Source organism: Burkholderia seminalis DSM 23518, from assembly GCF_902832885.1.
Taxonomy (GTDB): domain Bacteria; phylum Pseudomonadota; class Gammaproteobacteria; order Burkholderiales; family Burkholderiaceae; genus Burkholderia; species Burkholderia seminalis.
In genome coordinates this window covers 164,768-221,010 of record NZ_CADFDK010000010.1, presented here as the reverse complement: position 1 = coordinate 221,010, position 56,243 = coordinate 164,768, and the positions used below count along the sequence as shown (strand labels likewise).

Genomic DNA, 56,243 nt, shown 5'->3' with positions numbered 1-56,243 from the left:
AACGTGATGGACAAACGCCTCGGCGAATCCGAATATCTCGCGGGCGACGCGTACACGATCGCAGACATTGCGACGTTCCCGTGGACGCGTTCGTGGCAAAACCAGGGCATCGTGCTCGACGAGTTGCCGAACGTGAAGCGCTGGTACGACGCGATCGCCGCGCGACCCGCCGTGCAGCGCGGCGTCGAGGTGCTCGCGTCGATGCGCAAGGCACTGCAGGACGACAAGGCTCGAGAAGTGCTGTTCGGCGCGACGCAGTACGCGAAGCACTGACACGCAGGTGACGGACGGGGCGGCAAGCGTGCCTGCCGCCCCGCGCGTCAGAAGTAGTGCAGCGTGATGAACTCCGCCGCGCACACCAGCAGCGGCGCATCGGGACGCTCGACCTGGATCGACACCGACCACGTCACCTGCACCCCGCCCTGCGCGGCGCCGGCGGTTTCCTTCACCGCGAAGAGCGCACGCACGCGTGCACCGACCGGCACCGGCTTCAGGAATCGCACGCGATTCAGCCCGTAGTTCACGCCCATCTTCTGCTCGAAGCGCATCGCATCGGTCATCAACGCGGGAATCAGCGACAGCGTCAGGAACCCGTGCGCGATCGGTCCGCCGAACGGCGACTCGCGTCGGGCGCGCTCGGGATCGACGTGAATCCATTGATGATCGCCGGTCGCGTCGGCGAAACCGTCGACGCGATGCTGGTCGATCGCGATCCAGCCGCTCGCGAGCGGCTCTGCGCCGACCCGTGCCTGCAACGCCTCGGCCGACGCGATCAGCGGCAAGGTCACGTCCGTCATGCGCTCGCCCCTCCCGGATGGCGCAGCCCGAAAAGCACCTTCGTATGCACGCTGATCACCGTCTCGCCGGCTTCGTTCACGCCGACCCACTCCGTCGACACGATGCCGCGGTCAGGCTTGCTCTCCGACACGCGCTTGTCGTGAACCTTCTGGTACATCGTGATCGTGTCGCCGGCCCGCACCGGCTTGAGCCAGCGGATCGAGTCGATGCCCGGCGAGCCCATGCTGGTCGAATCCGGCCCGAGCTTCCGGACGAGCAGGCTCATGAACACCGAGCACGTATGCCAGCCGCTCGCGACGAGGCCGCCGAAATGCGATGCCTTCCCGGCCGCCTCGTCGAGATGGAACGGTTGCGGATCGTAGCGCTGCGCGAACGCCTTGATGTCGTCGGGCTCGAACGTGTAGCGGCCCACTTCGGTCGTGCTGCCGACCACCAGGTCTTCGTAACTGATACCCACTTGCAAGTCTCCTTGTCTGGCGCGCTCGCGCGTCGCCGTCATGCCGCGTCGGCCTGCGCGAAATCGGGCAGCGCCGCGATCCGGGCAAGATGATGGTCGGTGTCGCCGAGCGTCGTCTCGATGATCGTCAGCCGCTTGAACAAATGCGCGGCGGCGACCTCGTTGGTCACGCCCATGCCACCATGCAACTGAATGGCCTGCTGGCCGACGAAACGCGCGGCCGCGCCGACACGTGCCTTCGCGGCGGACACGGCCTTGCGCCGCGCATCGGCGTCGCCGCTCGCGTAGCGCACCGCCGCCAGATAGGTCAGCGAGCGCGCCTGCTCCGCATGGATCAGCATGTCGACCATCCGGTGCTGCAGTGCCTGAAAACGCGCGATCGGCACGCCGAACTGCTCGCGCGTCTTCGTGTATTCGACCGTCGCGCGATTCAGCTCGTCGAGTGCGCCGACCGCTTCCGCGCACAGCAGGAACGTCGCGTAATCGGCAACCTGCTCGAGCGCCGCCGCGTCGCGCGCACCGCCCGTCAGCAGCCGGGCCGGCGTTGCGTTGAATTCGATCGTCGCGGCACGCTGGCCGTCGATCGTCCGGTAGTCGCTCACCTTCGCGTTCGCCGCGTCGCGTTCGACGACGAACAGGCCGATGCCGCCGCCATCGACACGCGCGGGCACGATCCACGCATGCGCCTGTGCGCCGTGCTGAACGACCGACTTGATGCCGGTCAGCCGGTACGTGCCGCCGTGCTCGCGCGCATGCGTGTCGAGCTCGTACAAATCGTAGCGCGCCTGCGGCTCATGGAACGCAACCGCCAGCCGTTTCTGTCCCTGCGCCACCGCCTCCAGCAACGCGGCATCGTCGCCCGCGCCGGAGCCGGCGATGCGCAGTGCCTCGACGCCGACCGCCGTGGCCCAGTACGGCTCGATCACGAGCGCGCGGCCGAGCTCCTGCATCACGACCAGCATGTCGACCGGACCGCCGCCGAAGCCGCCCTGGGCGTCGGGCACCGGCAATGCGGTCAACCCCAGTTCGGTGAATGCGCGCCATTGCGCGTCCGAGACGCCCGTGTCGCCGCGCACGATCGCCTGACGCGCGTCGAAGCCGTATTGCTCGCCGAGATACCGGCGCAGCGCGTCGGCGAACTGCTGCTGCTCATCGGTAAAGCTGAAATCCATGGTTGTCTCCGTTCCCTGATCACAGCCCCAGAATCATCTGCGCGATGATGTTCTTCTGGATCTCGTTCGAGCCACCGTAGATCGACGTCTTCCGGTAATTGAAGTAGTACGCGGCAAGCGGCGCCGCATCGTCGTCGCCCGCGATGCTGTGCTCGCGCTCGCCGTCGAGGAACGGCACGTCGAACGGCGCGGCGAGCGGGCCGATCGCATCGACCATCAGTTCGGTGAGCGCCTGCTGCACCTCGGTGCCCTTGATCTTCAGCATCGATGCCTCGGGGCCGGGGCCCTTGCCGCTCGTCTCGCGGCTGACGACACGCAGCACCGTCACCTCGAGCGCCATCAGCTCGACTTCGAGCGCCGCGACCTTCGCGGCAAATACCGGATCGGCGAGCAACGGCTTGCCGTTCTTGCGCTGGTTCGACGCCACGCGCTTCAGGAACGCGAGCTCGCGTTTCGACGCACCGACGCGTGCGATGCCGGTGCGCTCGTGGCCGAGCAGGTATTTCGCGTAGGTCCAGCCGCGGTTCTCGTCGCCGACGAGGTTCTCGACCGGCACCTTCACGTCCTCGAAGAACACTTCGTTGACCTCGTGGTCCTCGTCGAGCATGACGATCGGGCGCACGGTGATGCCGGGCGTCTTCATGTCGATCAGCAGGAACGAGATGCCCTCCTGCTTCTTCGCGGCCGGATCGGTCCGGACGAGGCAGAACATCATGTCGGCGTGCTGGCCGAGCGTCGTCCAGGTCTTCTGGCCGTTGACGACGTAGTGGTCGCCATGGCGCTCGGCGCGCGTGCGCAGCGATGCGAGATCGGACCCCGAACCGGGCTCCGAGTAACCCTGGCACCACCAGTCGGAACCGTCGAGTATGCGCGGCAGATAGTGGCGTTTCTGCGCCTCGCTGCCGTACTTCATCAGCACCGGTGCGACCATCGACACGCCGAACGGCAGCACGGTGGGCGCGCCGATCCGCGCGCACTCCTCATCCCAGATGTGTCGCTGCGTCGCGTTCCAGCCCGGGCCGCCGTATTCGACGGGCCACGCGGGCGCGGACCAGCCGCGCTGGCCGAGAATCCGGTGCCAGCTCGCGAAATCCTCGCGGTCGAGTCGTTTGTGATCGAGTACTTTGGCGCGCAGCGCGTGAGGCAGGTTGGCCTCGAGCCAGGCGCGGACGTCGGCGCGGAACGCGTCGTCGGCGGGGGAATAATCCAGATCCATGCGCAGTGTCTCCTGTCGGCCGGAGTGCGCGCTTCAGCGGTTGCTCCGGTCTCATGCAGACGCTCGCCGCGGCCGTCCGCCCCGGCAAGGATCCGCTGCATGCGTCATTGCAGCGGTTCTTTCAGCGCGGCAGGAATCGGCAGCGGCATCACGTCGATGCCTTCTTCGGCCAAGGATTGCGCATCTTCCGGCGTCGTGACGCCACGAATGCTGCGTGCGGGCGCCTCGTTGTAATGGATGCGCCGCGCTTCCTCGGCGAAGCGCTCGCCCACATTCTCGGTTTTCTCCAGCACCTCGCGCAGCGCACGCATCACCTGCGCCTGCAGCGCACGCGGATCGGCCGGCCGGGCCTGCGTCGCGCCCGACAAGTTCAGGCGCGGCGCCGACGGCAGACGGTTGACCTCGGTCGTTCCGCACACCGGACATTCGACCAGCTTGCGGGACAACTGCGCTTCGAATTCATCGGCGGAAGCGAACCAGCCTTCGAACCGATGACCGTGCGGGCACTGTAAATCGAGGACCTTCATGCTGAATCAGGGCGTGTGACGAGTGTAGCGCAAATTGCGGTTTTGTGAACGATCGTGCTAAATCCCGATCGCGCGGGACGAATGCACCGCGTCACCGGATTGTAACGCGGCGCCCCGCCCGCCGTTGGCGCGACGCTCAGGGCGTCAGGACCGGCCCGAGCGGCCAGGCGCCGGACAGCACCTTGTCGAGCCACATCATGCCGATGATCGTCTTCACGTCGGTGATCTGGCCCGTGCGCACCCACTCCTGCAGGTCGGCCTGCGTCGCGGTGAAGGTCTCGAGGAATTCGCCTTCGTCGAGCTTGCGCTCGCCGGCCGTCAGCCCACGCGCAAGGTACAGGTCGATGAATTCGGTCGAATAGGAAATGATCGGGTGAATGCGGGCCAGGAACACGTATTCACGCGCCGTGTAGCCCGTTTCCTCGCGCAGTTCGCGCACCGCGCACGCGAGCGCGCCTTCGTCCGGATCGAGCTTGCCGGCCGGGAATTCGGCCATCACCTTGCCGATCGGATAGCGATACTGGCTTTCCATCAGCACGCGGCCGTCGTCGAACAGCGGGATCACCATCACCGCGCCCGGATGCTGGACGTATTCGCGCGTGGCCTTCTTGCCGTCCGGCAGACGGACGGTGTCGCGCTTGAGCTTGAGGAACGCGCCTTCGAAAATCGCCTCGCTCTCGAGGCAGGTTTCGGTCAGTGCGGCGTCGTGATTGGGTAGTTCGGCCATCGGCGGCTCCTGGATGAGCACGACGGACGGCCGGGGGCCGTCAGCGTCGTTTGACGAGATACTGGAACGTGAAGCCGGGGAACGCGAACACGACGAACAGACTGAACGTGATCGCGTAAAACTGCCAGCCCTGTTCAAAGCGGTTGCCGGCACGCGATTCGAGCCAGAAGCCGAGCGCGCCGACGATGAAATACAGCACGATCAGCTCGCCGATCCGCACCCACGCGCTCTTCTTCGCCGCGCCGAACGGCACGACGGCGAAGAGGCGTTGGTTCAGGAACGGGAGGTTGGCGCATACGAGCGCCAACAGCACGATAAACCAGCCGGCTGCCGACATTACAGCGGCAGCGTGTGACGAATTGCCTGCAGGCAGGCCGTCAGCAGCGGGCTCGGAATCAGGCCGAGCACGACGACCGCCAAGCCGTTCAGCACGAGGATCGTGCGCTTGCAGAAATCACCCGTGATCGGCGTCGAATCCTGCGGTGCATCGAAATACATCAGCTTCACGATGCGCAGGTAGTAGAACGCGCCGAACAGCGACGTGATCACGGCCAGCACGGCCAGCCACGTGAGGCCCGCGTTGACGGTCGCCTCGAGCACGGCCAGCTTCGCATAGAAGCCGACGGTCGGCGGGATGCCGGCCAGCGAGAACATCATGACCATCATCACGAACGCGAACACCGGGCTGCGCTTGTTGAGGCCCTTGAAGTCGTCGATCGTTTCCGCTTCGAAATCGCGGCGTGCGAGCAGCATCACCACGCCGAACGAGCCGAGCGTCGTGATCAGGTAGACGATCGCGTAGAACATCGCCGAGCTGTAGGCGTTCGCCGGTGCCGCCGCGTCGCCCTTCACAATGCCCGCGAGCAGGCCGAGCAGCACGAAGCCCATGTTCGAGATCGCCGAGTAGGCGAGCATCCGCTTGATGTTGCGCTGGACGATACCGGTGATGTTGCCGACGATCAGCGACAGCGCGGCGAGGATCACGAGCGCGGTCTGCCAGTTCTGAGCGAGCGGCAGCAGGCCCATCACCAGGAAACGCAGGCCCCACGCGAAGGCGGCAACCTTCGGGCCGCCGCCGACGAACAGCGTCATCGCGGTCGGTGCGCCCTGGTAGACGTCCGGCACCCACATGTGGAACGGCACGGCACCCAGCTTGAACGCGATACCGGCGACGATGAAGACCACGCCGAACATCAGCACGGCCGCGTCGGTGTTGCCGCCGACGGCCTTGTACACCTCGCCCAGCTCGAGCGAGCCGGTCGCGCCGTAGAGCATCGAGATGCCGTACAGCACGAAGCCCGACGCGAGCGCGCCCAGCACGTAGTACTTCATCGCGGCTTCGCTCGACTGCGCGGCGTCGCGGCGCAGCGCGATCACGGCATACAGCGACAGCGACATCAGTTCGAGACCGAGGTACAGCGTCAGGAAGTTGTTGCCCGACACCATGACCAGCTGGCCGAGCAGCGAGAACATGCCGAGCAGGAACACGTCGCCGCGGAACATGTCGCGATCTTCGAGGTACTTGCGCGAATAGACCAGCGAGACCGCGAAACCGAACGACACGACGGCCTTCATCGTGCTCGCGAACGAGTCGACGACGACCATCTTCGAGAAGAAGTAGTACTGCTGCGGGTCGAGTGCCTGCACCGCGAACCACACGCCCGCGACGACCGACGAAACGACCGCGATCAGATAGGTCAGGCGGCGGCCGGAAGCACCGGTAAAGGTGTCGTTCAGCCATGCGACGACGATGGCGGCCATCACCAGCGCGTCAGGCAACAGGACATTCATAGGAGCATTCATGATCTTGGTTTCCTCCGCTCGCGATTACTGGGCCAGCGGCAGCTTCGACTGCGCGACGTGGGAGAGGAGGTTTTCCACGGAAACGTGCATCACGTCCGTGAAAGGCTTCGGATAAAGACCCATCAGCAGCGTGAACGCGGCGAGCACGGCCAGCATCAGGAATTCGCGACGGCCGATGTCCTTCAGCTTGGCAACGTGATCGTTCGCCACCGCGCCGAAGTACACGCGCTTGTACATCCACAGCGTGTAGGCCGCACCGAGGATCAGCGTGAACGCCGCGCCGAAGGCGATCCAGAAGTTGTACTGGACGGCCGCGAGAATCACCATGAACTCGCCGACGAAACCCGACGTACCCGGCAGGCCGCAGTTGGCCATCGAGAACAGCATCGCGAATGCCGCGAACTTCGGCATCACGTTGACGACGCCGCCGTAATCGGCGATCTGGCGCGAGTGCACGCGGTCGTACAGCACGCCGATGCAGAGGAACATCGCGCCCGACACGAAGCCGTGCGAGATCATCTGGATGATCGCGCCTTCGACGCCGAGCTGGTTGAAGATGAAGAAGCCGAGCGTGACGAAGCCCATGTGCGCGATCGACGAATACGCGACCAGCTTCTTCATGTCGGCCTGCACCATCGCGACGAGGCCGATGTAGATCACCGCGATCAGCGACAGCGTGATCACGACCGGTGCCAGGAAGTGGCTCGCGTCAGGCGTGATCGGCAGCGAGAAGCGCAGGAAACCGTAGGCGCCGAGCTTCAGCATGATCGCGGCCAGCACGACCGAGCCGCCCGTCGGCGCTTCCACGTGCGCGTCCGGCAGCCACGTGTGCACCGGCCACATCGGCACCTTCACCGCGAAGGCGAGGAAGAAGGCGATGAACAACAGGATCTGCGGCGTCATCGCGATCTTCGCGTTCTGCCACGTCGCGAGGTCGAACGAGTGCGTTTCCGTGTACAGGTAGATCAGCGCGACCAGCATCAGCAGCGAGCCGGCCAGCGTGTACAGGAAGAACTTGAACGCCGCGTACACGCGGTTCGGGCCGCCCCACACGCCGATGATGATGTACATCGGGATCAGGGTCGCCTCGAAGAACACGTAGAACAGCAGGCCGTCGGCCGCCGAGAACACGCCGATCATGATCCCGGACAGGATCAGGAACGCCGCGAGGTACTGCGCGACGTTCTCGGTGATCACTTCCCACGCGGCGATCACGACGATCACCGTGATCAGCGCGGTCAGCACGACGAACCACATCGAGATACCGTCGACGCCGAGGTGATACGCGATGTCGAAGCGTTCGATCCAGGTCGACTTCTCGACGAACTGCAGCGCGGCCGTGCTCGAGTCGAAGCCCGTGATCAGCGGGATCGTGACCGCGAGACCGAGCAGCGAGCCGATCAGCGCGATCCAGCGGGCCGTCCCCGGATTTTTGTCGTTACCTACCGCGAGTACCAGGAGGCCGAAAACGATCGGCAACCAGATCGCGGTACTGAGAATCGGAAAAGCGTGCATTGTTCTTGTCCCCTCGCCTTATTTGCCGCCGAGCGTTACAAACAGGGTCAGGAGCCCCAGCATGCCGATGATCATGGCGAACGCGTAGTGATAGATGTAACCGGATTGGAGGAAGCGGATCACGCCGGCGAACCAGCCGATGAACCGGGCGCTGCCGTTGACGAGGCCGTCGATCACCACGACGTCGCCTTCCTTCCACAGGCCGCGGCCGATCGCCACCGAACCACGGGCGAACACCACTTCGTTGATCTTGTCCAGGTAGTACTTGTTGTCCAGCAGCGTGTAGATCGGGCCGAACGCGCGGCGGATCGACGCCGGCAGTTCCGGACGCTTCAGGTACAGGAACCAGGCGACCACGACGCCGGCGAGCGCGAGCCAGACCGGCAGGCCCGACACCGAGTGCAGGCCCATGCCCACCCAGCCGTGGAACTCTTCGGCCATCTCGGCGAGCGCCGGGTGGTTTTCGCCGATGAAGATCACCTTGTCGAAGGCGACGCCATGCTGGAAGAAATCGCCGAACAGCATCGGGCTGATCGCGATCGCACCGATGATCACCGACGGGATCGCCAGCAGGACCAGCGGCACCCACACGACCCACGGGGTCTCGTGCGGCTCGTGCGCGTGGTCGTCATGACCGTGGCCATGGCCGTGATCGTCGTGGCCGTGCGCGGCCGCCATGCCCATCGGCGACTCCGGATGCTTCGGCTTGCGGAAGCGCTCCTCGCCGTGGAACACCAGGAAGTACATGCGGAACGAGTACAGCGCCGTGACGAACACGCTCGCGACGACCGCGAAGTACGCGAAGCCCGAACCCGGCAGGTGCGACAGCTTCACCGCGTCGATGATCGAATCCTTCGAGTAGAAGCCCGAGAAGAACGGCGTGCCGATCAGCGCGAGCGAACCGACGAGCGACGTGATCCACGTGATCGGCATGTACTTGCGCAGGCCGCCCATGTTGCGCATGTCCTGGTCGTGGTGCATGCCCATGATGACCGAGCCGGCGCCGAGGAACAGCAGCGCCTTGAAGAACGCGTGCGTCATCAGGTGGAACACGGCGACCGGGTAGGCGGACACGCCGAGCGCGACGGTCATGTAGCCGAGCTGCGACAGCGTCGAGTACGCGACCACGCGCTTGATGTCGTTCTGGACGATGCCGAGGAAGCCCATGAAGAGCGCCGTGATCGCGCCGATCACCGTGATGAACGACAGCGCGGTATCCGACAGCTCGAACAGCGGCGACATGCGCGACACCATGAAGATGCCGGCCGTCACCATCGTCGCCGCGTGAATCAGCGCCGAAATCGGCGTCGGACCTTCCATCGAGTCCGGCAGCCACACGTGCAGCGGGAACTGTGCCGACTTGCCCATCGCGCCGATGAACAGGCAGATACAGGCCACGGTCAGCAGGCCCCAGTCGGTGCCCGGGAAGTGCAGGCTCGCGAGTTCCGCGCGCTTCGCGAACACTTCGCCGTAGTTCATCGAGCCGGCGAACGCGAGCAGCAGGCCGATGCCGAGCAGGAAGCCGAAGTCGCCCACGCGGTTCACGAGGAACGCCTTCATGTTCGCGTAGATCGCGCTCTCACGCGTGAAGTAGAAGCCGATCAGCAGGTACGACACCAGACCCACCGCTTCCCAGCCGAAGAACAGCTGCAGGAAGTTGTTGCTCATCACGAGCATCAGCATCGAGAACGTGAACAGCGAGATGTACGAGAAGAAGCGCTGGTAGCCGTCTTCTTCCGCCATGTAGCCGATCGTGTACACGTGCACCATCAGCGAGACGAAGGTCACGACGACCATCATCATCGCGGTCAGCGAATCGACGAGGAAGCCGACTTCGAGTTTCAGCGAGCCGACGTTCATCCATTCGTAGACGGTCGCGTTGAAGCTTGCGCCGCCCATCACGTCGAGGAAGACTTTCGCCGACAGGAGGAACGCGATCATCACGCCGAGGATCGTGATCCGGTGTGCGCCCTTGCGCCCGACTGCGTTCCCGAACAGCCCCGCAATCAGCGAGCCGGCCAGCGGAGCGAGCGGAATCGCCAGCAGCAGGTTTTCATTGAGTGTCGTTGACATAACAGCGTTGCCTGAAATTAACCTTTGAGCTGATCGAGATCCTCGACATTGATCGTGTCGAGCTTACGGAACAGGGTCACCAGAATCGCAAGACCGATCGCGGCTTCCGCTGCCGCGACGGTCAGCACGAAGAACACGAAGATCTGGCCGTGCACGTCGCCGAGGTAATGCGAGAACGCGACGAAGTTGGTATTCACCGCCAGCAGCATCAGTTCGATCGACATCAGGATGATGATGACGTTGCGGCGGTTCAGGAAGATCCCGACGATCGCGATCGCAAACAGGATCGCGCCGAGCACAAGGTAGTGAGCAAGAGTCAGCATGATTTTCTTTTCCTCCGCTTAGCCGTTGGTGCCCGAACCGGCTTCGCTCTGCGCCGTTTCCGGCTGCGGCTTGTCCGCTTCCATCTTCACGAGGCGCACGCGGTCGTTGCGGCGCACCTTGACCTGATCCGACACGCGCTGGCGCTTGCTGTCCTTGCCCTTGCGCTCGGTCAGCCCGATCGCGGCGATGATCGCGACCAGCAGCACGAGACCGGCGATTTCGAACGCGAAGATGTAGTCGGTGTAGATGACCTTGCCGATCAGGCGCGTGTTCGACCAGTTGGCCATCTCGCCCGTCGCCATCGCATGCACGGTGTGCGTGTCGCCGTAACCGCGCCACAGGATCAGCGCGGTCTCGATCACGATGATCGCGCCGACCACGGTCGCCATCGGCACGAAGCGCTTGAAGTCGCGGCGCAGGTAGTCGATGTTGATATCCAGCATCATCACGACGAACAGGAACAGCACCATCACGGCGCCCACGTAGACCAGCACCAGCAGGATCGCGAGGAACTCCGCTTCCAGCAGCATCCAGATCGCGGCGGCGTTGAAGAACGCCAGCACAAGGAAAAGCGCAGACGCCACCGGGTTGCGCGAAGTGATCACCTTCAGCCCTGATACCACCAGGAGCAGCGCGAAGATGTAGAACAGTACGGTCGTGAATTCCATGATTACCGGTTCATCGTTAGGCCATAGTCAGGCGCGACTTGCGGGACGCTCTCGCGTGCCGCACCTGTCGCGGCGGCTCGGCCCTGGCTGCGGGCCGGCACTGCAAACACAATCAACGATACGGCGCGTCGGCAGCCTTCGCCGCGGCGATGTCCTTCTCGTAGCGATCGCCCACCGCGAGCAGCATTTCCTTCGTGAAATACAGGTCGCCGCGCTTTTCGCCGTGGTACTCGAGAATCTGCGTCTCGACGATCGAATCGACCGGGCAGCTCTCTTCGCAGAAACCGCAGAAGATGCACTTCGTCAGGTCGATGTCGTAGCGCGTCGTGCGGCGCGTGTTGTCCGCGCGCGTTTCCGATTCGATCGTGATCGCCATCGCGGGGCACACGGCCTCGCACAGCTTGCACGCGATGCAGCGCTCTTCGCCGTTTTCGTAGCGGCGCAGTGCATGCAGCCCGCGGAAACGCGGCGAGATCGGGGTCTTCTCTTCCGGGAACTGCACGGTGAACTTGCGCTTGAACGTGTAACGACCGGTCAGCGCGAGCCCCTTCAGCAGCTCGGTCAGGAAGAAGGTCTTAAAGAAGTGTTGGATAGCCGTCATGATTTCGTCCTTACTTCACCCAGATGTTCAGCGGCGACATCATCCAGCAGCCGACCACGACCACCCAGATCACCGTGACGGGCAGGAACACCTTCCAGCCCAGACGCATGATCTGGTCGTAACGGTAGCGCGGGAACGTCGCGCGGACCCAGATGAACACCGACAGCAGTGCGAATACCTTCAGCACCAGCCAGAAGATGCCCGGGATGAACGACAGGAATTCGAACGGCGCATCCCAGCCGCCGAGGAACAGCGTCGCAGCCAGCGCCGAGATCACGATCATGTTGATGTACTCGGCGAGGAAGAACAGCGCGAACGCCATGCCCGAGTAGTCGATCATGTGACCCGCGACGATTTCCGACTCCCCTTCCACCACGTCGAACGGGTGGCGGTTCGTTTCGGCGATGCCCGAGATGAAGTACACGACGAACGCCGGCAGCAGCGGCAGCCAGTTCCACGACAGGAAGTTCACGCCGTGGCCGGCGAAGAAGCCGTGCTGTTGCGAACCGACGATCTCCGACAGGTTCAGGCTGCCGGCCGTCATCAGCACGAGCACCAGCGCGAAGCCCATCGAGATTTCGTACGACACCATCTGTGCCGCGGCGCGCATCGCGCCGAGGAACGCGTACTTCGAGTTCGATGCCCAGCCCGCGAGAATCACCGCGTACACGCCGATCGACGAGATCGCCATCGCGTACAGCAGGCCCGCGTTCACGTTCGCGAGGACCGCTTCGGCCTGGAACGGGATCACGGCCCACACGGCGAATGCCGGCACGACGGTCATCACCGGCGCGATCAGGTACAGCCAGCGGCTGGCGGCGCTCGGCTGAATGACTTCCTTCAGCAGCAGCTTCAGCACGTCGGCGATCGGCTGCAGCAGGCCGCCGGGGCCGACGCGGTTCGGGCCGAGACGCACGTGCATCCAGCCGATCAGCTTGCGTTCCCACAGAATCAGGTACGCGACGCACAGCAGGATGACGACGGAGACGACGAGGATGCGCACGACTGCCCACACCGTCGGCCACGCGAAGCCGAGAAGCTCGGCCCCGCCCGCGTTGATCGTATCGAACAAGCTCATTTACGCCTTCTCCACCACCAGTTCACCGGACAGGCTGCCGAGCGCTGCGCCGGCAGGCGTCGCCGCCGACACGCGAACGACCGTCTCCGCAAGATTCGCGTCGCGCACGGCCGGCAACTGCACCGCACGCTCGCCCTGGCGCACGCGCACGGCGTCGCCTTCCTTCAAGCCCAGCTTGTCGAACAGCGCGGCCGGCAGGGCTGCGGCATTCGCCGCCTTCGCGGCAGCCGTCAGGTGCAGCGCACCCGCGCGGCGCACGAGCGCGTCGGCGTGATAGATCGGCACATCGGCCAGGCGCTCGAAACCGCCGTTCGCGGCATTCGCCGCGGCACGCACCGGCGCGACCGACGTTTGGTTCGACAGACGGCCCGCGACGCCGGCGTCGCCGAGCGCGGCGAGACGCACTTCTTCCGCGGTCTCGTATTCGAAGTTCGGCAGGCCGAGCAGGCTGCCGAGCACGCGCAGCACCTTCCAGCCCGGACGCGTGTCGCCGAGCGGGCGCACGACGCCGTTGAAGCTCTGCACGGTGCCTTCCGCGTTCACGTACGTGCCGGCCGTTTCGGTGAACGGCGCAACCGGCAGCAGCACGTCGGCGTAGTCGAGGCCGTGCTTGAACGGCGACATCACGACGACCATTTCCGCCTGGTTCAGCGCGGCCAGCGCCTGGGCCGGATCGGCCGTGTCGAATTCCGGCTCGACGTTCAGCAGCACGTAGCCCTTGCGCGGCTGCGCGAACGCTTCGCGTGCGTTCAGGCCGCCTTCGCCCGGCAATGCGCCGACGACGTGCGCGCCGACCGTGTTCGCCGCTTCCGTCAGGAAGCCGAACGTGGCGCCGGTGTTGTCGGCGATCCACTTGGCGACGGCATGCAGCTTCGCGAATTCGGGGTGGCGGACCGCGACGTTGCCGAGCAGCACCGCGCGGCGTTCGCCGTTCGACAGCGACTGCGCGACAGCCTGCGCGGCCGGCGATGCGGTGACGCCTGCCAGCGCGTCGGGCAGCGCGACGCCGCGCAGTTGCGCGATGGCCGCGGCGATGCCGGCCAGCTCGTCGAGCCACGCGGACGGTGCGGCCACGATGCGTTGCGCGGCCGGGATCAGTGCGTCGTCAGCGGTCGCGTGCAGGAAATGCAGCTTCGCGCCGTTCTTCGCGGCCTGACGCAGGCGCGACGCGAACAGCGGGTGGTCGCGGCGCAGGAACGAACCGACGACGAACGCGGCGTCCACGTTCGACAGGTCGGCGATCGGCATGCCGAGCCACGGCGCGCCCTGGACCGGCGCCGAGAAATCCTGCTGACGCAGACGGAAGTCGACGTTCGGCGTCTTCAGTTCGTTGGCGAGCTGCTTCACGAGGAACAGCTCTTCAGCGGTGCTGTGCGCGCTCGCGAGCATCGCCAGCGCGTTCGCGCCGTGATCCGCGGCGATGCCCTTCAGGCCCTTCGCGACGTATTCGAGCGCGGTCTGCCAGTCGGTTTCGATCCACTGGCCGCCCTGCTTCAGCATCGGCTTCGTCAGGCGCTCTTCGCTGTTGAGGCCTTCATACGAGAAGCGGTCCTTGTCCGAGATCCAGCATTCGTTGATCGCTTCGTTCTCGAACGGCAGCACGCGCATCACGCGGTTGTTCTTCACCTGCACGACGAGGTTCGCGCCGACGGAATCGTGCGGGCTCACCGACTTGCGGCGCGACAGCTCCCACGTACGGGCGCTGTAGCGGAACGGCTTGCTGGTCAGCGCGCCGACCGGGCACAGGTCGATCATGTTGCCCGACATTTCGGAATCGACCGTCTTGCCGACGAACGTCGTGATTTCCGAGTGCTCGCCGCGGCCCAGCATGCCGAACTCCATCACGCCGGCGATTTCCTGGCCGAAGCGGACGCAGCGCGTGCAGTGGATGCAGCGCGACATTTCTTCCATCGAGATCAGCGGGCCCACGTTCTTGTGGAACACCACGCGCTTTTCTTCCGAGTAGCGCGACGACGACTTGCCGTAGCCGACCGCCAGATCCTGCAGCTGGCATTCGCCGCCCTGATCGCAGATCGGGCAATCGAGCGGGTGATTGATGAGGAGGAATTCCATCACCGACTGCTGCGCCTTCACGGCCTTGTCGGACTGCGTGTGGACGATCATGCCGGCCGACACGGGGGTCGCGCAGGCAGGCACGGCCTTCGGCATCTTCTCGACTTCGACGAGACACATCCGGCAGTTGGCCGCAACCGACAGTTTCTTGTGATAGCAGAAGTGAGGAATGTACGTATCCGCCTTGTGCGCAGCCTGGATCACCATGCTGCCTTCGGGCACCTCGACCTTCTTGCCGTCTATTTCAAGTTCAACCATGATGGTGAATGGTCCTTAACCTATTTCCGCCCGTTCGCGCCTTGGCCCGACCGTGCGCTCAAATTCCGCAACCGGGTTCGCTTCAGGCCGCCGCCGCGTGCGCGTGGCCGCCGACCATGCAGTGCTTGTGCTCGACGTGGTACGCGAATTCGTCCCAGTAGTGCTTGAGCATCCCGCGTACCGGCATCGCCGCCGCATCGCCGAGCGCACAGATCGTGCGACCCATGATGTTCTCGGCCACCGAGTTCAGCAGGTCCAGATCTTCCTGGCGGCCTTCGCCGTGCTCGATACGGTTTACGACGCGATACAGCCAGCCGGTGCCTTCACGGCACGGCGTGCACTGGCCGCACGATTCCTCGTAGTAGAAGTACGACAGGCGCAGCAGCGAGCGCACCATGCAGCGCGTCTCGTCCATCACGATCACCGCGCCGGAACCGAGCATCGAGCCCGCCTTCGCGATCGAATCGTAGTCGAGATCCGTCTGCATCATGATGTCGCCCGGGATCACCGGCGCCGACGAGCCGCCCGGAATCACGGCCTTGATCTTCTTGCCGCCGCGCATCCCGCCGGCGAGCTCCATCAGCGTCGCGAACGGCGTGCCGAGCGGCACTTCGTAGTTGCCCGGACGCTCGACGTCGCCCGACACCGAGAAGATCTTCGTGCCGCCGTTGTTCGGCTTGCCGATCTCGAGGTAGTTCTGCGGCCCGATGGACAGCAGGAACGGCACCGCGGCGAACGTCTCGGTGTTGTTGATCGTGGTCGGCTTGCCGTACACGCCGAAGCTCGCCGGGAACGGCGGCTTGAAGCGAGGCTGGCCCTTCTTGCCTTCGAGCGATTCGAGCAGCGCCGTTTCCTCGCCGCAGATGTACGCGCCGTAACCGTGGTGCGCGTGCAGCTGGAACGAGAATTCCGAGCCCATGATGTTGTCGCCGAGGAACCCGGCCGCGCGCGCTTCGTCGAGCGCGGCTTCGAAGCGTCGATACACTTCGAAGATTTCGCCGTGGATGTAGTTGTAGCCGACGGTGATGCCCATCGCGTACGCGCCGATGGCCATGCCTTCGATCAGCGCGTGCGGGTTCCAGCGCAGGATGTCGCGATCCTTGAACGTGCCCGGCTCGCCTTCGTCCGAGTTGCAGACGAGGTACTTCTGCCCCGGGAACTGGCGCGGCATGAAGCTCCACTTCAGGCCGGTCGGGAAGCCCGCACCGCCGCGGCCGCGCAGGCCCGACGCCTTCACGTCGGCGATCACCTGCTCGGGCGGAATCTTTTCTTCGAGAATGCGGCGCAGCTGCTTGTAGCCGCCGCGCGCGACGTAATCTTCGAGATGCCAGTTCTCGCCGTTCAGACCAGCGAGGATCAGCGGTTTGATGTGACGGTCGTGGAGGGACGTCATTTCGAGAGCTCCTCAAGCAGCTGGTCGATCTTCTCGCGGCTCATGAAGCTGCACATTCTGTGATTGTTCACCAGCAGCACCGGCGCATCGCCGCACGAGCCCATGCATTCGCCTTCCTTCAGCGTGAACTTGCCGTCGGGCGTCGTCTCGCCGAAGCCGATGCCGAGCTTCTGTTTCAGGTAGTCGGCAGTCGCTTCCGCGCCGCCGTGCGGGCCGAGCTGGCACGGCAGGTTCGTACAGAGCGTGATCTTGTGCTTGCCGACCGGGTTGAGCTCGTACATCGTGTAGAACGTCGCGACTTCCTGCACGGCAACGGCCGGCATGCCGAGATAGTCCGCGACGAACTGCATCAGTTCGGGCGACAGCCAGCCGTGCTCTTCCTGAGCAACGGCCAACGCCGACATCACGGCGGACTGTTTCTGATCGGCGGGATACTTCGTCAACGCTCGATCGATTTCCTTCAGGCCTTCAGCTGAGATCATTTTCAGACACGACTCTTTCAATTCCTACCGAACGAACAACCTGCCGCACACTGGGGTGCATGGACGGCAGACCTGGCGCTCACTCTGTTGACAGCTTGCGAAGCCGCGCCGGTTCAGCGCGCATCGCGTGTGACTTACTGCTTCGCCGCCCGCTCGCGCGGGCGGCGCAACCATTAGCGATCGATCTCGCCGAACACGATGTCCTGCGTACCGATGATCGTGACGGCGTCGGCGATCATGTGACCGCGCGCCATTTCGTCGAGCGACGCCAGGTGCGCGAAACCCGGCGCGCGAATCTTGAGGCGATACGGCTTGTTGGCGCCGTCCGACACGAGGTAGATGCCGAATTCACCCTTCGGATGCTCGACCGCCGCGTACGCTTCGCCTTCCGGCACATGGAAACCTTCGGTGAAGAGCTTGAAGTGGTGAATCAAGTCTTCCATGTTGGTCTTCATGCCGACGCGCGACGGCGGGGCAACCTTGTGATTGTCCGTCATCACCGGGCCCGGATTCTTGCGGAGCCACTCAATACACTGTTTCGCGATGCGGATCGACTGGCGCATTTCCTCGACGCGCACCAGATAGCGGTCGTAGCAATCGCCGTTCACGCCGACCGGCACGTCGAAATCCATGCGATCGTACACTTCGTACGGCTGCTTCTTGCGCAGATCCCAGGCGATACCCGAGCCGCGCAGCATCGGGCCCGTCAGGCCCATCTGCAGCGCACGTTCCGGGCTGACCACGCCGATCCCGACCAGGCGCTGTTTCCAGATCCGGTTGTCGGTGAGCAGCGTTTCGTATTCGTCGACGCACTTCGGGAAGCGCGTGAAGAAGTCGTCGATGAAGTCGAGCACCGAGCCGCTGCGCGCTTCGTTCATCTTCGCGAGCGCCTTCTCGTTGCGAATCTTCGACGCCTTGTATTGCGGCATCACGTCAGGCAGGTCGCGGTAGACGCCGCCCGGACGGTAGTACGCCGCGTGCATCCGGGCGCCGGACACCGCTTCGTACACGTCCATCAGGTCTTCGCGTTCGCGGAAGGCGTACAGGAACACGGCCATCGCGCCGACGTCGAGCGCATGCGCGCCGATCCACATCAGGTGGTTCAGCACGCGCGTGATCTCGTCGAACAGCACGCGGATGTACTGCGCGCGCTCCGGCACTTCAATGCCGAGCAGCTTCTCGATCGCGAGCACGTAGCCGTGCTCGTTGACCATCATCGACACGTAGTCGAGACGGTCCATGTACGGCACGGACTGGATGAAGGTCTTGGATTCCGCGAGCTTTTCCGTCGCGCGGTGCAGCAGGCCGATGTGCGGATCGGCACGCTGGATGACTTCGCCGTCGAGCTCGAGCACGAGGCGCAGCACGCCGTGCGCTGCCGGGTGCTGCGGGCCGAAGTTGAGCGTGTAGTTCTTGATTTCTGCCATGACGCCCCCTTAATGTTTCAGACCGCCATAGCGATCCTCGCGGATCACGCGCGGCGTGATTTCGCGCGGCTCGATCGTCACCGGCTGGTACACGACCCGCTTCTCTTCCGGGTCGTAACGCATTTCGACGTAGCCCGACACCGGGAAGTCCTTGCGGAACGGGTGGCCGATGAAGCCGTAGTCGGTGAGGATGCGGCGCAGGTCGGGGTGGCCTTCGAACACGATGCCATACAGGTCGAACGCTTCGCGCTCGTACCAGTTCGCGGAGGTCCAGGTGTCGACCAGCGATGCCACGATCGGCAGGTCGTCGTCCGGCGCGAATACGCGCAGGCGCAGGCGCCAGTTGTTCGTGACCGACAGCAGGTGCGACACGGCCGCGAAGCGCGGGCCGTCGTAGGCACCGTCGCCGAAGGTCTGGTAATCGACACCGCAGAGGTCGAGCAACTGCTCGAATCGGAGCTTCGGATCGTCGCGCAGCGTCTTTGCGACTTCGAGGTAATCGCTCGCCTTCACGACGAGCGTCAGTTCACCGATCGCTTCGGTGAGGCTCACCACGCGCGCGCCGAGCGCGGCTTCGAGGTTTGCCTTGAGGGTCTCGATTTTGCTTGCCATATTGAGGGGACGCTCGGGGCTTTATTGACGGGCAATGGTGTTGGTGCGACGGATCTTCGCCTGAAGCTGGATCACGCCGTAGACCAACGCCTCGGCCGTGGGCGGACAGCCCGGCACGTAGACGTCGACCGGCACGATCCGGTCGCAGCCGCGAACCACCGAATACGAGTAGTGGTAATAACCACCGCCGTTCGCGCACGACCCCATCGAGATCACCCAGCGCGGCTCGGCCATCTGGTCGTACACGCGGCGCAGCGCGGGCGCCATCTTGTTGCAGAGCGTGCCGGCGACGATCATCACGTCCGACTGACGCGGACTCGGACGGAACACGACGCCGAACCGGTCCAGGTCATAACGGGCCGCGCCCGCATGCATCATCTCGACGGCGCAACACGCGAGCCCGAACGTCATCGGCCACAGCGAGCCGGTACGCGTCCAGTTGATCAGCTTGTCAGCCGTCGTGGTGACAAACCCTTCCTTCAAGACCCCTTCGATACTCATTTGCTTTCCACTCCAGACGAGCGACCGAGCGTGGCCGCCCATGCAAACCGGCGATTAACCCATCACTCCCAGTCGAGCCCGCCTTTCTTCCAGATATAGGCAAAGCCCAGCAGGAATTCGAGCAGAAAAATCATCATTGCGATGAAACCCGGCCAGCCGATGTCCCGGAGCGCGACGCCCCACGGGAACAGGAATGCGGTTTCGAGATCGAAGATGATGAACAGGATGGCGACGAGGTAATACCGGACGTCGAATTTCATCCGGGCGTCTTCAAAGGCTTCGAAGCCGCACTCGTATGGTGCGTTCTTCTCGACGTCCGGCTTGTTGGGACCCAGGAGCTTGCCGATGCTGACCAGCGCTATACCTAAACCAGTGCCCACGAGAAGGAACAACAAGACGGGGTAATAGGCTGCGAGGTTCAAGGCAATCCTCTATCGGTTGGTTCTGAGCGTCCGGAGAATACCACTTCCGGCGGAAGGAATCATTTCGGAGTGCAGGCGATCGCAAGACAACCGCAAGCACACCCCAGAAATGAAAAATGCCAGCCACTAGAAGCGGCTGGCATTGAGTAACTTTGGTGCCGACGGCGAGACTCGAACTCGCACAGCTTTCGCCACTACCCCCTCAAGATAGCGTGTCTACCAATTTCACCACGTCGGCACTGCATGCAACTCGGGTTGTGCTGCTTGTTTCCCGCGAATCGCTTCAAGAATTAAATTCTAACCCGAGTTCCAGATTTGTTCAACGCACAACCGCAAAAAAATTAACTTTTTATTTCGGGACATCCTGGCCCGGCGCGCTTGCCGCCGAGCCCGCGACGGCCGCGGATGCCGCGACGGCCGGCGTCGATGCTGCAGGTGCCGGCGCGGTCGCTGCCGAGCCGAGCACGCCGGCCGACGGCGTCGATTTGTACGAACCGAGATACGTCAGCGCGAGCGTCGCGACGAAGAAAATCGTCGCGAGGATGCCCGTCGTGCGCGACAGGAAGTTCGCCGAGCCCGTCGCACCGAACAGGCTGCCCGACGCGCCGCTGCCGAACGCGGCGCCCATGTCGGCACCCTTGCCGTGCTGCAGCAGCACGAGACCAATCACACCGAGCGCAGACAGTACCTGCACCACAATAATCAGCGTCTTGAATAACAGCATCACACCCACCCGATTGGATCGGGCGACCGGACCGTCCGGCCGCCGTCATGGTTCAATTCGATCTCGGACCGCTTATCGCGCGGCCCGGCAGATCGCCAGGAAATCTTCCGCCTTCAGCGACGCGCCGCCGATCAGGCCGCCGTCGATGTCCGGCTGCGCGAACAGCTCTTCCGCGTTGTCCGGCTTCACGCTGCCGCCGTACAGCACGGACACGTCCTCCGCCCCCTTCGCCGCGAGACGCGCGCGCAGGAACGCGTGCACGTCCTGCGCCTGCGCCGACGTCGCGCTCCTGCCCGTGCCGATCGCCCAGACCGGTTCGTACGCGACGACGATGCGCGCGGCCTCGTCAGCCGTCAGCACGGCCAGCACCGCGTCGAGCTGCGCACCGACGACCTGCTCGGTCGCGCCCGATTCGCGCTCGTCGAGCGTCTCGCCGACGCACACGACCGGCGTGAGCCCGGCTGCGAGCGCGCGCCGCGTCTTCGCCGCGACCGTCTCGTTGCTTTCGCCGTGATACGCGCGACGCTCCGAGTGACCGACGATCGCATAACGCGCGCCGAACTCGGCGACCATCGCGGCCGCCACTTCGCCGGTGAACGCGCCCTGTTCGTGCGCGGACACGTCCTGCGCGCCGAAGACGACACGACCGTCACCCAGCTGCGCCTGAACCTGCGCGAGATACGGGAACGGCACGCACACGCCGACCGACGTATCGGCCGCCACCGCGCCCGCGCCCTGCACCACTTCGTTCAGCAACGCCTGGTTGCCGGCCAGCCGGCCGTGCATCTTCCAGTTGCCGATCACCCGCTTCGTTCTCTGTTTCGACATCGTGTCTGTCTCGTCACCGCTGTGTCATTGACGCGCCGGAAACCGGCCGTCAGGTTTGATCTGGCGAAGCAAACCCGCGATTTTACTGCGCACGGCTTGAACCGGTCAAACCGCGCATGTCAAGTCCGGCCACGCGGGCCGTCAGGCGTTCGTACCCCAATCGAGCACGATCTTGCCGGTGTGCTCGCTGCTTTCCATCAGAGCATGCGCCTGCGCGGCGTCCGCGGCCGGCAACACGCGGTAGATCACCGGCTTGATGCGCCCGTCGGCGATCAGCGGCCACACGCGCGCCTTCAGTTGCGCGGCGATGCGCGCCTTGAACTCGACCGGACGCGGGCGCAGCGTCGAACCCGTGACGGTCAGCCGGCGGCGCAGGATCTCGCTCAGGTTGACGTCGGCCTTCGCGCCGCCGAGCAGCGCGATCAGCACGAGACGGCCGCCGTCCGCGAGCGCGGACAGCTCGCGCGGCACGTACGAGCCCGCCACCATGTCGAGGATCACGTCGACGCCGCGATCGTGCGTCAGCGACTTCACGACCTCGACGAAATCCTCGGTCTTGTAGTTGATCGCGCGTTCGGCGCCGAGCGCCTCGCACGCGCGGCACTTGTCGGCGGTGCCAGCCGTCGCGAACACGCGAAAGCCGAGCGCGTGCGCGATCTGGATCGCCGTCACGCCGATGCCGCTCGAGCCGCCCTGCACGAGCAGCGTCTCCTGCTCGCCGCCCTCGCCCGCGCCGAGCCGCGCACGGTCGAACACGTTGCTCCACACGGTGAAGAACGTCTCGGGCAGCGACGCGGCCTCGATATCGGTGAGCCCGTCAGGCACCGGCAGGCACTGCGGCAGCGGCGCGACCGCGTATTCGGCATAACCACCGCCCGCGAGCAACGCGCACACGCGATCGCCCAGCTTCAGGCCGAACGGGTTCAGCGCGGCGTCGGACAAGTCGCCGCCGACGATCTCGCCCGCCACCTCGAGGCCCGGCAGATCCGACGCCCCCGGCGGCGGCGCATAGCCGCCCTTGCGCTGGAACACGTCGGGCCGGTTTACACCGGAAGCCGCCACCTTGATCAGCACCTCGCCGCGCTTCGGTTCGGGGCGCGGGCGCTCCGCGAGCTTCAGCACGTCGGGGGCGCCGAATTCGGTGATTTCGATGGCTTTCATGGTGAAGGAGGCTCCAGGATCGGAATCGGATGGCCCGCCCGCGCACGCGGCACGGACGCCTTGCCGGCGCTGCTGCGCCGCACAACGATGCTACAGAAAAAACGGCCGGCACGCTTTCGCACTGCCGGCCGCTGGTCCGCCCGTCCGCTTACTGCTGCGGCGGCGTATCCGACTGCGCTGCCGCGGCGGCTTCGTTCAGCAGCGCCTTGGCCGACAGGCGCACACGGCCCTTCTCGTCCGTCTGAATGACCTTGACCTTGACCTGCTGACCTTCCTTCAGGTAGTCGTTGATGTCCTTCACACGCTCGTTGACGATTTCCGAGATGTGCAGCAGGCCGTCCTTGCCCGGCAGCAGGTTCACGATCGCGCCGAAATCGAGCAGCTTGAGCACCGTGCCTTCGTACACCTGGCCGACTTCGATCTCGGCCGTGATTTGCTCGATGCGCTTCTTCGCTTCGGCCATGCCTTCGCTGCTGGTGCTCGCGATCGTCACGACGCCGTCATCCGAGATGTCGATGGTCGTGCCCGTTTCTTCCGTCAGCGCGCGGATCACCGAACCGCCCTTGCCGATCACGTCGCGGATCTTTTCCGGGTTGATCTTGATCGTGATCATGCGCGGCGCGAATTCCGACAGCTGCGTGTTCGCACCCGAGACCGCCGAGGTCATCTTGCCGAGGATGTGCATGCGGCCTTCCTTCGCCTGCGCGAGCGCGACCTGCATGATTTCCTTCGTGATGCCCTGGATCTTGATGTCCATCTGCAGCGCAGTCACGCCTTGTTCCGTGCCGGCCACCTTGAAGTCCATGTCGCCGAGGTGATCTTCGTCGCCGAGGATGTCGGTCAGCACCGCGAACTTGTTGCCTTCGAGGATCAGGCCCATCGCGATACCCGCGACGTGCGCCTTCATCGGCACGCCGGCGTCCATCAGCGCGAGGCAGCCGCCGCACACCGACGCCATCGACGACGAACCGTTCGACTCGGTGATTTCCGACACGACGCGGATCGAGTAGCCGAATTCGTCGGCGCTCGGCAGGCACTTGACCAGCGCGCGCTTCGCGAGGCGGCCGTGGCCGATTTCGCGGCGCTTCGGCGAGCCGACGCGGCCCGTTTCGCCGGTGGCGAACGGGGGCATGTTGTAGTGGAGCATGAAGCGCTCGCGGTATTCGCCTTCGAGCGCGTCGATGATCTGCTCGTCACCCTTCGTGCCGAGCGTCGCGACGACCAGCGCCTGCGTCTCGCCGCGGGTGAACAGCGCGGAGCCGTGGGTGCGCGGCAGCACGCCGGTGCGGATTTCGATCGGGCGCACGGTGCGCGTGTCGCGGCCGTCGATACGCGGCTCGCCGTTCAGGATCTGCGAACGGACGATCTTTGCCTCGATGTCGAACAGCACGTTGCCGACGGTGGCCTTGTCGGCCGCAGCCGTACCGGCCGCCAGCGCTTCTTCCTCGAGCTTCGCCGAGGTGGCCGAGTAGACTTCCTTCAGCTTCGCCGAACGCGCTTGCTTGTCGCGGAGCTGGTAGGCGGCGAGCAGGTCGTTCTGCGCCAGTTCGGTCACGCGGGCGATCAGCGCCTCGTTCTTCGGCGCCGGCTGCCAGTCCCACTCGGGCTTGCCGCCTTCGCGCACCAGTTCGTGGATCGCGTCGATCGCGACCTGCATCTGCTCGTGACCGAACACGACCGCGCCCAGCATCACTTCTTCCGACAGCTGGTCGGCTTCCGATTCGACCATCAGCACGGCGCGCTCGGTACCCGCGACGACGAGGTCGAGGCTCGATGCCTTGATCTGGTCACGCGTCGGGTTCAGCACGTACGCATTGTCGATGTACGCCACGCGTGCGGCACCGACCGGGCCGTTGAACGGCAGGCCCGACACGGCGAGCGCGGCCGATGCGCCGATCAGCGCGGGGACGTCCGCCGGGATTTCCGGGTTCACGGACAGCACGTGGATCACGACCTGGACTTCGTTGTAGAAGCCTTCCGGGAACAGCGGGCGCAGCGGGCGGTCGATCAGGCGCGACGTCAGCGTCTCATGCTCCGACGGACGGCCTTCGCGGCGGAAGAAGCCGCCCGGGATCTTGCCGGCCGAGTAGGTCTTCTCGAGGTAATCGACGGTCAGCGGGAAGAAATCCTGGCCCGGCTTCGCCGACTTCGCGCCGACGACGGTTGCCAGCACGACGGTGTCTTCGACGTCGACGATCACCGCACCGCTCGCCTGGCGAGCGACTTCACCGGTTTCGAGGCGCACCTTGTGCTGGCCCCACTGGAATTCCTTCACGACCTTGTTGAACATGGACATGGTTGCTCCTTTGTATTCATGCATTTCATTCGCCGCGCCGGCCATCCGGCACGGCGGCGTCTCGACCGAATCACCCGGAGCAAGGTGTGTTTTTTATGCCATTCCAGCGCGGCGCTCGTGCAGCAGCGCGCTGGAATGACACAAATCCTGCCCCGGAATCAGTCGTTGCGGCGGCCCCGCACGAACGTGCCGGACAGCCTGCGATGCGCGTGACGCTACGCACCGCGCAAAAACAAAATGCCTGTATCAGCGGACTGACACAGGCATCTTGCTGGCGGCAATCGCCTCGATTACTTACGCAGACCCAGCTTCTCGATCAGTGCGCGGTAACGGTCGGCATCCTTGCCCTTGAGGTAGTCGAGCAGCTTGCGGCGGCGGCTCACCATGCGCAGCAGGCCGCGGCGGCTGTGGTGATCCTTCGCGTGGGTCTTGAAGTGACCCGTCAGTTCGACGATACGTGCGGTCAGCAGTGCGACCTGGACTTCGGGCGACCCCGTGTCGTTGGTACCGCGGGCGAACTGAGCAACAACTTCCGACTTCTTGATATCTGCAACAGACATGTGATTTCCTTTCTAACTGAACAGGCGGACACGGAAGAATGGCCGTGCCGTGACTTACAACCGGCGGGCATTGTAGCACAACTCCCCGCCGTTCTTACCGCCTCCTGTCACGGACGCGTCATCGAGCACGCCGACGGCATCTCCGTGCGCTGCGCCGGCACCGCCAGCACCGTCCGGAAGCCATAACCCGACCCCTCGTTGTCGAAGCGCACGCCCGGCGCGCCGGCCTTGTCCATCTCCATCACGTAAAGGGGTTGGATCAGCTGGTGATCCTGCGCGCGCATCCGCGACGCATGGAAACCGTCGTCGAACGACAGGCCCTCGAGCGACCGCGCGACCGCGACGGGGTCGGCCGCCCCCGCCCGGTTCATCGCCGCGGCCAGCATCTCGATCATCAGGCTCATGCGCCGCACCGGATAGTCGTCCTGCGCGGCCGGGAAACGGGTCCGGAACGCGCGGTAGAACGCGTCGGATTTCGCGCCGCCCGCATTCGGGTGCCAGTCGGCCACGGCCACGACGCGCCCGACGCCGGCATCGCCAAGGGCGGCCGGCGCACCGAGGCTGTTGCCGTAGAACGTATAGAACTTCGCGTTCAGCCCCTGCTCGCGCGCCGCCTTCACGAGCAGCGTGAGGTCGTTGCCCCAGTTGCCGGTCACGACGGCATCCGCGCCGCTCGCGCGGATTTTCGCGATGTACGGCGAGAAATCCTTGATCCGGCCGATCGGGTGGAATTCGTCGCCGGCGATCGTCACGTCCGGGCGCCGCGCGGCCAGCGCCTGCCGCGCGAGCGTGCTGACGTCGTGACCGAAGCTGTAGTCCTGGTTCAGCAGGTAGACCTTGCGCAGCGCGCGGTCGCGCGCCATCACGTCCGCGAGCGCGGCCATCCGCATCCCCGCGTGCGCGTCGAAGCGGAAATGCCAGAAGCTGCAGCGCGCGCCGGTGAGCGCCGGATCGTCGGCCGAATAGTTCAGGAACAGCATCCGGTTGTCGGGGTCGCGCGCGTTCAGCTTGTCGAGCGCCGCGACCAGCGCGGCCGCGACGGCCGAGCTGTTGCCCTGCGCAACGAAGCCGATATGGCGGTCCGCGGCCGCGCGCAGTTGCACGAGCGCCTCCTCCGGGCTGCCCTTGCTGTCGAGCACGACGAGTTCGAGCGGGTGCGCGCCGTCGCGCAACTTCACGCCGCCCGCCGCGTTGACCTGCTCGACGCCGAAGCGCAGGTTGCGCTCGACCGCCGCGCCCGCGTTCGCGAACGGGCCCGACATCCCTTCGATCAGCGCGATCCGCACCGGCTCGCCGCCGGCGAACGCGGACGCAGCCAGCACCCATCCTGCGCTCAACGCGAGCGCGTACCGCTTCCACCCCTGCATCGGCCACCTGCCCTTCGATTTGCCCGAGAAGCGCGGATCATAGGCCGGCGCGCCCGCCGCCCGCAAGCCTCGCCGCGCCGCCGATCCGCACCGATTTTTTCCGCGCGATGCACCGGCACGCGCCGTCCGTGATACAACGGGGCCTGTTTCCGTGTTCTGGAGGATCCCATGCGCATTCGCATTCCCGCGCGCCTGCCGGTGCTGGTCGCCGGCGCCGCGGCACTGCTGGCCGGTTGCGCGCAACCGTGGCAGCAATACCAGGCCGGCCAGGACGAATCGGCGATCGTCGCGCGCATGGGCCCGCCGCGCGAGATCTACGACCTGCCCGGCGGCGGCAAGCGGCTGATGTGGCCGACCCAGCCGATGGGCGAAATCACGATCGCGGCCGACGTCGACGCGGCCCACAAGATCGTCAACGTGCGCCAGGTGCTGCAGCCGAGCGAGTTCTATCGCGCGGAGATCGGCAAGTGGACGAAGACCGACGTGCTCGTCAATTTCGGACGCCCGGTCGAGACGTCCTACTTCCCGCTGATGAAGCGCGAGGTATGGACGTACCGGTATCTCGAGGACAACGTCTGGTACATGATGTACAGCTTCTATTTCGATCCGCAGGGCATCCTGCGCATCACGCAGAAAACACCGGACCCGATGCACGATCCCGATCGTCGCAACCTGTTCTGACCGATTACGCATTTACGCGCAATTTTCACCATGGCCATTCACGAATTATTGCGTGAATGGCCATTTCGTTTTTTCCGATCCGCTATTTAATTCACGGAATATGACGGAAAACTTTTCCGGTCGATGACATCCCGATGGCAATCCGCTGAACGCCCCGTCATGCGGTCGTCTGCGCGGATACTGTCATGCCCGGTGCCTGTCGTGCGTCGGGTTGGTGCAAGCAATGCACTGCGCCAAATCAATTTGAAACAATTTGTTTCAATGCCACCGGAATGCTAGGGCATACCCCTAATATCAGTCGAAATCCAACCTTTCAATTTAGAAAGAATGGGGTTGCGTCATTTCGATCGATATTGATTTGCCTTTATTACAAAGGAGTCCTCATGAATCGCCCCAAGAGCATGCTGGTTGCCAACATTGCCTGGGCCCGCGAGACGCGTGAACACACGCCCGGTTTCTTCGACGCGCTCGCGCGCGGCCAGAACCCGCGCGTGCTGTGGATCGGCTGCGCCGACAGCCGCGTGCCGGCCGAAACCATCACGCACTGCGCGCCCGGCGAACTGTTCGTCCATCGCAACATCGCGAACCTGTTCCATCCCGACGACGACAACTCCGCCAGCGTGCTCGAGTACGCGGTGCGGGTGCTGAAGGTCGACCACGTGATCGTGTGCGGGCACTACGGCTGCGGCGGCGTGCGCGCATCGCTGCTGCCGCCGCCGGCCGACCTGCCGCACGTCGCGCGCCGCATCGCGCCGCTCTGCGCGCTCGCGCGGCGCCATCGCGACACGCTCGACGGCCTCGACGACACGGCCGCCGCCGACCGCCTCGCCGAACTGAACGTCCTCGAACAGGTGCGGCTGCTGCGCGCATCGCCGATCGTGCGCGGCCGCGAACGGCCGCCGCTCGTGCATGGCTGGATCTTCTCGCTCGCCGACGGTCGCCTGCTGGAGCTCGATTCCGGCTACGCGGCCCCACCCGTCGACGTCGAACCCGCGCTGGCCACGACCGCCGCCGCGCTCGGCTGATTCATCCCCCGCCCCAACGCCCACGAAAACGCCCCAACCATGAAACTGAACGAGCGCCTCTCCACCCTGCCGCGCGACATCGTCGCCGGCATCGTCGTTTTCCTCGTCGCGCTGCCGCTCTGTCTCGGCATCGCCAACGCCTCCGGCGTCGAGCCGTTCGCCGGGCTCGTGTCCGGCATCGTCGGCGGCATCGTCGTCGCGCTGCTGAGCGGCTCGTCGCTGTCCGTCAGCGGGCCGGCCGCCGGCCTCGTCGTGATCGTCGTCGAAGGGATCGCGCAACTCGGCAGCTTCTCCGCGTTCCTGCTCGCGGTGCTGCTGTCCGGCGTGCTGCAGTTCGGGTTCGGCATGCTGCGCGCCGGCCGCTTCGCCGCCTACGTGCCGTCGCCCGTCATCAAGGGCATGCTCGCCGCAATCGGCCTGCTGCTGATCGTGAAGCAGATGCCGTTCGCGTTCGGCATCGGCGGCTCGGCCGCGCAATCGTTTGCGAACTGGCCGGACCTGCCGGTCGCATGGGCCGCCACGGCCATCGCGCTCGCGTCGCTCGCGCTGCTGATCGCCTGGGACACGCCCGCGCTGCGCCGCTTCGCGCTGGTGCGCGCGGTGCCCGCGCCGCTCGCGGTCGTCGTGCTCGGGATCGGCGCGACGCTCGTGCTGGGCTTCGTCGCGCCGGCCGTGGCGCCGGGCGCGGCCCATCGCGTGACGCTGCCCGAGCTCGGATCGTTCGCGGCGTTCGCGGCCTCGCTCAAGCACGCGGAGCTCGGCCCGAACTTCGCGCAGCTCGTCAATCCGGACGTGTGGCGCGTCGCGATCACGCTCGCGGTCGTCGCGAGCCTCGAGACGCTGCTGAGCCTCGAAGCGGTCGAGCAGATCGATCCGAAGCGCCGGCCGACCCAGCCCGATCGCGAGCTGAAGGCGCAGGGCGTCGGCAATCTCGTCGCGGGCGCGGTCGGCGGACTGCCGATCACGTCGGTGATCGTGCGCAGCTCGGTGAACGTCAACGCGGGCGCGCAAAGCCGGATGTCGGCCATCGTCCACGGGATGCTGCTGCTCGCGAGCGTGTTCGCGCTCACCGGCCTCATCAACCTGATCCCGCTCGCGAGCCTGGCCGCGATCCTGATCCATACGGGCTTCAAGCTCGCGAAGCCGGCGCTGTTCCGTTCGGTGATGAAGCAAGGGCCGGCCGCCTTCGTGCCGTTCGCGGCGACGATCGTCGGCGTGCTCGCGGTCGACCTGCTGTTCGGCATCGCGCTCGGCCTCGCGTGCAGCGTGCTGGCCGTCGCGGTCGCGAACCTGAAGAGCCCCGTCACGCTCGCGCAGCACGACGACCACTTCCTGCTGTCGTTCCGCAAGGACGTGTCGTTCCTCGGCAAGGTGCAGGTCAAGCACCACCTGCGGCACATTCCGGATCGCGCGGCCGTGATCATCGACGCGACGCGCGCCGACTACATCGATCACGACGTGCTCGAACTGCTCGACGCGTTCGTCGCCGACGCGCCGCGGCGCGGGATCGCGGTCGAGTTCCGCCGGCGCAGCCCGGCGCAGCGCCCCGCCGCGCGCCGCTGGCTGTTCCGCGCCCCCGCGGCCGAATGAGCGGCCGATGAAAAAACGCCCCGGCGGCACACGGCCGCGCGGGGCGTTTCGGTGGTGCGCTGCGCGCGGCGCTTACGCGCGCTGCGGGTTGAGCTTGTCGTCCTTCGAGTGCAGCTTGTTCAGCGCGGAAATGTACGCCTTCGCCGATGCGGCGACGATGTCCGGATCGGTGCCGACGCCGTTGACGATCCGCCCGCTCTTCGACAGCCGGACGGTCACTTCGCCCTGCGCCTGCGTGCCGGTCGTGATCGCGTTCACCGAGTACAGCAGCAGCTCGGAACCGCTGCCGACTTCACCCTCGATCGCATTGAACGTTGCGTCGACCGGGCCGTTGCCGCGTGCCTCGCCCGTCACTTCCCGGCCTTCGACCGCGAACACGACCTTCGCCTGCGGCTGCTCGCCGGTTTCCGAGCGCTGCGCCAGCGACACGAACTTGTAGTGCTCCTGCTCGTGCGCGAGTGCCGACTCCTCGGAGACGATCGCGATGATGTCCTCGTCGAAGATCTCGGCCTTGCGGTCGGCCAGGTCCTTGAAGCGCATGAATGCGGCATTCAGTTCGGCTTCGCTGTCGAGCGACACGCCGAGCTCCTGCAGGCGCTGCTTGAACGCGTTACGGCCCGACAGCTTGCCGAGCACGATCTTGTTCGCGGTCCAGCCCACGTCTTCCGCGCGCATGATCTCGTAGGTGTCGCGCGCCTTCAGCACGCCATCCTGGTGAATGCCCGACGCGTGCGCGAACGCGTTCGCGCCGACCACCGCCTTGTTCGGCTGCACGACGAAGCCGGTGATCTGCGACACGAGCTTCGACGTCGGCACGATCTGCGACGTGTCGATGCCGACGTCGAGACCGAAGTAGTCCTTGCGCGTCTTCACGGCCATCACGATTTCTTCGAGCGACGTGTTGCCCGCGCGCTCGCCGAGACCGTTGATCGTGCACTCGACCTGACGCGCGCCGCCGATCTTCACGCCGGCGAGCGAGTTCGCGACGGCCATGCCGAGGTCGTTGTGGCAGTGCACCGAGAAGATCGCCTTGTCCGAGTTCGGAATGCGCTCGCGCAGCGTCTTCACGAGGTTGCCGTAGAGCTCGGGCACGCCGTAGCCGACCGTGTCGGCGATGTTGATCGTCGTCGCGCCTTCGGCGATCACGGCTTCCAGCACGCGGCACAGGAAATCCATGTCGGAGCGGCTGCCGTCTTCCGGCGAGAACTCGACGTTGTCGGTGAACTTGCGCGCGAAACGCACCGCGAGGCGCGCCTGCTCGAACACCTGGTCGGGCGTCATCCGCAGCTTCTTCTCCATGTGCAGCGGCGACGTCGCGATGAACGTGTGGATCCGGAAGCTGTTGGCCGGCTTCAGCGCGTCGGCCGCGCGCTGGATGTCCTTGTCGTTGGCCCGCGCCAGCGAGCAGATCGTGCTGTCCTTCACCAGACCGGCGATCGTGTGGATCGCGTCGAAGTCGCCGTTCGAGCTGGCCGCGAAGCCGGCCTCGATCACGTCGACCTTCATCCGCTCGAGATTCTTCGCGATGCGGATTTTCTCTTCCTTCGTCATCGACGCGCCGGGCGATTGTTCGCCGTCACGCAACGTCGTATCGAAAATGATCAGCTTGTCTGTCATGGGGGGCTCCAGGGCTCTTTATACGGAAGTCAAACGTAATGAGATCGCGCCACCGCTGGCGACGCTCAACAACAGACGAGGCTTGACGGAGGGCGAGAACGGTCAGCGCGGCAGGCGCGCCAAAGCTAGCGCGCGTAGCGGCGCACCGGCTAGAAGGAGGGAGAGGCGGGAAAATGCAGTCATGCCAAAGACTATAGCGGCATTCCGCTGGCCGCGCAATCGGACGCCGCCCGGGGATTCCGGCCGCCCGGCGCGGAAAAGGGGCAAATGAAAACGGCGGCCGTGAGGCCGCCGTTTCCGGTCGATCGCACGTCAGTGATCGCGCTGAGACGAGCGCGCCGGATTCGCGCGCCCGCGGACGGCCATGTAGGCCCAGAACACGTAGCCGGACAGCCCGTACAGCACGAACAGGCAGAACAGCATCAGCGGCGGATCGGACGACACGAGCACGAACGCGACGACGACCAGCAGGATCGCCGCGAACGGCACGCGGTGCCGCACGTCGAGCGCCTTGCCGCTGTAGAACGGCGCATTCGACACCATCGTCACGCCGGCGTAGATCGTCAGCACGAACGCGACCCACGGCAACCAGCCGAGCTTCATCGGCACGCGGTTGTCGGTCGCGAGCCACACGAAGCCCGCGATCAGCGCGGCGGCGGCCGGGCTCGGCAGCCCCTGGAAGAAGCGCTTGTCGACCACGCCGATGTTCGTGTTGAAGCGCGCGAGGCGCAGCGCAGCACCCGAGCAGTAGACGAACGCGGCCAGCCAGCCCCAGCGGCCGAGATCCTTCAGCACCCACTCGTACATCACGAGCGCGGGCGCGACGCCGAACGACACCATGTCCGACAGGCTGTCGAACTGCTCGCCGAACGCGCTCTGCGTGTGCGTCATGCGCGCGACGCGCCCGTCCATCCCGTCGAGCACCATCGCGACGAAAATCGCGATCGCGGCGATCTCGAAGCGCACGTTCATCGCCTGCACGACCGCGAAAAAGCCGCAGAACAGCGCGGCGGTCGTGAATGCGTTCGGCAGCAGGTAGATGCCGCGCGTCTTCAGGAACCGCTGGCGCGCGGCGCGACGGCTCTCGAGCGGCGCCGGATCGGGCGCCATCCCCTTGTTGCGGCGGAACGGTCGTGGCGTCTGGCCGGAGCCGTTACGCGGCCGACGCGGTTTGAATGCGGCCATCGTGCGCCCCGCCGCTTACTGCTCGAGCTCGGCGAGGATCGTCGACGACGCGTAGACCTTCTCGCCGATCGACACCTTCGCGCGGCTGCCGAGCGGCAGGTACACGTCGACGCGCGAGCCGAAGCGGATGAAACCGTAGCGCTGCCCGCGCGACAGCGGCTCGCCGGCACGCACGTAACAGAGAATCCGGCGGGCGACGAGGCCCGCGATCTGCACGGCGGTGACGGTCTTGCCGCTCGCCGTCTGGATCACGACCGCATTGCGCTCGTTCTCGGTCGAGGCCTTGTCGATCGCCGCGTTCAGGAACGCGCCCGGGAAGTACTCGACCTTGGTGATCGCGCCGTCGACCGGCGAACGCTGCGAATGGACATTGAATACGTTCATGAACACGCTGATCTTCAGCGCTTCACGGTTCGCGTACGGGTCTTGTGCGGTCTCGACCGCGACGATGCGGCCGTCTGCCGGGCACAGCACCGCGTTCGGCTGCGCGGGGATCGGGCGCTGCGGATCGCGGAAGAACTGGACGACGAAGACGAGCAGCAGCCAGAACGGCCACGCGAAGCCGAAGCCCCCGACGGCGTGGATCAACAGCGCGATGACGGCAGCAATCGCGATGAACGGCCAGCCTTCGCGCGCGATGATCGGATGAGGATAGTTCATGGATTCGTTCTGTGTTCGGTGAATTGCAAAGCCCGTAGGATAGCAAAAGCCGCCCGGGGCACTGCTGCCTTCGGACGGCTTTTTGAAACCGACCCTCCACTCGAAGGGCCGGAACAGCTCGCGGAGCTTAGTTCTTCGTCTGGTCGACGAGCTTGTTCTTCGCGATCCACGGCATCATCGCACGCAGCTTCGCACCGACCTGTTCGATCTGGTGCTCGGCCGTCAGGCGACGGCGCGACTGCAGCGTCGGGGCGCCTGCCTTGTTCTCGAGAATGAAGCTCTTCGCGTACTCGCCGGTCTGGATGTCGGTCAGGCACTGCTTCATCGCCTTCTTCGTCTCTTCCGTGACGACGCGCGGGCCCGTCACGTACTCGCCGTACTCGGCGTTGTTCGAGATCGAGTAGTTCATGTTCGCGATGCCGCCTTCGTAGATCAGGTCGACGATCAGCTTCAGTTCGTGCAGGCACTCGAAGTACGCCATTTCCGGCGCGTAGCCTGCTTCGACCAGCGTCTCGAAGCCCGCCTTGATCAGCTCGACGGTACCGCCGCACAGCACGGCCTGCTCGCCGAACAGGTCGGTTTCGGTCTCTTCACGGAAGTTCGTCTCGATGATGCCGGCACGGCCGCCGCCGTTCGCCGCCGCGTACGACAGCGCGATGTCGCGTGCCGCGCCCGACTTGTTCTGCGCAACCGCGATCAGGTGCGGCACGCCGCCGCCTTGCGAGTACGTGCCGCGCACGGTGTGGCCCGGTGCCTTCGGCGCGATCATGATCACGTCGAGATCGGCGCGCGGGATCACCTGGCCGTAGTGGACGTTGAAGCCGTGCGCGAATGCCAGCGCCGCGCCTTGCTTGATGTTCGCGTGCACTTCCTTCGCGTACACGTCGGCGATCTGCTCGTCCGGCAGCAGCATCATGACGACGTCCGCGCCCTTCACCGCTTCCGCGACTTCCTTGACCGACAGGCCGGCGTTTTCGGCCTTGCTCCACGACGCGCCGTCCTTGCGCAGGCCGACCGTCACGTTCACGCCGCTTTCCTTCAGGTTCAGCGCGTGCGCATGGCCTTGCGAGCCGTAGCCGATGATCGTGACTTGCTTGCCCTTGATGAGGGAGAGGTCGGCGTCTTTGTCGTAGAAAACGTTCATGATGGTTCCTTCGCTAATTCAAAAATTCAACAATTCGTTCGGATGGAGTACTGCGGGCCGGGACATGACGGCGCACCCGGCGTGCCGGTCTGGCAAATTCGGCATCACACCTTCAGGATGCGCTCGCCGCGTCCGATGCCGGAGCTGCCGGTGCGCACGGTCTCGAGGATCGCGCCCGCGTCCAGCCCCTGGATGAATGCGTCGAGCTTGTCGCTCGCGCCCGTCAATTCGATCGTGTAGGTCTTCTCGGTCACGTCGATGATGCGGCCGCGGAAAATGTCCGACATCCGCTTCATTTCTTCGCGCTCCTTGCCCACTGCACGTACCTTGATCAGCATCAGCTCGCGTTCGATGTGTGCACCGTCGGTCAGGTCCACCACTTTCACCACCTCGATCAGGCGGTTCAGATGCTTCGTGATCTGTTCGATCACGTCGTCGGAGCCAATGGAAACGATGGTGAGCCGCGACAGCGATTGGTCTTCGGTCGGCGCCACCGTCAAGGTTTCGATGTTGTAGCCGCGTGCGGAAAACAGACCGACCACGCGCGACAGCGCGCCCGGTTCGTTCTCCAGCAGGACGGAAATGATGTGTCTCATGTTCGCTTCTTCCAGAATGTGTCCGTGTCGATTCACTCGCGCCGCGCGCCGCCGCGTGCCGCACCGCCCTTCGTGAAGGCGGCCGCCTCGGGCCAGGCGCGCGTCGCGCCGTTACAGATCTTCCGATCCGAGCAGCATCTCGGTGATGCCCTTGCCGGCCTGTACCATCGGCCAGACGTTTTCGGTCGGATCGGTCTGGAAGTCGAGAAACACGGTGCGGTCCTTCAGGCGCAGCGCTTCCTTCAGCGCCGGCTCCACATCCGAGGTCTTTTCGATCCGCAAGCCGACATGGCCGTACGCTTCGGCGAGCTTCACGAAATCGGGCAGCGCATCCATGTACGAATGCGAATAGCGCTTGCTGTATTCGATCTGCTGCCACTGGCGGACCATGCCGAGGTAGCGGTTGTTCAGCGAAATGATCTTCACGGGCGTGTCGTACTGCAGGCAGGTCGACAACTCCTGGATGCACATCTGGATCGAGCCTTCGCCCGTGATGCACAGCACGTCGTCGTCCGGGTGCGCCATCTTGACGCCCATCGCCGCCGGCAGGCCGAAGCCCATCGTGCCGAGGCCGCCGGAGTTGATCCAGCGACGCGGCTTGTTGAAACGGTAGAACTGCGCGGCCCACATCTGGTGCTGGCCGACGTCCGAGCACACGAACGCATTGCCGTCCGTCAGCTCCCACGCCTTCTCCACCACGTACTGCGGCTTGATGATCTCGCTTTCGCGGTCGTACTTCAGGCAGTCCTTCGCGCGCCAGCCCTCGATGTCCTTCCACCATTGCGCGAGCGCCTCGGTGTCGGGGCCGTGCTCGGCCGTCTGCAGCTGCTCGATCAGCTCCTTGAGCACTTCCTTCACGTCGCCGACGATCGGGATGTCGACCTTCACGCGCTTCGAGATCGACGACGGGTCGATGTCGATGTGGATGATCTTGCGCGGACGCGACGCGAAGTGCGCCGGGTCGCCGATCACGCGGTCGTCGAAGCGGGCACCGATCGCGATCAGCACGTCGCAGTGCTGCATCGCCATGTTCGCTTCGTAGGTGCCGTGCATGCCGAGCATGCCGAGGAATTTCTTGTCCGACGCGCGATAGCCGCCGAGGCCCATCAGCGTGTTCGTGACCGGGTAGCCGAGCAGGTCCGCGAACTGGTTCAGTTCACGCGACGCGTCGGCGAGGATGATGCCGCCACCCGTGTAGATGTAAGGACGCTTCGCCGTCAGCAGCAGCGACACGGCCTTGCGGATCTGGCCCGAATGGCCCTTCGTGACGGGGTTGTACGAACGCAGCGACACGCTCTTGACGGGCTCGTACTGGCACGGCGTCTTCGAGATGTCCTTCGGGATGTCGATCAGCACTGGGCCCGGACGGCCGGTGCGGGCGATGTAGAACGCCTTCTTGACGGTTTCCGCGAGGTCGCGCACGTCCTTCACGAGGAAGTTGTGCTTCACGCACGGACGCGTGATGCCGACGGTGTCGCACTCCTGGAAAGCGTCCTGGCCGATCGCGGCAGTCGGCACCTGGCCGCTGATCACGACCATCGGGATCGAATCCATGTAGGCCGTTGCGATGCCGGTCACCGCGTTGGTGACACCGGGGCCCGACGTCACGAGGCAGACGCCGACATTGCCGGTGGAACGCGCATACGCATCGGCTGCGTGCACGGCCGCCTGTTCGTGGCGCACCAGCACGTGCTGAATCTTGTCCTGCTTGTACAGCTCGTCGTAGATATAGAGAACCGAGCCGCCGGGATAGCCCCAGATGAATTCGACGTTTTCGTCGGCGAGTGCCTTCATCAGCACGGTGCCGCCGATGGAGTCGCTATCGGGAGGGGAAAGGGGTTCCGACGTGGAGAATTCCGCGCTGGGCATGTTCATTTTGACCTTTCGAATTTTCGGCAAAAAATTGATCGGGTGCTCTCTGCCGGGCTTGTGGCTCGGGTTCAAGCGGCGCGTCCAGTTTGAAGGGCGGGCTTCTTGGGCCAGCCTCAAATGAGACCATCACTTCATGTTGCGAATCGTTGACGATAGCGGGTCGTGGTTGGGTCGTCAAGCAAAATATCCCGCACCGCATCATGCGCGCCGCCCGGCGCCCCGCCGCCGCGGCTCGCGCGCAACGTGCGGCGCCCGACCCGGTGCCAAGCGGCACGAAAATTTGATAGCATCCGCGGGTTTTACGAAATTTTTCGACCTTTTACACCACGCAGCGGCCCGCAGCGCATACCTTCACGGAATGGCATCAGACAAGGAACTCGCCGACTTTCTGGCGGGCGTCGAAAGGCGCGCGTTCAAGCAGGCTGCGTACGCCGTGCGTGACGACGATGCGTCGCTCGACATCGTGCAGGACGCGATGATCAAGCTTGCGGAAAAGTACGGCGACCGGCCGGCGGCCGAATTGCCGCTGCTTTTTCAGCGGATCCTGCAGAATACGGTCCACGACTGGTTTCGCCGGCAGAAGGTCCGCAACACGTGGGTCACGCTCTTCTCGTCGCTGAACAATACCGACGACGAAGACTTCGACCCGCTCGAAACACTCGAATCCGCGGACGACAACGCGGGCGTCGAGAGCAGCGAGCACCGCCTCGAAAGAGAGCAGGTTCTGGCCCTGATCGACGAAGAAATCCAGAAGCTTCCGGCGCGTCAACGGGAAGCGTTCCTGATGCGTTATTGGGAAGATATGGATGTCGCCGAGACTGCCGCCGCAATGGGGTGCTCCGAGGGCAGCGTGAAGACGCACTGCTCGCGGGCCACCCATACCCTGGCGCAAGCGCTCAAGGCCAAAGGAATCACGCTATGAGCTCCGCTCCCGCAAACCGAGAACACGAATTCGCGCTGAAGGTGCGCCGCGCGCTTGACGAGCGTGCGGCCGCGCTGCCTGCCGCGACCACCGATCGTCTGGCCATCGCCCGCCGGGCCGCGCTCGCGCGCAAGAAACCCGAAGCCGCGACCGCGCCGGTGTTCGTGCCGGCCTTCGCCGGCGCGGCCGGTGCCTACGGACCGGCGCCCGTGAACCGCCCGAAAGCGTCGTTCGCGCGCCGCCTGCTGCGCGCGTGGCCGCTTGCGCTGCTGCTCGCGGGGCTCGTCGGCATCGCCTACTGGGAAGACATGCAGCGCACCGCCGAACTCGCCGACATCGACGCAGCGATGCTCAGCGACGACCTGCCGCTCAACGCGTATCTCGATCACGGGTTCAACGCGTATCTTTCGCGCGCTCACTAACAGACAATAACGAGGGGATCGCACGGGTGAGTCAGAAGCGCGGCCTGGCCGTATTTTTCGGATGCGTGATCGCGATCGCCGTTTCCTACGTCGCCACCTATTCCCGATTTCACCCGGCCCCCGCGACGACCACCGTCGCGGCCGTCAGCCCCGCCGCGCCTGCCTCGGCCGCGACCGGGCTGGCCACCGAACTCCCGCCGCTGCCCCTGCCGCTGCCGGCCGCCACCGGCCCGCTGTCGTGGGCGCGCCTCACGCCGGCGCAGCACGCGGCACTCGCGCCGTTCGCCGATCAGTGGGATGGCTTCAGCGACGCCCGCAAGCGAAAATGGCTGAAGATCGCGTCGCGTTTCGCGAAGTTGTCGCCCGATGACCAGAAGCGCCTGCAGGACCGGATGGCCGAATGGGCCAAGATGACGCCCGAGCAGCGCCGCGTCGCGCGCGAAAACTACCAGAGCGCGAAAGAGCTGTCCGCGCAGGCGCGCGAGCGCGCGTGGAAGGCCTACCAGCAACTCCCCGAGGAGCAGAAGGAACGTCTCGCGGCCGCCGAGCGCCGCCGCAGGCCGAGCGTCGTCAGCGCACCGCCGACCGTCGCCGACCGTGACGTCCGCCGCCTCGTCAATTCGCACGAACATCCGGCAAGCGGCGCCGCAGCCGCACCGGCGCCTGCCTCGGGCGGCGCCGCCGCGCAGCCGGTGCCCGCGTCGTCGACGGCCGGCACCGCGTCCGCGCCGGCCGCCGTGGCGCCGGTGTCGCCCGCCGACGCACCGTCGCTGTTCAAGGGCTCCTGAGCGGCCGTGGCAGACGCCCGCGCCCCCGAGATCCCGGCCGCCGCGCCCTCCGTGCGGCGGCGCCTCGCCGCGCTGCTCTACGAAGGCGTGCTGCTGTTCGGTGTCGTGTTCTTCGCCGGGCTCGCATTCGGCCTCGCGACGCAGCAACGCAACGGCCTCGTCCATCACAACCTCCTCGCCGCGTGGATCGCGCTCGTCGTCGGCGCGTACTTCGTCTGGTTCTGGACCCACGGCGGCCAGACGCTGCCGATGAAGACCTGGCGGCTGCGCCTCGAATCGTCGAACGGCCGGCCGCTGAGCGCCGGCCACGCGCTCGTCCGCTATGCGCTCGGCTGGCTGTGGTTCCTGCCTCCGCTCGCGCTGCATCCGCTCCTCGGCCTGTCGGTGCCCGTCACGCTCGCGCTCACGGCCGCGTGGATCGTCATCTGGGCCGGCGCGGCCCGGCTGCATGCCGGCCGCCAATTTCCGCACGACCGGATCGCGCGCACCCGCGTCGTCGCGATACCGCGCTGACGCGCCGCACTCCTCAGACGAAAACCGCTCGTCCCGCCTTCCGTCATCCGGCCAGACGGCGCTGCCGGACAACCGCCGGCCGTTCCGTGCGGCAGGTCACGCAAGGGCCGTGATTCACTGCTAAACACCCGGCAGCGGTCGTAATAAGAACGTCTCGTGACTGTCACGGCACAGTCATGCCCGCATGGCGGAATGCCGATAATGTCAACCGGCGCGAGTCATGCATGGGCCAGAAAACGTCCGCGACCTCCCTGTTCCGTCACCCTATCGGCGCCCGCGCCGCCACCGCCTTCCTGTCCGGTTCGGCTGCAACCGATGACCTGGCGTCGCAAGAACCGCCTGCCACGCATCCCGCGCGGCACGACGATCCCGACCCGTCCGCCCATCGCTACCGCACCATCTGGCTGTCCGACATCCACCTCGGCTCGAGCGGCTGCCAGGCGCCGTACCTGCTCGACTTCCTGCGCCACAACGATTCGGAATACCTGTATCTCGTCGGCGACATCATCGACGGCTGGCAGTTGAAGAAAGGCTGGTACTGGCCGCAGGCGCACAACGACGTCGTGCAGAAGATCCTGCGCAAGGCGCGCAAGGGCACGCAGGTCGTCTACATCCCCGGCAATCACGACGAGGGCGCGCGGCAGTTCTGCGACCTCGCGTTCGGCGACATCCAGGTGCGCGGCGAGGCCTTCCACACGACGATTGCGGGCAAACGTTTGTGGATCGTGCACGGCGACCTGTTCGACGGCGTGATCCAGCACGCGAAATGGCTCGCGTATCTCGGCGACACGCTGTACACGCTGATCCTCGTGCTGAACCGCTGGTTCAACCGGATCCGCAGCCGGCTCGGCTTCCAGTACTGGTCGCTGTCGCAGTACCTGAAGCACCAGGTCAAGAACGCGGTCAACTTCATTTCGCAGTTCGAGACCGTGATGACCGACGAGGCGCGCCGCCGCGGCTGCGACGGCGTGGTATGCGGCCACATCCACAAGGCGGAGATCCGCGACATCGACGGCGTGCTGTACTGCAACGACGGCGACTGGGTCGAAAGCCTGTCCGCGCTCGTCGAAACGATGGAAGGCGAACTGAAGATCGTCTACTGGACGGTGATGCGCTCCGCACCGTCGGAGACCACGTCGCGCAAGGCCAAGGCCACTGCCTGACACAACCCTACTTACAGGACAAAGCCGCGATGAAGATCATGATCGTCACCGACGCGTGGGAACCGCAGGTCAACGGTGTCGTGCGCACGCTGAAGAGCACGTCGCGCGAGCTCACCGCGCTCGGCCACCGCGTCGAACTGCTGACGCCGCTGGAATTCCGCACGGTGCCCTGCCCGACCTACCCCGAGATCCGCCTGTCGATCCTGCCGTACCGCAAGCTGCGCGCGCGGATCGATGCGTTCGCGCCCGACGCGCTGCACATCGCGACCGAAGGCCCGCTCGGCCTCGCCGCACGGCGTTATGCGCGCGCGCGCAAGCTGCCGTACACGACCGCGTACCACACGCGCTTTCCGGAATACGTGCAGGCGCGTTTCGGCATCCCGCTGGCCGCGACCTACCGCTTCCTGCACTGGTTCCACGGCCCGTCGCTCGCGGTGATGGCGCCGACGCCGGTCGTCAAGCAGGACCTCGAGAAATTCGGCTTCACGAACGTCGTGCTGTGGACCCGCGGCGTCGACCTCGAGATCTTCCGCCCGATGGAGTCGAAGGTGCTCAACACCGCGCGGCCGATCTTCCTGTACGTGGGCCGCGTCGCGATCGAAAAGAACGTCGAGGCGTTCCTGCGCCTCGACCTGCCCGGCTCGAAGTGGGTCGCGGGCGAAGGCCCCGCGCTCGCGGAACTGAAGTCGCGCTATCCGGAGGCGAACTATCTCGGCGTGCTGTCACAGGCCGAGCTTGCAAAGGTGTATGCTGCGGCCGACGTGTTCGTGTTCCCGAGTCGCACCGACACGTTCGGCCTCGTGCTCCTCGAGGCGCTCGCCTGCGGCACGCCGGTGGCCGCGTATCCCGTCACGGGCCCGATCGACGTGCTCGGCGAAGGCGACGCGGGCGCGATGCACGAGGACCTGCAGGAAGCCTGCCTCGAAGCGCTGAAGATCGAACGCACGACCGCGCGCGCGTGGGCCGAACGCTTCTCGTGGCGCGCGGCATCCGAGCAGTTCGCGTCGCATCTGAAGCCGCTGCCGAAGACCGCGTACTCGCCAGCCGAAGGTGCCGCCGTTTGAAACGAGACCTGAACGACAAGATCCCGCCTCCCGCCTCCACGCCGCAACGGCACCGTCCGTTCGACGAGGACGAGCCGCATGCCGAAGCGGACGTGCACGCGCACGAGCCGCTCGGCCCCGACGACCCATTGTCGCCGCTGCCGCCGAACCCGTACAAGCGCCACCGCGGCATCACGCGCGCGTGGTATGCCCTCAAGCATTCGCTGAACGGCTTTCGCGTCGCGATCCGCGAGGAGAGCGCGTTTCGCCAGGAACTCACGCTCGCCGCGCTGATGCTCCCGATCGGCGCATTCGCGCCGGTGCCGGCCGCGTCGCGCGCGCTGCTGATCGGCTCGGTGCTGCTCGTGCTGATCGTCGAGCTGCTGAACTCGAGCGTCGAGGCCGCGATCGACCGCATCTCGCTCGAGCGTCACGAACTCTCCAAGCGTGCGAAGGATCTCGGCAGCGCGGCCGTGACGGTCGCGCTGTTCGCGTGCGTGACGACGTGGGGCTTCGTGCTCGGCCCCGTCGTCGCACGCTGGCTCGGCTTCTAGACGGGGACCGGGCGCGCGCGCCGCGGGCCGCCCGCGTGCGGCGCTGCACCATGCGCCGCGCGGGGGCGCGATCACGAAATGCCCCCGATGTGGCGAAACCCCGGTTTATAATCGTCCGCTAGACATAGAACAGCAACCCGCGCCGGACGAATCACGCAGCATCGATTGCAGCGCCCGCCAGTCCGGCACACACAGGGCCGGACGACATGGAAGCGAAACCTCCCCGCCGCACCCGCGAACGGATTCTCGAGTTGTCGTTGAAACTCTTCAACGAGATCGGCGAGCCGAACGTCACGACCACGACGATCGCCGAGGAAATGGAAATCAGTCCAGGCAACCTGTACTACCATTTCCGCAACAAGGACGACATCATCAACAGCATCTTCGCGCAGTTCGAGCAGCAGATCGAACGGCGGCTGCGCTTCCCCGAAGATCATCGTCCGACGATCGACGAAACCTGGTCGTACCTGCAGTACATGGCCGATTTCATGTGGACCTACCGGTTCCTGTACCGCGACCTCAACGACCTGCTCGCCCGCAACCGCACGCTCGAGACGCACTTCAAGCAGATCATCAGCCACAAGGTGCGCTTCGCGCGCGAGATGTGCGAGCTGCTCGTGTCCGACGCCGAAATGGTCGCGACGCCCGCCGAGATCGAAGTCATCGCGACCAACATGGCCGTGATCTCGACCTACTGGCTGTCGTATCAGTACGTGATGCATCCGCGCAAATACAACGACCAGGACGCGATTCGCGAAGAACTGCACCAGGTCAGCATGCACGTGATCTCCGTGATGGCGCCGTACCTGCGCGGCCGTTCGCGCCAGTTGTTCGACGATCTGGTCTCGGGCAAGCTGCCCAAGCGCCAGTTCACCGACTACCTGCCGCCGCGCGACGGCTCGCCGCGCCCGGCCGACAGCCCCGTCACCCTCGGGCAGGCCTCCGCCAAGGATTCCAAGCAATGAAGGCAGTCTGCGTTTATTGCGGCTCGTCGCCCGGCGTGCGGCCCGTCTATGCCGCCGCCGCGCGCGCATTCGGCCGCGCGCTCGTCGAGGCGGGCCTCACGCTCGTCTACGGCGGCGGCCGCGTCGGCCTGATGGGCGTGATCGCCGACGAGGTGATGGCAGCCGGCGGCCATGCGGTCGGCGTGATCCCCGAGCTGCTCGTCGACAAGGAAGTCGGTCACACGGGGCTGTCGGAACTGCACGTCGTGCCCGACATGCATCACCGCAAGAAAATGATGGCCGACCTCTCCGACGCGTTCGTCGCGATGCCCGGCGGCGCCGGGACGCTCGAAGAGCTCTTCGAGGTCTACACGTGGGCGCAGCTCGGTTATCACCGCAAGCCCGTCGCGGTCTACAACATCGATTCGTTCTACGATCCGTTGATCGCGCTGCTGCGCCATACGGTCGACGAAGGCTTCATGCGTCCGGCCTATTTCGACGCGCTGTGCGTCGAATCCGAACCCGTCGAACTGATCGAGCGGCTGCGCCGCTACCAGCCGCCCGCCCGCGACAAGTGGGCGCCCGACGCAGCGAAGTAACCGTCACCGGAAACCGCACGCCATGGCCGCACCGTCCGATCGCAAGGCCGTCCTCATCACCGGCGCGAGCCGGGGCATAGGCCGCGCGACCGCCGTGCTCGCGGCCGAACGCGGCTGGGACGTCGGCATCAACTACGCGCGCGACGCGGCGGCGGCCGAGCTCACCGCGCAGGCTGTCCGCGACGCGGGCGGCCGCGCGTGCATCGTCGCGGGCGATGTCGCGAACGAGGCGGACGTCATCGCGATGTTCGACACCGTCACGGCCGCGTTCGGACGGCTCGACGCGCTCGTCAACAACGCGGGCATCGTCGCGCCGTCGATGCCGCTCGCCGACATGACGGCCGACCGGCTGCGGCGAATGTTCGATACCAACGTGCTCGGCGCGTACCTGTGCGCGCGCGAAGCCGCGCGCCGGCTGTCCACCGACCGGGGCGGCCGCGGCGGCGCGATCGTCAACGTGTCGTCGATCGCATCGCGGCTCGGTTCGCCGAACGAATACGTCGATTATGCGGGGTCGAAAGGCGCGGTCGACGCGTTGACGATCGGTCTGGCGAAGGAACTCGGCCCGCACGGCGTGCGCGTCAACGCGGTGCGCCCCGGCCTGATCGAGACCGACATTCACGCCAGCGGCGGCCAGCCCGGCCGGGCAGCGCGCCTCGGCGCGCAAACGCCGCTCGGCCGCGCGGGCGAGGCACCGGAGATCGCCGAAGCGATCGTCTGGCTGCTCGGCGACGCGGCGTCGTACACGACGGGCGCCCTGCTCGACGTCGGCGGCGGCCGGTAATCTCGCCGGCCCGGCGCCCCCGAAGCGCCGCTAGGCATGCCCTGTCGTCACGACACCACAAATCTCCACAATTTCGTGACGGTTTCAGTAAACATTCGTAACAGTTCCGTGCTCTACTAGCGGGCAATCAGACAGGCGTCGTCTACGCCAAGTCTCCGCCACCCTGATGTGGCCCTTATCGGTCCCGCCCAAGTAGCGGACCGGCTCGACTCGACCCGAGATCTTTTCCATGCCTGGAACCGCAGCGCCCAGCCGGCGACGCACGTCTGTGCCCGCGCCGGCTCAGCACACCCGCTCGACAGCCGACACCGACGCCCCCGCGACGCTCGACGCCGCCGGCACGCCCGTCGTGGCGTCGACCACCGCTACCCGCACCGCGCGCGACCGCGCGGCCCTGCTCGGCTGGCGGGCCTGGCTGCTCGTCGCCGTGCTGGTCTGCGCGTACACGCTGCCGGGCGTGCTCGGCCACGATCCGTGGAAACAGGACGAAACCTATACGTTCGGCATCATCCAGCACATGCTCGAAACCGGCGACTTCGTCGTGCCGACCAATGCCGGCCTGCCGTTCATGGAAAAGCCGCCGCTTTACGCATGGGTCGCGACGAGCCTCGCCTGGCTGCTGCAGCGCGTGATGCCGCTGCACGATGCGGCGCGACTCGCCAGCGCGCTGTTCGCCACGCTCGCGTTCGGCTTCATCGCACGTGCGGCGCGCGTCGCCAGCCGCGCGGACAGCTGGTTCGACCTGCGCGTGATCGGCCCCGTCGTGCTGAGCGCGAGCACGCTCGTCGTCATCAAGCACCTGCACGACATGATGACGGACGTCGCGCTGTTCGCCGGCACGGCGATGGGCTTCTGCGGGCTGCTCGAACTCGTGATGCAGCACGTCGCGCGCGCGCAGCAGATGCGGCACGGGCTGCCGGTCCGGCCGTCGGGCCGCTGGGCCGCGCCGCTCTTCGGCGCGGGCGTCGGCATCGCGCTGATGACGAAGGGGCTGTTCGTGCCGCTCGTGTTCGCGGCCACGCTCGTCTGCACGCTGGTGCTCTACCCGGCCTGCCGCACCCGCTCGTTCGCGCGCGCGCTCGGTGTCGCCGCGCTCGTGTTCGCGCCGTTCGCGCTGATCTGGCCGACCGCGCTGTTCCTGCGCTCCGAAACGCTGTTCATGACGTGGTTCTGGGACAACAACGTCGGCCGGTTCTTCGGCTTCTCCGTCCCCGAACTCGGCGCGGAAAACGACAAGCCGTTCTTCATCCTGCGTGCGTTCCTGCTCGTCGGCTTCCCGGTCGCGCCGCTCGCGATCGTCGCCGTCGCGCGCGGCGCATGGCGCGACTGGCGCACGCCGCGCGTCGCGCTGCCGGTGCTGTTCGCCGGTATCGGGCTCGTGGTGCTGCAAATATCCGCGACGTCGCGCCAGCTCTACATCCTGCCGTTCTTCGCGCCGCTCGCGCTGGTTGCCGCGCAGGCGATCGACCGCCTGCCGCGCCGGTTGCATCTCGCGTGGGATTACTTCAGCCGCGTGCTGTTCGGCACGACCGTCGCGCTCGCGTGGGCGATCTGGGCCGTGATGGCCGATCCGGCCGCGTCGCGCGCCGATCTCGCGCTGCTCGGCCGCTGGCTGCCGCTCGACTGGACGATGCCGATCCGGCCCGCGCTCGTGATCGGTGCGCTCGCGCTGACCATCGGCTGGCTGACACTGTTGCCGAAGTTGCGCTCGACGGGCCTGTGGCGCGGCGCGCTGTCGTGGGGCGCCGGCGCGCTCGTCGCGTGGGGCCTCGTCTATACGCTGCTGCTGCCGTGGCTCGACGTCGCGAAGAGCTACCGCTCGGTGTTCGACGACCTGAACGCGCATCTCGCGCTCGAATGGAACGACGGCGACTGCATGGCGAGCCTGCACGGGCTCGGCGAATCGGAAGCGCCGATGCTGTACTACTTCTCCGGCATCCAGCACACGCCGATCGACGACGCGAAGTCGACGCGCTGCACATGGATGATCGTCCAGGGCGTGCGTGCCGTCGATCCGGCACCCGGCAGCGAATGGCAACTGTTCTGGACCGGCGCCCGCCCGGGCGACAACGAGGAACTGCTGCGCGTGTACGTGCGGACGCCCGAACAGCACCTGCAGTGACACAGGGCGGTGCGCCGCCCTGCCCGCCTTCATCTTTCGCACCGGTCGCGCCCGCCCGGTCGGCCGGCGCGCAACCTCTGCGCGATATCCATCCTTGACGCCCCCGCATCAAGCCGCGGGCTCGCACTCCCCTTTACACCACGGCCTGGATCTTCAGAACGACGAACCGGGCTCGCGCAGGAACGCCGTTTCCTCGTCGGTCGACGCGCGGCCGAGGATCGCGTTCCGGTGCGGGAAACGGCCGAAGCGCTCGACGACCGCCGCGTGCAGCACGGCGAAGCGGTGATAACGCTCGCACCCGGCCTCGTCGCGAATGCCCGCGCACAGGCGCACGGCTTCGCGCTGGCTCTCGACCGACTCGTCGTGCTCGAACGGCAGGTACGCGAACGCACGATGATGCCCGCTCGGCAGCCGTGCGTCCCAGCCGGTCGCGACGACACGGCGGGCGATCGCGAGCGCCTTCGGATCGGCGGCAAACGCGCGCGGCGTGCCGCGATGGATGTTGCGCGAGAACTGGTCCAGCACGACGATCAACGCCAGCGCACCCGACGGCGAGCCGGCCCAGTGATCGCAGGCGCCGTCGCATGCGGCGTCGAGCAACGCGCCATAGCGTGCGCGCAGCAGATCGTCGAAGGCGGCGCCGCCGTTGAACCACACCTTGCGTTGCCGCCCGAATTCGGCCGAGCCCGGCTCGCCGAACCAGACATCCAGAATCTCCCGTGCTTGCGGATCCAGCGCTGCCGCGCCGGCGTGGCCGGTATCGATCGTCATGCAAACGCCAGGACGAGGCGCCGTGTACGCGCGCTCTTCTTTTCCAGTTTCGCGACCCGCAGCGCGCCGATTTCGGACGTGTTGCGCACATGCGTGCCGCCGCACGGCTGCAGGTCGACTTGCTCGATCCGCAGCAGCCGCACGCGGCCGAGGCCCATCGGCGGCTTCACGCTCATCGTGCGCACGAGTTCGGGCCGCTCGGCCATCTCGTCGTCGGTGATCCATTCGGTCGTGACCGGATGCGCGCCGCCGACCAGCGCCGCGAGACGCCGTTCGACGTCGTCGCGGTCGATCGCATCGGACGTCGCGAAATCGAGCCGCACGTAGTCGGCCGTCACGCTGCAGCCATCGACCGCGTACGGCAGCACCGCGCACATCAGGTGCGCGGCCGTGTGCAAACGCATGTGCCGGTAGCGGCGCAGCCAGTCGATCTCCGCGATCACGCGCGTGCCGGGCGCGAGCGCCGCGACGCGGGCCTCCTGCCCCGGCGCCGGCACGTGGACGGCGTCGTCGGGCGTCGCGCCGTCGAACTTCGCCTTGCGCGTGTCGGCGATCACGATCGTGCCGCCGTCGGGCAGCGTCAGCGTGCCGGTGTCGCCGGCCTGGCCGCCGCCGAGCGGATAGAACACCGTGCGGTCGAGCCGGATGCCCTCGTCGCCGATGGCCCGGACGACCGCGTCACATTGCGTGAGGTACGCGTCTTCGCGAAACAGCGCTTGTGTCCTCATCGGGCGAGCCTCGTATCGGTGGGGGAAACGGCCAGTGTCGCGCGATGCCTCCCGCGCGCCCAGACGCAGATCGTCCGGCGCACGGACAGCGGCGTACCGGTCGATCAACCGGGCCGGTTGCGCATCCAGTCGGCCGTGTCGTAGAACGAATGCATCAGCCGCTCGCGCAGCGGCTCGGCCAGCCCGACATCCTCCATCGCCCACGCCATGCAGCGCAGCCACTGGTCGCGCTCGACCGACGCGATCGGGAACGGCAGGTGCCGCGCGCGCAGCCGCGGATGGCCGAACCGGCTGATGTAGTGGTCGGGGCCGCCGAGCCAGCCGCACAGGAACCAGAACAGCTTGTCGCGCGAGCCGTCGAGCGACTGCGGATGCAGCGCGCGAATCTGCGCGAACTCCGGCTCGAGGTCCATCAGGTCGTAGAAGCGGTCCACCATTTCGCGCACGCGGGCTTCGCCGCCCACGAGTTCGAACGCCGTCGGCTGCGACGGCGCATCGTCATTCACATCGGTCATACGGATAGTCGGAAAACGGAATCTTCGGGGCCGCCGGCAACGCTCATGCGTCGCGCAGCGACTGCAGCGCGGGGCGCCGCAACACATTATGCAGGCTCAGCCAGCCGGCCGCACCGGCGCAGGCGACACCGGCCGCGATGCCGGCCGGCACGAGCCACGGATCGACGGCGAGCTGGAAATCGAACACGCGCGACGCGAGCACCCAGCCGACCGCGATCGCGCCCGCCGAAGCCAGCACGCCGGCCAGCGCGCCGACCACGACGAATTCCGCGCGCTGTACCGCATTGACCTGCGCGCGCGACGCGCCGAGCGCGCGCAGCAGCGCGGCCTCGCGCACGCGCTCGTCGCGCGAGCCGGCAAGCGCCGTATACAGCACGAGCACGCCGGCCGCGAGCGTGAACGCGAACAGGAACTGCACCGCGCCGACCACCTGCAGCATCATCCGCTGCAACTGCGCGAGGATCGGCGCGACGTCGATCGCGGTCAGGTTCGGATAGCGCGCGATCAGCGGATCGAGCAGCGCGGCGTTCGATGCGGGCAAATGGAAGCTCGTCAGGTAGACGGCCGGGAAATCCTTCAGCACCGGCGGCGGCATCAGCACGAAGAAGTTCACGCGGAACGAACCCCAGTCGAGCTTGCGCACGCTCGTGATCGGCGCGTCGACCGTCAGCCCCGTCACGTCGAAACGCAGCGTGTCGCCCGGCTTCACGTTCAGCGTCTTCGCGAGGCCGGCCTCGATCGAGATCTGCGGCGTCGCCGCGGTGCCGAACCAGTCGCCCTCGACGATCCGGTTGTCGGACGGCAGTTCGGTCGTATACGACAGGTTGAACTCGCGGTCGACGAGCCGGCGCGCCTCGTCGGACGGATACGCGTCCGGATTCACCGGCTTGCCGTTGATCGCGACGAGGCGGCCGCGCACCATCGGCGCGGGCACCGCGTCGCGCACGCCGTGCGCGGCCAGATAGGCCGCGACGTCGTCGCGCTGGTCGGGCTGGATATCGATCAGGAACTGGTTCGGCGCATCGGGCGGCGTCGACTGCCGCCAGCCCGCGACGAGATCGTTGCGCGTGATCGCGATCAGCAGCAGGCACATCAGGCCGAGCGCGAGCGCGGTGATCTGCAGCGCGCTCGCCGTGCCGCGCCGGTGCAGCGACGCCAGCGCGTAGCGCCAGCCGACGCCGGCGGCCACGCGCGCGTTGCGTACCGCACGTGCCGCCGCGAACAGCACGAGCCGCGCGATCAGGGCGAAACCGACCAGCGCGCCGGCGAAGCCGCCCGCGACGATCAGGCCGAGCTTCAGGTTGCCGGCCGCCACGATCAGCAGCCCCGCGAACAGCACGACGCCGATCGCATACGCGGCCCACGCGGTGCGCGACGCGTCGCCCCACTCGCGGCGCAGCACGCGCACCGGCGGCACGCGCGTGAGCGGCACGAGCGGCGGCAGCGCGAAGCCGAGCAGCAGCACGAGCGCCGCGCCCATGCCGATCAGCGCCGGCCACAGCGTCGGCGGCGGCAGCGCGACGTCGATCAGGCCGCCGAGCGCGGCCAGCAACGCCCAGTGGCCGCCGTAGCCGAGCACCGCGCCCGCGGCGCCCGAGACGATGCCGACCCCGGCGAATTCGAGCGCGAACAGCGCGCCGAGCGTGCGGCGGCTCACGCCGAGGCAGCGCATCGTCGCGCAACCGTCGAGATGGCGCCGCATGTAGCGCTGGGCGGCCATCGCGATCGCGACCGCCGCGAGCAGCGCGGTCAGCAGCGCGACGAGCGTCAGGAAATGGCGCGCGCGGTCCAGCGTCTGCCGCACCTGCGGCTGCCCCTCCTGCAACGACTCGAGCCCGACGCCGCGCAGTTTCCCGCCATCGACGCGCGCGTGCGCGTAGGCTTCGAAACGCGCGACGGCCGGTGCGTCGCCGGCGACCAGCAGCCGGTAGGTGACGCGGCTGCCGTAGCCCGTCAGCCCCGTCGCGGCGAGGTCGTCCGCGCGCATCATCAGCCGCGGCGAAAAATTGACGAACGAAAAACCGCGATCGAGTTCGCGGGAAATCGACGCGGCGACCGTGAACGTGCGCAGACCGACGCGCACGGTGTCGCCCGCCTTCAGGTGCAACGCGTCGAGCAACGCGGGATCGGCCCACACGGTGCCGGGCGCGGGAATCGCGGCCGCCTTCTGCGCGGCGGTCGCGCCGGCCGGCACGATGTCCACGGCGCCGCGCAGCGGATACCCGGGCGACACGGCCTTCACGGCCGCGAGGCGCGACGGCGCGGCATCGGCTGCCTGGCCGCCCGCGGCGGACGCGATCATGCTCGGGAAGATGGCGGTCGTCGCGGTGCGCAGGCCGAGCGCCCGGGCCTGCCGGTCGAACGACGGATCGACGGGACGATCGGCGCGCACGACGAAATCGGCGCCGAGCATCTGGCGTGCATCGCGCTCGAGCCCCTGGCGCAGCCGGTCGGCCAGAAAACCGACGCTCGTCAGCGCCGCGACCGCCAGCACCAGCGCGAGGACGAGCAACGTCAACTCGCCCGCGCGCCAGTCGCGCGCGGTCATCCGGGCAGCCTGGCGGATCAGGTCGTGCAGGCCGAAGCGGCCTGCCTGCGCGGGCCCGTCATGGCCGGGCTGCCCGGCCGGCGGCTGCGCCGCGTGTCGCCGCTCGTTCAATCGCGCTTGCCCCCGATCGAATTGAGCCGCGACACCATGTGGTTCGCCATCCCGCGGAAGCCGCCCGACACGCCGCGCCACAGACGCGGCAGCGCCCACGCCGACGCCGCGATGAACGCGGCGAGCAGCACGAGGAACGCGAGCGGAACGAAGAACGCGAGCACGAGCCCGCCGACGACGAGGCCGTCCTCGGTCGACGACGCGACCCAGTTCGAAATCGGCTCGGGGGACAGGTTGATCAGCGCACGCGTGCCGGCCTTCGCGACGTGCGCGGCGCCGGCCAGCGAGCCGCCGGCGAGCCCCGCGACCGCGAGCACGGTCGGATCGGCATGGCCGAGCGCGCCGGCGGCCAGGACGGCACCGGCGGGAATGCGGATGAAGGTATGCACGGCATCCCACAGCGAGTCGAATGCGGGAATCTTGTCGGCCAGGAATTCGGTGAGGGTGAGCACGGCCGCCGCGCCGATGACCCACGGCGACATCAGGACGGCCAGCGTATCGGGCAGATGGAGCCAGCCGACCCGCGCGAGCACGCCGGCGATCAGCACCGTCAGGTACAGGCGCAGCCCGCTCGCCCACGCGAGCCCCGCGCCGAGCGAAATGGCTTCGATCATCGCCCTCTCCTTGCACTTTCCGTGCGATTTGCCGATTGACCGGATCGGGTCGGACAGGCCGGCCGCGCGGCGCGTGGCGACCGGCACCGCGTGCCGCGAGAGGCACGACGGTATTCAGGCCCGAATGCGTTCCATTATAGACAGGCTATCCGGGTGACCGGCGCAATTCCGCAGCGCGACATGCCGGGCACACGCGCGGCCGGATGCCGGTGCCGCGGTATCGACGCCCTGACGCCGGCGTCAGGCGGCCGACGACAGCTTGAGGCCGACCAGCCCCGCGACGATCAGCGCGGCGCTCGCGACGCGCGCGGCGGTCAGCGCCTCGCCCATCATCACGATGCCGAACACGAACGCGCCGACCGCGCCGATGCCCGTCCACACCGCGTACGCGGTGCCGAGCGGCAACTGGCGCATCGCGACCGCGAGCAGCCCGAAGCTGGCCAGCGCCGTCACGATCGTGAACACCGACGGACCAAGCTTCGTGAAGCCGTCCGACGATTTCAGGCCGGCCGCCCAGGCCACTTCCAGCAAACCGGCAATCAACAACCATACCCACGCCATCTCGACGTACTCCGTATCGGATGGGGCCGTCCCCGTTGAAGCGAATGACCCGGGGTCGTCCCCGGGCGGCGCCGAGTATAACAAGTTGCTTACGGACCGCCGCGGCGGGGCAGCCCAACGGCCGATCCGGGGCGCGATCGGCCGGGCCCGGCCAGTTCGGTCAGTTCGACACGCGCTTGGGCGCGCCGCCGCCGACGCAGCGGTCGTCGCGGTACAGCGCCCACTCCTCGCACACGCGGCCATCCTTGAACATGCACATCCCGACCTGCCCGCGCGGCAGGCTGCGGACCACGTGGCGGCCGCCGAGCTTCTCGCAGTTGACCGACGCCGGGTTGGCCAGCGCCGCCTGGGCGGGCGGCTGCTGCCCGGGCGGCAGCGGCTGGGCGAACGCGCCGGGCGCAGCAAGCGCCAGCGCACAGATGACGACCAGACGGACGGACATTGCACGCTCCTCGTTTTCGTTCGCGGAACGGTCAGGATAACGGGGAATGAGCGGACGGTGTGCGAGGCCGGCGCGCGGCGCGAGATTGTCGCGCCGGCGCAACCCTGCCGGCGCGCGACGTCCGGCGCGGGGATGCCGCCAGCGCCCTCGCCGCGCCGTCACGCGGCGCCGACGAGCCGGTAGCCGACGCCCGTCTCGGTGACGATGTACTCGGGCTGCGCGGGGTCGAGTTCGAGCTTCTGCCGCAGGTGCGCCATGTAGATGCGCAGGTAGTGATGGCTTTCGACGTGCGACGGCCCCCACACGTCGCGCAGCAGCTGGCGGTGCGTGAGCACACGCCCCGCGTGCCGCACGAGCGTCGCGAGCAGCCGGTATTCGAGCGGCGTCAGGTGCACGATCTCGCCGTCGCGCCACACCTGGCGCAGCGCGAGATCGACGGTCACGGTGCCGAAGCTCACCTTCGGCGACTCGTTCGCGCCGCCCTGGTTGCGCCGGCGCAGTTGCGCGCGGATCCGCGCGCGCAGCTCGGACACGCCGAACGGCTTGGTCAGGTAGTCGTCGGCGCCCGCGTCGAGCGCGGCGACCTTCTCCTCTTCCTGCGTGCGCGCGGACAGCACGATCACCGGCACCTCGGACCAGCCGCGCAGTTCGCGGATCACGTCGAGGCCGTCGGTGTCGGGCAGGCCGAGGTCGACGATCACGAGGTCGGGCTTGCGCGTGGCCGCGTCGATCAACCCCTGCTTGCCGGTCTCGGCCTCGAACACCGCGATGTCCTCCTCCTCGAGCGCGGCGCGCACGAAACGGCGGATCTGCTTTTCGTCCTCGATCAGGACGACGGTCAGGCTGGGTTCACTCATGGTCTGGCAATGACTCGGATGGGGACGAGGCGCCCGGCAGGTCGGATTCGTCGTCGGGCACGGCGGGCGCGGCCGGCGGCGTCTCGACCGGCAACGTGAACCAGAAGCGCGCGCCCGTCACGTGGCCGTCGGGCGCGGTGCGGTTGAGCGCGCCGATTTTACCGCCGTGCGCCTCGACGATCGCCCGGCAGATCGCGAGACCGAGCCCGATGCCCGGCGTCGCCGACTCCTTCTCGCCGCGCGTGAACTTGTCGAAGATGCGCGTTTCCATCCCGGCCGGCAAGCCCGGGCCGTGATCGTCGACATGCACGCGCACGAACGGCAGCCCGTCGTCGGTCACGCGCTCCGCGCCGATCTCGATCGACGTATCGGGCGGCGTGTACTTCGCGGCGTTCTCGAACAGGTTGGTGAACAGGCGCTCCATCAGCACCGCGTCCATCTGCAGCAGCGGCAGGTCGGCCGGCAGCGCGACGCGCGCGGGATGACGCGCGAGCACGCGCTTGCACGCGGCGAGCGCGGCGCCGACGGTCTCCTCGAGCAGCGACCACTGGCGCTTGAGCTGCAGGCTGCCGGCCTGCAGCCGCGCCATGTCGAGCAGGTTCGTGACGATGCCCGTCATGCGCAGCGCCTCGTCGTGGATCGCGTCGACCAGCTCGCCCTCGCGCTGCGCGAAACGCTCGGCCGCCGCCGCGTCGCCGCCCTGCGCGGCCGCGCGCCCGTTCGCGAGCATCGACGAGAAGCCGACGATCGTCGTCAGCGGCGTGCGCAGGTCGTGCGAGATCGCGGACAGCAGCGAGTTGCGCAGCCGCTCGGACTCCATGTTGACGAGCGCGTCGCGCGCGATCTCGACGTAGTGCACGCGCTCGAGCGCGAGCGCGATCTGCGCGGCGAACGCGTCGAGCATCCGCTGCTGCTCGGGCACCTCGAGCTCGCGCGGCTCGCGCGACGCGACCGCCAGCACGCCGCGCGTGCGCATCGGCGCCTTCAGCGGCAGGTACAGCGCGGCCGTCGCGGGCAAGGTGTCGGTGCCGCGGCCGGCCGGCTTCTGCTGGTCGTACACCCACTGGCCGACGTCGCTGTCGAGGTCGGCACCCGTCAGCGTGACGGCGGCGTCCGGCTCCTCGATCTTCTGCCGCACCTTGTCCGCGCTGTCGGGCAGCAGGAACGCGACGCGGGCGCGGAACACCTCGCCCACGTGGCGGCTGCCGATCTCGACGATCTGCTCGGTGGTGAGCGCCGCGCCAAGCTCGCGCGCCATCGCGTAGATCGCGCCGGTGCGGCGCTCGCGGCGCTGCGCGACACTCGCCTGGCGCGTCAGCGTCGACGTCAGGTGGCTAATCACGAGCGACGTCAGCAGCATCCCGAAGAAGGTCAGCAGGTATTGCGTGTCGCTGACCGAGAACGACATGCGCGGCGGCACGAAGAAGTAATCGAACGCGGCCACCGACAGGAACGACTGCAGCACGCCCGGGCCGCGCCCGAGCCGCACGGCCGAGAACACCACGCCGAGCAGGTACAGCATCACGAGGTTCGTCAGGTCGAGCCGCTCGGACACGAGACTCGCGACGACCGTGATCGCCGTGCAGATCGCGGCCGCATAGACGTAGTGGCGCGGCGGCGAACGGTGCGTGCCGAACTGCGCGAACGCATCGCGCCAGTCGCGCGCCCGCGCGTCGAGCGGCGCGGCGCGCGCCTCGTCGCTCGCGGACGCGCGGATCAGCATCAGGTCGACGTCGCCCGCGCGTTCGGCGAGCTGCTCGCCGAACGGCCGCGCGAGGCGGCGCAAGAGCCCGGCCTTCGGCGAGCCGC

57 protein-coding genes and 1 tRNA gene (2 of these 58 running past the window's edge) are annotated in these 56,243 nt (G+C 66.7%); 15 read left to right on the top strand and 43 right to left on the bottom strand.

Annotated features, from left to right (window positions below; all coding sequences use genetic code 11):
- Positions 1-273: the end of a glutathione binding-like protein gene (locus HWX00_RS26995; protein WP_034190816.1), read on the top strand. 420 nt of this gene lie to the left of the window's left edge; only the last 273 of its 693 coding nucleotides appear in the window; the start codon falls outside the window, past its left edge; it ends in the stop codon at positions 271-273.
- Positions 274-320: 47 nt separating this feature from the next.
- Here the strand turns inward: HWX00_RS26995 and HWX00_RS26990 are convergent, their stop codons facing one another.
- The 28 genes from HWX00_RS26990 to HWX00_RS26855 all read right to left on the bottom strand — a co-directional run bounded on the left by HWX00_RS26990 (position 321) and on the right by HWX00_RS26855 (position 27,063).
- Positions 321-797 (bottom strand): MaoC family dehydratase, encoded by a 477-nt coding sequence (locus HWX00_RS26990; RefSeq protein WP_034190815.1) that lies wholly within the window; start codon positions 795-797, stop codon positions 321-323.
- Positions 794-1,255, bottom strand: a complete 462-nt coding sequence (locus HWX00_RS26985) for a MaoC family dehydratase (protein WP_034190838.1) — start codon at positions 1,253-1,255, stop codon at positions 794-796. Before HWX00_RS26985 ends, HWX00_RS26990 begins: the two co-directional genes overlap by 4 nt.
- A gap of 38 nt (positions 1,256-1,293) precedes the next feature.
- On the bottom strand, positions 1,294-2,427 hold the full coding sequence (locus HWX00_RS26980; protein ID WP_175028766.1) for an acyl-CoA dehydrogenase family protein: 1,134 nt from the start codon (positions 2,425-2,427) through the stop codon (positions 1,294-1,296).
- 19 nt (positions 2,428-2,446) lie between these two features.
- Positions 2,447-3,643: an acyl-CoA dehydrogenase family protein gene (locus tag HWX00_RS26975; RefSeq protein ID WP_034190813.1), complete on the bottom strand. Its 1,197-nt coding sequence runs from the start codon at positions 3,641-3,643 to the stop codon at positions 2,447-2,449.
- 104 nt (positions 3,644-3,747) lie between these two features.
- Positions 3,748-4,170: a DUF1178 family protein gene (locus HWX00_RS26970; protein WP_034190812.1), complete on the bottom strand. Its 423-nt coding sequence runs from the start codon at positions 4,168-4,170 to the stop codon at positions 3,748-3,750.
- Between the two features lie 136 nt (positions 4,171-4,306).
- Positions 4,307-4,897, bottom strand: coding sequence for an NUDIX domain-containing protein (locus HWX00_RS26965; protein ID WP_034190811.1), 591 nt, complete (start codon positions 4,895-4,897; stop codon positions 4,307-4,309).
- 40 nt (positions 4,898-4,937) lie between these two features.
- The gene (locus HWX00_RS26960) at positions 4,938-5,234 is read right to left on the bottom strand and encodes a DUF2818 family protein (protein ID WP_034190810.1); all 297 of its coding nucleotides are present in this window, start codon (positions 5,232-5,234) and stop codon (positions 4,938-4,940) included.
- Positions 5,234-6,688, bottom strand: coding sequence for an NADH-quinone oxidoreductase subunit NuoN (gene nuoN, locus HWX00_RS26955; protein WP_175028768.1), 1,455 nt, complete (start codon positions 6,686-6,688; stop codon positions 5,234-5,236). Before nuoN ends, HWX00_RS26960 begins: the two co-directional genes overlap by 1 nt.
- A gap of 36 nt (positions 6,689-6,724) precedes the next feature.
- Entirely contained in the window at positions 6,725-8,215 is a 1,491-nt protein-coding gene (locus HWX00_RS26950; RefSeq protein WP_021162817.1) for an NADH-quinone oxidoreductase subunit M, read from the bottom strand.
- A gap of 18 nt (positions 8,216-8,233) precedes the next feature.
- Positions 8,234-10,288: an NADH-quinone oxidoreductase subunit L gene (gene nuoL / locus HWX00_RS26945; RefSeq protein WP_034190808.1), complete on the bottom strand. Its 2,055-nt coding sequence runs from the start codon at positions 10,286-10,288 to the stop codon at positions 8,234-8,236.
- Positions 10,289-10,305: 17 nt separating this feature from the next.
- Positions 10,306-10,611 carry an NADH-quinone oxidoreductase subunit NuoK gene (gene nuoK, locus HWX00_RS26940; protein ID WP_006478272.1) on the bottom strand — a complete coding sequence of 102 codons (306 nt, stop codon included), beginning with the start codon at positions 10,609-10,611 and terminating at the stop codon, positions 10,306-10,308.
- 18 nt (positions 10,612-10,629) lie between these two features.
- Positions 10,630-11,280 carry an NADH-quinone oxidoreductase subunit J gene (locus HWX00_RS26935; RefSeq protein WP_011545812.1) on the bottom strand — a complete coding sequence of 217 codons (651 nt, stop codon included), beginning with the start codon at positions 11,278-11,280 and terminating at the stop codon, positions 10,630-10,632.
- Between the two features lie 112 nt (positions 11,281-11,392).
- On the bottom strand, positions 11,393-11,881 hold the full coding sequence (nuoI, locus tag HWX00_RS26930) for an NADH-quinone oxidoreductase subunit NuoI (protein ID WP_009691265.1): 489 nt from the start codon (positions 11,879-11,881) through the stop codon (positions 11,393-11,395).
- A 10-nt stretch (positions 11,882-11,891) separates the two neighbouring features.
- Positions 11,892-12,959 (bottom strand): NADH-quinone oxidoreductase subunit NuoH, encoded by a 1,068-nt coding sequence (gene nuoH, locus HWX00_RS26925; protein WP_034190807.1) that lies wholly within the window; start codon positions 12,957-12,959, stop codon positions 11,892-11,894.
- A complete protein-coding gene (nuoG, locus tag HWX00_RS26920; RefSeq protein ID WP_175028765.1) occupies positions 12,960-15,290 on the bottom strand; it encodes an NADH-quinone oxidoreductase subunit NuoG in 2,331 nt (776 codons plus the stop codon).
- 82 nt (positions 15,291-15,372) lie between these two features.
- Positions 15,373-16,683, bottom strand: coding sequence for an NADH-quinone oxidoreductase subunit NuoF (nuoF, locus tag HWX00_RS26915; protein ID WP_006478267.1), 1,311 nt, complete (start codon positions 16,681-16,683; stop codon positions 15,373-15,375).
- Complete coding sequence (gene nuoE / locus HWX00_RS26910) at positions 16,680-17,165, bottom strand: NADH-quinone oxidoreductase subunit NuoE (protein ID WP_006756903.1); 486 nt, start codon at positions 17,163-17,165, stop codon at positions 16,680-16,682. Before nuoE ends, nuoF begins: the two co-directional genes overlap by 4 nt.
- Before the next feature lie 173 nt (positions 17,166-17,338).
- The gene (locus HWX00_RS26905) at positions 17,339-18,592 is read right to left on the bottom strand and encodes an NADH-quinone oxidoreductase subunit D (protein ID WP_034190805.1); all 1,254 of its coding nucleotides are present in this window, start codon (positions 18,590-18,592) and stop codon (positions 17,339-17,341) included.
- A 9-nt stretch (positions 18,593-18,601) separates the two neighbouring features.
- Entirely contained in the window at positions 18,602-19,204 is a 603-nt protein-coding gene (locus HWX00_RS26900; RefSeq protein WP_034190804.1) for an NADH-quinone oxidoreductase subunit C, read from the bottom strand.
- A 21-nt stretch (positions 19,205-19,225) separates the two neighbouring features.
- Positions 19,226-19,705 (bottom strand): NuoB/complex I 20 kDa subunit family protein, encoded by a 480-nt coding sequence (locus HWX00_RS26895; RefSeq protein ID WP_006398799.1) that lies wholly within the window; start codon positions 19,703-19,705, stop codon positions 19,226-19,228.
- Between the two features lie 62 nt (positions 19,706-19,767).
- Complete coding sequence (locus HWX00_RS26890) at positions 19,768-20,127, bottom strand: NADH-quinone oxidoreductase subunit A (protein WP_006398798.1); 360 nt, start codon at positions 20,125-20,127, stop codon at positions 19,768-19,770.
- Positions 20,128-20,280: 153 nt separating this feature from the next.
- A tRNA-Leu gene (locus tag HWX00_RS26885) sits at positions 20,281-20,365 on the bottom strand.
- 111 nt (positions 20,366-20,476) lie between these two features.
- Positions 20,477-20,851, bottom strand: a complete 375-nt coding sequence (gene secG, locus HWX00_RS26880) for a preprotein translocase subunit SecG (protein ID WP_034190803.1) — start codon at positions 20,849-20,851, stop codon at positions 20,477-20,479.
- Positions 20,852-20,923: 72 nt separating this feature from the next.
- Positions 20,924-21,679, bottom strand: a complete 756-nt coding sequence (gene tpiA / locus HWX00_RS26875) for a triose-phosphate isomerase (RefSeq protein ID WP_124609493.1) — start codon at positions 21,677-21,679, stop codon at positions 20,924-20,926.
- A 141-nt stretch (positions 21,680-21,820) separates the two neighbouring features.
- Complete coding sequence (locus HWX00_RS26870; RefSeq protein WP_034190801.1) at positions 21,821-22,840, bottom strand: NAD(P)H-quinone oxidoreductase; 1,020 nt, start codon at positions 22,838-22,840, stop codon at positions 21,821-21,823.
- 148 nt (positions 22,841-22,988) lie between these two features.
- Complete coding sequence (gene pnp / locus HWX00_RS26865) at positions 22,989-25,136, bottom strand: polyribonucleotide nucleotidyltransferase (RefSeq protein ID WP_175028764.1); 2,148 nt, start codon at positions 25,134-25,136, stop codon at positions 22,989-22,991.
- Positions 25,137-25,426: 290 nt separating this feature from the next.
- The gene (rpsO, locus tag HWX00_RS26860) at positions 25,427-25,696 is read right to left on the bottom strand and encodes a 30S ribosomal protein S15 (RefSeq protein ID WP_006398792.1); all 270 of its coding nucleotides are present in this window, start codon (positions 25,694-25,696) and stop codon (positions 25,427-25,429) included.
- 107 nt (positions 25,697-25,803) lie between these two features.
- A complete protein-coding gene (locus HWX00_RS26855; RefSeq protein WP_175028763.1) occupies positions 25,804-27,063 on the bottom strand; it encodes a branched-chain amino acid ABC transporter substrate-binding protein in 1,260 nt (419 codons plus the stop codon).
- A 168-nt stretch (positions 27,064-27,231) separates the two neighbouring features.
- Between HWX00_RS26855 and HWX00_RS26850 the strand changes: the two genes are divergently transcribed.
- From HWX00_RS26850 to HWX00_RS26840, 3 genes are all read left to right on the top strand, one after another.
- Entirely contained in the window at positions 27,232-27,744 is a 513-nt protein-coding gene (locus HWX00_RS26850; protein ID WP_034190799.1) for a hypothetical protein, read from the top strand.
- Positions 27,745-28,127: 383 nt separating this feature from the next.
- Positions 28,128-28,769 (top strand): carbonic anhydrase, encoded by a 642-nt coding sequence (locus tag HWX00_RS26845; RefSeq protein ID WP_034190798.1) that lies wholly within the window; start codon positions 28,128-28,130, stop codon positions 28,767-28,769.
- 39 nt (positions 28,770-28,808) lie between these two features.
- Positions 28,809-30,359: a SulP family inorganic anion transporter gene (locus tag HWX00_RS26840; protein WP_175028762.1), complete on the top strand. Its 1,551-nt coding sequence runs from the start codon at positions 28,809-28,811 to the stop codon at positions 30,357-30,359.
- Between the two features lie 72 nt (positions 30,360-30,431).
- Here the strand turns inward: HWX00_RS26840 and HWX00_RS26835 are convergent, their stop codons facing one another.
- The 6 genes from HWX00_RS26835 to HWX00_RS26810 form a co-directional block, all read right to left on the bottom strand.
- Positions 30,432-31,976, bottom strand: coding sequence for a 2-isopropylmalate synthase (locus tag HWX00_RS26835; RefSeq protein WP_034190796.1), 1,545 nt, complete (start codon positions 31,974-31,976; stop codon positions 30,432-30,434).
- 312 nt (positions 31,977-32,288) lie between these two features.
- Complete coding sequence (gene pssA / locus HWX00_RS26830; RefSeq protein ID WP_034190795.1) at positions 32,289-33,161, bottom strand: CDP-diacylglycerol--serine O-phosphatidyltransferase; 873 nt, start codon at positions 33,159-33,161, stop codon at positions 32,289-32,291.
- A 15-nt stretch (positions 33,162-33,176) separates the two neighbouring features.
- Positions 33,177-33,821 (bottom strand): phosphatidylserine decarboxylase, encoded by a 645-nt coding sequence (locus HWX00_RS26825; RefSeq protein ID WP_031401923.1) that lies wholly within the window; start codon positions 33,819-33,821, stop codon positions 33,177-33,179.
- Positions 33,822-33,948: 127 nt separating this feature from the next.
- Entirely contained in the window at positions 33,949-34,965 is a 1,017-nt protein-coding gene (ilvC, locus tag HWX00_RS26820; protein ID WP_034190794.1) for a ketol-acid reductoisomerase, read from the bottom strand.
- 104 nt (positions 34,966-35,069) lie between these two features.
- Positions 35,070-35,561: an acetolactate synthase small subunit gene (gene ilvN, locus HWX00_RS26815; RefSeq protein ID WP_006398781.1), complete on the bottom strand. Its 492-nt coding sequence runs from the start codon at positions 35,559-35,561 to the stop codon at positions 35,070-35,072.
- A 111-nt stretch (positions 35,562-35,672) separates the two neighbouring features.
- Positions 35,673-37,436, bottom strand: a complete 1,764-nt coding sequence (locus tag HWX00_RS26810) for an acetolactate synthase 3 catalytic subunit (RefSeq protein WP_034190793.1) — start codon at positions 37,434-37,436, stop codon at positions 35,673-35,675.
- Positions 37,437-37,791: 355 nt separating this feature from the next.
- On the opposite strand from HWX00_RS26810, the gene HWX00_RS26805 reads away from it, so the two are divergent.
- The 11 genes from HWX00_RS26805 (at position 37,792) to HWX00_RS26755 (ending at position 47,287) form a co-directional block, all read left to right on the top strand.
- Positions 37,792-38,355 carry an RNA polymerase sigma factor gene (locus HWX00_RS26805; protein ID WP_034190792.1) on the top strand — a complete coding sequence of 188 codons (564 nt, stop codon included), beginning with the start codon at positions 37,792-37,794 and terminating at the stop codon, positions 38,353-38,355.
- Positions 38,352-38,777 carry a DUF3619 family protein gene (locus tag HWX00_RS26800; RefSeq protein ID WP_034190791.1) on the top strand — a complete coding sequence of 142 codons (426 nt, stop codon included), beginning with the start codon at positions 38,352-38,354 and terminating at the stop codon, positions 38,775-38,777. The genes HWX00_RS26805 and HWX00_RS26800 overlap by 4 nt, the downstream gene beginning before the upstream one ends.
- 26 nt (positions 38,778-38,803) lie before the next feature.
- A complete protein-coding gene (locus HWX00_RS26795; protein ID WP_034190790.1) occupies positions 38,804-39,565 on the top strand; it encodes a DUF3106 domain-containing protein in 762 nt (253 codons plus the stop codon).
- Between the two features lie 6 nt (positions 39,566-39,571).
- Complete coding sequence (locus tag HWX00_RS26790; protein ID WP_034190789.1) at positions 39,572-40,078, top strand: RDD family protein; 507 nt, start codon at positions 39,572-39,574, stop codon at positions 40,076-40,078.
- Positions 40,079-40,302: 224 nt separating this feature from the next.
- Positions 40,303-41,241 (top strand): UDP-2,3-diacylglucosamine diphosphatase, encoded by a 939-nt coding sequence (locus tag HWX00_RS26785; protein WP_049029370.1) that lies wholly within the window; start codon positions 40,303-40,305, stop codon positions 41,239-41,241.
- 29 nt (positions 41,242-41,270) lie between these two features.
- A complete protein-coding gene (locus HWX00_RS26780; protein ID WP_034190787.1) occupies positions 41,271-42,305 on the top strand; it encodes a glycosyltransferase family 4 protein in 1,035 nt (344 codons plus the stop codon).
- Positions 42,302-42,838, top strand: a complete 537-nt coding sequence (locus HWX00_RS26775) for a diacylglycerol kinase (RefSeq protein WP_069705560.1) — start codon at positions 42,302-42,304, stop codon at positions 42,836-42,838. Before HWX00_RS26780 ends, HWX00_RS26775 begins: the two co-directional genes overlap by 4 nt.
- Positions 42,839-43,044: 206 nt before the next feature.
- Positions 43,045-43,803, top strand: a complete 759-nt coding sequence (locus HWX00_RS26770) for a TetR/AcrR family transcriptional regulator (RefSeq protein ID WP_034190785.1) — start codon at positions 43,045-43,047, stop codon at positions 43,801-43,803.
- Positions 43,800-44,381: an LOG family protein gene (locus tag HWX00_RS26765; RefSeq protein ID WP_034190784.1), complete on the top strand. Its 582-nt coding sequence runs from the start codon at positions 43,800-43,802 to the stop codon at positions 44,379-44,381. The genes HWX00_RS26770 and HWX00_RS26765 overlap by 4 nt, the downstream gene beginning before the upstream one ends.
- Before the next feature lie 22 nt (positions 44,382-44,403).
- The gene (locus HWX00_RS26760) at positions 44,404-45,165 is read left to right on the top strand and encodes an SDR family oxidoreductase (RefSeq protein ID WP_175028916.1); all 762 of its coding nucleotides are present in this window, start codon (positions 44,404-44,406) and stop codon (positions 45,163-45,165) included.
- Positions 45,166-45,394: 229 nt separating this feature from the next.
- Positions 45,395-47,287 carry an ArnT family glycosyltransferase gene (locus HWX00_RS26755; RefSeq protein WP_175028915.1) on the top strand — a complete coding sequence of 631 codons (1,893 nt, stop codon included), beginning with the start codon at positions 45,395-45,397 and terminating at the stop codon, positions 47,285-47,287.
- Positions 47,288-47,440: 153 nt separating this feature from the next.
- On the opposite strand, the gene HWX00_RS26750 is transcribed toward HWX00_RS26755, so the two are convergent.
- The 9 genes from HWX00_RS26750 to HWX00_RS26710 form a co-directional block, all read right to left on the bottom strand.
- Positions 47,441-48,058, bottom strand: a complete 618-nt coding sequence (locus HWX00_RS26750) for a DUF924 family protein (protein WP_034190781.1) — start codon at positions 48,056-48,058, stop codon at positions 47,441-47,443.
- Positions 48,055-48,786: an alanyl-tRNA editing protein gene (locus HWX00_RS26745; protein WP_175028914.1), complete on the bottom strand. Its 732-nt coding sequence runs from the start codon at positions 48,784-48,786 to the stop codon at positions 48,055-48,057. Before HWX00_RS26745 ends, HWX00_RS26750 begins: the two co-directional genes overlap by 4 nt.
- 104 nt (positions 48,787-48,890) lie before the next feature.
- The gene (locus HWX00_RS26740) at positions 48,891-49,301 is read right to left on the bottom strand and encodes a group II truncated hemoglobin (protein WP_034190779.1); all 411 of its coding nucleotides are present in this window, start codon (positions 49,299-49,301) and stop codon (positions 48,891-48,893) included.
- Between the two features lie 43 nt (positions 49,302-49,344).
- Positions 49,345-51,849 (bottom strand): ABC transporter permease, encoded by a 2,505-nt coding sequence (locus tag HWX00_RS26735; protein ID WP_404823870.1) that lies wholly within the window; start codon positions 51,847-51,849, stop codon positions 49,345-49,347.
- Between the two features lie 107 nt (positions 51,850-51,956).
- Positions 51,957-52,574: a DUF4126 domain-containing protein gene (locus HWX00_RS26730; protein WP_034190778.1), complete on the bottom strand. Its 618-nt coding sequence runs from the start codon at positions 52,572-52,574 to the stop codon at positions 51,957-51,959.
- Positions 52,575-52,814: 240 nt separating this feature from the next.
- Positions 52,815-53,135, bottom strand: coding sequence for a quaternary ammonium compound efflux SMR transporter SugE (sugE, locus tag HWX00_RS26725; protein ID WP_034190777.1), 321 nt, complete (start codon positions 53,133-53,135; stop codon positions 52,815-52,817).
- Positions 53,136-53,295: 160 nt separating this feature from the next.
- Positions 53,296-53,577, bottom strand: a complete 282-nt coding sequence (locus HWX00_RS26720) for a DUF333 domain-containing protein (RefSeq protein WP_034190835.1) — start codon at positions 53,575-53,577, stop codon at positions 53,296-53,298.
- A gap of 158 nt (positions 53,578-53,735) precedes the next feature.
- The gene (gene kdpE / locus HWX00_RS26715; RefSeq protein WP_034190776.1) at positions 53,736-54,434 is read right to left on the bottom strand and encodes a two-component system response regulator KdpE; all 699 of its coding nucleotides are present in this window, start codon (positions 54,432-54,434) and stop codon (positions 53,736-53,738) included.
- Positions 54,427-56,243, bottom strand: the 3' portion of a protein-coding gene (locus HWX00_RS26710; protein WP_034190775.1) for a DUF4118 domain-containing protein. The gene runs 1,027 nt beyond the window's last position; 1,817 of the gene's 2,844 nt are visible here — the last part of the coding sequence; its start codon lies beyond the right edge, outside the window; its stop codon occupies positions 54,427-54,429. Before HWX00_RS26710 ends, kdpE begins: the two co-directional genes overlap by 8 nt.

Coding starts and splice junctions, on each gene's coding strand:
- HWX00_RS26990 (WP_034190815.1), bottom strand. CDS start 797: ATGACGGACGTGACCTTGCCGCTGATCGCGTCGGCCGAGGCGTTGCAG.
- HWX00_RS26980 (WP_175028766.1), bottom strand. CDS start 2,427: ATGGATTTCAGCTTTACCGATGAGCAGCAGCAGTTCGCCGACGCGCTG.
- HWX00_RS26975 (WP_034190813.1), bottom strand. CDS start 3,643: ATGGATCTGGATTATTCCCCCGCCGACGACGCGTTCCGCGCCGACGTC.
- HWX00_RS26970 (WP_034190812.1), bottom strand. CDS start 4,170: ATGAAGGTCCTCGATTTACAGTGCCCGCACGGTCATCGGTTCGAAGGC.
- HWX00_RS26965 (WP_034190811.1), bottom strand. CDS start 4,897: ATGGCCGAACTACCCAATCACGACGCCGCACTGACCGAAACCTGCCTC.
- HWX00_RS26960 (WP_034190810.1), bottom strand. CDS start 5,234: ATGTCGGCAGCCGGCTGGTTTATCGTGCTGTTGGCGCTCGTATGCGCC.
- nuoN (WP_175028768.1), bottom strand. CDS start 6,688: ATGAATGTCCTGTTGCCTGACGCGCTGGTGATGGCCGCCATCGTCGTC.
- HWX00_RS26950 (WP_021162817.1), bottom strand. CDS start 8,215: ATGCACGCTTTTCCGATTCTCAGTACCGCGATCTGGTTGCCGATCGTT.
- nuoL (WP_034190808.1), bottom strand. CDS start 10,288: ATGTCAACGACACTCAATGAAAACCTGCTGCTGGCGATTCCGCTCGCT.
- nuoK (WP_006478272.1), bottom strand. CDS start 10,611: ATGCTGACTCTTGCTCACTACCTTGTGCTCGGCGCGATCCTGTTTGCG.
- HWX00_RS26935 (WP_011545812.1), bottom strand. CDS start 11,280: ATGGAATTCACGACCGTACTGTTCTACATCTTCGCGCTGCTCCTGGTG.
- nuoI (WP_009691265.1), bottom strand. CDS start 11,881: ATGACGGCTATCCAACACTTCTTTAAGACCTTCTTCCTGACCGAGCTG.
- nuoH (WP_034190807.1), bottom strand. CDS start 12,959: ATGAGCTTGTTCGATACGATCAACGCGGGCGGGGCCGAGCTTCTCGGC.
- nuoG (WP_175028765.1), bottom strand. CDS start 15,290: ATGGTTGAACTTGAAATAGACGGCAAGAAGGTCGAGGTGCCCGAAGGC.
- nuoF (WP_006478267.1), bottom strand. CDS start 16,683: ATGACGTCCCTCCACGACCGTCACATCAAACCGCTGATCCTCGCTGGT.
- nuoE (WP_006756903.1), bottom strand. CDS start 17,165: ATGATCTCAGCTGAAGGCCTGAAGGAAATCGATCGAGCGTTGACGAAG.
- HWX00_RS26905 (WP_034190805.1), bottom strand. CDS start 18,592: ATGGCAGAAATCAAGAACTACACGCTCAACTTCGGCCCGCAGCACCCG.
- HWX00_RS26900 (WP_034190804.1), bottom strand. CDS start 19,204: ATGGCAAGCAAAATCGAGACCCTCAAGGCAAACCTCGAAGCCGCGCTC.
- HWX00_RS26895 (WP_006398799.1), bottom strand. CDS start 19,705: ATGAGTATCGAAGGGGTCTTGAAGGAAGGGTTTGTCACCACGACGGCT.
- secG (WP_034190803.1), bottom strand. CDS start 20,851: ATGCTGTTATTCAAGACGCTGATTATTGTGGTGCAGGTACTGTCTGCG.
- tpiA (WP_124609493.1), bottom strand. CDS start 21,679: ATGTCGAAACAGAGAACGAAGCGGGTGATCGGCAACTGGAAGATGCAC.
- HWX00_RS26870 (WP_034190801.1), bottom strand. CDS start 22,840: ATGAAAGCCATCGAAATCACCGAATTCGGCGCCCCCGACGTGCTGAAG.
- pnp (WP_175028764.1), bottom strand. CDS start 25,136: ATGTCCATGTTCAACAAGGTCGTGAAGGAATTCCAGTGGGGCCAGCAC.
- rpsO (WP_006398792.1), bottom strand. CDS start 25,696: ATGTCTGTTGCAGATATCAAGAAGTCGGAAGTTGTTGCTCAGTTCGCC.
- HWX00_RS26855 (WP_175028763.1), bottom strand. CDS start 27,063: ATGCAGGGGTGGAAGCGGTACGCGCTCGCGTTGAGCGCAGGATGGGTG.
- HWX00_RS26850 (WP_034190799.1), top strand. CDS start 27,232: ATGCGCATTCGCATTCCCGCGCGCCTGCCGGTGCTGGTCGCCGGCGCC.
- HWX00_RS26845 (WP_034190798.1), top strand. CDS start 28,128: ATGAATCGCCCCAAGAGCATGCTGGTTGCCAACATTGCCTGGGCCCGC.
- HWX00_RS26840 (WP_175028762.1), top strand. CDS start 28,809: ATGAAACTGAACGAGCGCCTCTCCACCCTGCCGCGCGACATCGTCGCC.
- HWX00_RS26835 (WP_034190796.1), bottom strand. CDS start 31,976: ATGACAGACAAGCTGATCATTTTCGATACGACGTTGCGTGACGGCGAA.
- pssA (WP_034190795.1), bottom strand. CDS start 33,161: ATGGCCGCATTCAAACCGCGTCGGCCGCGTAACGGCTCCGGCCAGACG.
- HWX00_RS26825 (WP_031401923.1), bottom strand. CDS start 33,821: ATGAACTATCCTCATCCGATCATCGCGCGCGAAGGCTGGCCGTTCATC.
- ilvC (WP_034190794.1), bottom strand. CDS start 34,965: ATGAACGTTTTCTACGACAAAGACGCCGACCTCTCCCTCATCAAGGGC.
- ilvN (WP_006398781.1), bottom strand. CDS start 35,561: ATGAGACACATCATTTCCGTCCTGCTGGAGAACGAACCGGGCGCGCTG.
- HWX00_RS26810 (WP_034190793.1), bottom strand. CDS start 37,436: ATGAACATGCCCAGCGCGGAATTCTCCACGTCGGAACCCCTTTCCCCT.
- HWX00_RS26805 (WP_034190792.1), top strand. CDS start 37,792: ATGGCATCAGACAAGGAACTCGCCGACTTTCTGGCGGGCGTCGAAAGG.
- HWX00_RS26800 (WP_034190791.1), top strand. CDS start 38,352: ATGAGCTCCGCTCCCGCAAACCGAGAACACGAATTCGCGCTGAAGGTG.
- HWX00_RS26785 (WP_049029370.1), top strand. CDS start 40,303: ATGGGCCAGAAAACGTCCGCGACCTCCCTGTTCCGTCACCCTATCGGC.
- HWX00_RS26780 (WP_034190787.1), top strand. CDS start 41,271: ATGAAGATCATGATCGTCACCGACGCGTGGGAACCGCAGGTCAACGGT.
- HWX00_RS26770 (WP_034190785.1), top strand. CDS start 43,045: ATGGAAGCGAAACCTCCCCGCCGCACCCGCGAACGGATTCTCGAGTTG.
- HWX00_RS26765 (WP_034190784.1), top strand. CDS start 43,800: ATGAAGGCAGTCTGCGTTTATTGCGGCTCGTCGCCCGGCGTGCGGCCC.
- HWX00_RS26760 (WP_175028916.1), top strand. CDS start 44,404: ATGGCCGCACCGTCCGATCGCAAGGCCGTCCTCATCACCGGCGCGAGC.
- HWX00_RS26755 (WP_175028915.1), top strand. CDS start 45,395: ATGCCTGGAACCGCAGCGCCCAGCCGGCGACGCACGTCTGTGCCCGCG.
- HWX00_RS26750 (WP_034190781.1), bottom strand. CDS start 48,058: ATGACGATCGATACCGGCCACGCCGGCGCGGCAGCGCTGGATCCGCAA.
- HWX00_RS26745 (WP_175028914.1), bottom strand. CDS start 48,786: ATGAGGACACAAGCGCTGTTTCGCGAAGACGCGTACCTCACGCAATGT.
- HWX00_RS26740 (WP_034190779.1), bottom strand. CDS start 49,301: ATGACCGATGTGAATGACGATGCGCCGTCGCAGCCGACGGCGTTCGAA.
- HWX00_RS26735 (WP_404823870.1), bottom strand. CDS start 51,849: ATGACCGCGCGCGACTGGCGCGCGGGCGAGTTGACGTTGCTCGTCCTC.
- HWX00_RS26730 (WP_034190778.1), bottom strand. CDS start 52,574: ATGATCGAAGCCATTTCGCTCGGCGCGGGGCTCGCGTGGGCGAGCGGG.
- sugE (WP_034190777.1), bottom strand. CDS start 53,135: ATGGCGTGGGTATGGTTGTTGATTGCCGGTTTGCTGGAAGTGGCCTGG.
- HWX00_RS26720 (WP_034190835.1), bottom strand. CDS start 53,577: ATGTCCGTCCGTCTGGTCGTCATCTGTGCGCTGGCGCTTGCTGCGCCC.
- kdpE (WP_034190776.1), bottom strand. CDS start 54,434: ATGAGTGAACCCAGCCTGACCGTCGTCCTGATCGAGGACGAAAAGCAG.